Origin of the sequence: Sphingomonas sp. Leaf257 (genome assembly GCF_001422185.1) — a bacterium.
Classification (GTDB): domain Bacteria; phylum Pseudomonadota; class Alphaproteobacteria; order Sphingomonadales; family Sphingomonadaceae; genus Sphingomonas; species Sphingomonas yabuuchiae.
Map to the genome: position 1 here is coordinate 1 of NZ_LMMH01000033.1, position 56,424 is coordinate 56,424.

51 protein-coding genes and 1 pseudogene (1 of these 52 only partly in view) are annotated in these 56,424 nt (G+C 66.7%); 20 read left to right on the forward strand and 32 right to left on the reverse strand.

The genetic code is table 11. The features are described from left to right. The 4 genes and pseudogenes from ASF14_RS14490 to ASF14_RS14505 all read left to right on the forward strand — a co-directional run. The coding region (locus tag ASF14_RS14490; protein ID WP_201780601.1) for a cobalamin-dependent protein at positions 1-432 on the forward strand (432 nt) is incomplete at its 5' end. A gap of 14 nt (positions 433-446) precedes the next feature. Further along, positions 447-1,469, forward strand: coding sequence for a biotin synthase BioB (bioB, locus tag ASF14_RS14495; protein WP_056436485.1), 1,023 nt, complete (start codon positions 447-449; stop codon positions 1,467-1,469). Between the two features lie 316 nt (positions 1,470-1,785). Further along, a partial coding sequence (locus ASF14_RS14500) for an ATP-binding protein (RefSeq protein WP_156361235.1) occupies positions 1,786-2,542 on the forward strand: 757 nt, incomplete at its 3' end. Position 2,543: 1 nt separating this feature from the next. Beyond that, positions 2,544-3,911: pseudogene (locus ASF14_RS14505) on the forward strand (ATP-binding protein); the annotation flags it as partial. A gap of 104 nt (positions 3,912-4,015) precedes the next feature. Here ASF14_RS14505 and ASF14_RS14510 read toward each other — a convergent pair. Continuing rightward, on the reverse strand, positions 4,016-4,858 hold the full coding sequence (locus ASF14_RS14510) for an HpcH/HpaI aldolase/citrate lyase family protein (RefSeq protein WP_056436488.1): 843 nt from the start codon (positions 4,856-4,858) through the stop codon (positions 4,016-4,018). A gap of 77 nt (positions 4,859-4,935) precedes the next feature. Here ASF14_RS14510 and ASF14_RS14515 point away from each other — a divergent pair, with 77 nt between their 5' ends. The 5 genes from ASF14_RS14515 to cyoD are packed head-to-tail and all read left to right on the forward strand — an operon-like array spanning position 4,936 to position 9,338. Then, positions 4,936-5,379, forward strand: coding sequence for a hypothetical protein (locus ASF14_RS14515; RefSeq protein WP_056436491.1), 444 nt, complete (start codon positions 4,936-4,938; stop codon positions 5,377-5,379). A 50-nt stretch (positions 5,380-5,429) separates the two neighbouring features. Further along, a complete protein-coding gene (gene cyoA, locus ASF14_RS14520) occupies positions 5,430-6,317 on the forward strand; it encodes a ubiquinol oxidase subunit II (protein WP_056436494.1) in 888 nt (295 codons plus the stop codon). Next, on the forward strand, positions 6,314-8,326 hold the full coding sequence (cyoB, locus tag ASF14_RS14525) for a cytochrome o ubiquinol oxidase subunit I (protein WP_056436496.1): 2,013 nt from the start codon (positions 6,314-6,316) through the stop codon (positions 8,324-8,326). Before cyoA ends, cyoB begins: the two co-directional genes overlap by 4 nt. Beyond that, the gene (locus tag ASF14_RS14530) at positions 8,323-8,958 is read left to right on the forward strand and encodes a cytochrome (ubi)quinol oxidase subunit III (protein WP_056436499.1); all 636 of its coding nucleotides are present in this window, start codon (positions 8,323-8,325) and stop codon (positions 8,956-8,958) included. Before cyoB ends, ASF14_RS14530 begins: the two co-directional genes overlap by 4 nt. Beyond that, a complete protein-coding gene (cyoD, locus tag ASF14_RS14535; RefSeq protein WP_056436502.1) occupies positions 8,955-9,338 on the forward strand; it encodes a cytochrome o ubiquinol oxidase subunit IV in 384 nt (127 codons plus the stop codon). The genes ASF14_RS14530 and cyoD overlap by 4 nt, the downstream gene beginning before the upstream one ends. Positions 9,339-9,394: 56 nt before the next feature. Here the strand turns inward: cyoD and glgX are convergent, their stop codons facing one another. From glgX to ubiA, 8 genes are all read right to left on the reverse strand, one after another. Beyond that, positions 9,395-11,191, reverse strand: coding sequence for a glycogen debranching protein GlgX (gene glgX, locus ASF14_RS14540; RefSeq protein WP_056436505.1), 1,797 nt, complete (start codon positions 11,189-11,191; stop codon positions 9,395-9,397). A 149-nt stretch (positions 11,192-11,340) separates the two neighbouring features. After that, positions 11,341-12,966 (reverse strand): alpha-D-glucose phosphate-specific phosphoglucomutase, encoded by a 1,626-nt coding sequence (locus ASF14_RS14545; RefSeq protein ID WP_056436507.1) that lies wholly within the window; start codon positions 12,964-12,966, stop codon positions 11,341-11,343. Beyond that, positions 12,963-14,417, reverse strand: coding sequence for a glycogen synthase GlgA (glgA, locus tag ASF14_RS14550; protein WP_056436510.1), 1,455 nt, complete (start codon positions 14,415-14,417; stop codon positions 12,963-12,965). The genes ASF14_RS14545 and glgA overlap by 4 nt, the downstream gene beginning before the upstream one ends. Before the next feature lie 8 nt (positions 14,418-14,425). Next, positions 14,426-15,688 carry a glucose-1-phosphate adenylyltransferase gene (glgC, locus tag ASF14_RS14555; RefSeq protein ID WP_082442275.1) on the reverse strand — a complete coding sequence of 421 codons (1,263 nt, stop codon included), beginning with the start codon at positions 15,686-15,688 and terminating at the stop codon, positions 14,426-14,428. A 79-nt stretch (positions 15,689-15,767) separates the two neighbouring features. Next, entirely contained in the window at positions 15,768-17,921 is a 2,154-nt protein-coding gene (glgB, locus tag ASF14_RS14560; protein ID WP_056436514.1) for a 1,4-alpha-glucan branching protein GlgB, read from the reverse strand. Beyond that, complete coding sequence (locus ASF14_RS14565) at positions 17,918-20,350, reverse strand: glycogen/starch/alpha-glucan phosphorylase (RefSeq protein WP_082442276.1); 2,433 nt, start codon at positions 20,348-20,350, stop codon at positions 17,918-17,920. Before ASF14_RS14565 ends, glgB begins: the two co-directional genes overlap by 4 nt. Positions 20,351-20,443: 93 nt before the next feature. Next, positions 20,444-21,754 carry an Nramp family divalent metal transporter gene (locus ASF14_RS14570; protein ID WP_056436516.1) on the reverse strand — a complete coding sequence of 437 codons (1,311 nt, stop codon included), beginning with the start codon at positions 21,752-21,754 and terminating at the stop codon, positions 20,444-20,446. Between the two features lie 284 nt (positions 21,755-22,038). Further along, positions 22,039-22,947 (reverse strand): 4-hydroxybenzoate octaprenyltransferase, encoded by a 909-nt coding sequence (gene ubiA, locus ASF14_RS14575; protein WP_156361236.1) that lies wholly within the window; start codon positions 22,945-22,947, stop codon positions 22,039-22,041. A 102-nt stretch (positions 22,948-23,049) separates the two neighbouring features. On the opposite strand from ubiA, the gene ASF14_RS21930 reads away from it, so the two are divergent. Further along, positions 23,050-23,196, forward strand: a complete 147-nt coding sequence (locus ASF14_RS21930) for a hypothetical protein (protein WP_167345453.1) — start codon at positions 23,050-23,052, stop codon at positions 23,194-23,196. Here ASF14_RS21930 and ASF14_RS14580 read toward each other — a convergent pair. The 3 genes from ASF14_RS14580 to ppk2 form a co-directional block, all read right to left on the reverse strand. Further along, positions 23,193-24,200 (reverse strand): glycosyltransferase family 2 protein, encoded by a 1,008-nt coding sequence (locus tag ASF14_RS14580; RefSeq protein ID WP_056436523.1) that lies wholly within the window; start codon positions 24,198-24,200, stop codon positions 23,193-23,195. The two genes, ASF14_RS21930 and ASF14_RS14580, sit on opposite strands and share 4 nt — an antisense overlap. 50 nt (positions 24,201-24,250) lie before the next feature. Next, entirely contained in the window at positions 24,251-25,261 is a 1,011-nt protein-coding gene (locus ASF14_RS14585) for a glycosyltransferase family 2 protein (RefSeq protein WP_201780602.1), read from the reverse strand. Positions 25,262-25,341: 80 nt separating this feature from the next. Beyond that, positions 25,342-26,097: a polyphosphate kinase 2 gene (gene ppk2, locus ASF14_RS14590; protein WP_056436526.1), complete on the reverse strand. Its 756-nt coding sequence runs from the start codon at positions 26,095-26,097 to the stop codon at positions 25,342-25,344. 77 nt (positions 26,098-26,174) lie between these two features. Here ppk2 and ASF14_RS14595 point away from each other — a divergent pair, with 77 nt between their 5' ends. Further along, positions 26,175-26,918 (forward strand): 16S rRNA (uracil(1498)-N(3))-methyltransferase, encoded by a 744-nt coding sequence (locus tag ASF14_RS14595; protein WP_056436528.1) that lies wholly within the window; start codon positions 26,175-26,177, stop codon positions 26,916-26,918. Between the two features lie 45 nt (positions 26,919-26,963). After that, positions 26,964-28,337, forward strand: coding sequence for a glutamate--cysteine ligase (locus ASF14_RS14600; RefSeq protein WP_056436531.1), 1,374 nt, complete (start codon positions 26,964-26,966; stop codon positions 28,335-28,337). Positions 28,338-28,529: 192 nt separating this feature from the next. Here ASF14_RS14600 and ASF14_RS14610 read toward each other — a convergent pair whose 3' ends face one another. Continuing rightward, on the reverse strand, positions 28,530-29,801 hold the full coding sequence (locus ASF14_RS14610; RefSeq protein ID WP_201780603.1) for a methyltransferase family protein: 1,272 nt from the start codon (positions 29,799-29,801) through the stop codon (positions 28,530-28,532). A gap of 310 nt (positions 29,802-30,111) precedes the next feature. Further along, entirely contained in the window at positions 30,112-30,564 is a 453-nt protein-coding gene (locus tag ASF14_RS14615) for a hypothetical protein (protein WP_056436536.1), read from the reverse strand. A gap of 148 nt (positions 30,565-30,712) precedes the next feature. Between ASF14_RS14615 and ASF14_RS14620 the strand changes: the two genes are divergently transcribed. Beyond that, positions 30,713-30,925, forward strand: coding sequence for a hypothetical protein (locus ASF14_RS14620; RefSeq protein ID WP_156361213.1), 213 nt, complete (start codon positions 30,713-30,715; stop codon positions 30,923-30,925). A gap of 18 nt (positions 30,926-30,943) precedes the next feature. Here ASF14_RS14620 and trmB read toward each other — a convergent pair whose 3' ends face one another. Beyond that, a complete protein-coding gene (gene trmB, locus ASF14_RS14625; RefSeq protein ID WP_056436541.1) occupies positions 30,944-31,624 on the reverse strand; it encodes a tRNA (guanosine(46)-N7)-methyltransferase TrmB in 681 nt (226 codons plus the stop codon). 64 nt (positions 31,625-31,688) lie between these two features. On the opposite strand from trmB, the gene ASF14_RS14630 reads away from it, so the two are divergent. Then, positions 31,689-32,492 (forward strand): formate/nitrite transporter family protein, encoded by an 804-nt coding sequence (locus ASF14_RS14630; RefSeq protein ID WP_056436544.1) that lies wholly within the window; start codon positions 31,689-31,691, stop codon positions 32,490-32,492. Positions 32,493-32,497: 5 nt separating this feature from the next. On the opposite strand, the gene ASF14_RS14635 is transcribed toward ASF14_RS14630, so the two are convergent. The 3 genes from ASF14_RS14635 to lnt form a co-directional block, all read right to left on the reverse strand. After that, positions 32,498-33,289, reverse strand: coding sequence for a hypothetical protein (locus ASF14_RS14635; protein WP_156361214.1), 792 nt, complete (start codon positions 33,287-33,289; stop codon positions 32,498-32,500). Positions 33,290-33,428: 139 nt separating this feature from the next. Beyond that, positions 33,429-34,628, reverse strand: a complete 1,200-nt coding sequence (gene metK, locus ASF14_RS14640; protein WP_056436550.1) for a methionine adenosyltransferase — start codon at positions 34,626-34,628, stop codon at positions 33,429-33,431. 41 nt (positions 34,629-34,669) lie between these two features. Further along, entirely contained in the window at positions 34,670-36,208 is a 1,539-nt protein-coding gene (gene lnt, locus ASF14_RS14645; RefSeq protein WP_056436553.1) for an apolipoprotein N-acyltransferase, read from the reverse strand. 238 nt (positions 36,209-36,446) lie between these two features. Between lnt and ASF14_RS14650 the strand changes: the two genes are divergently transcribed. Both ASF14_RS14650 and ASF14_RS14655 read left to right on the forward strand, forming a co-directional pair. After that, entirely contained in the window at positions 36,447-36,878 is a 432-nt protein-coding gene (locus tag ASF14_RS14650) for a VOC family protein (protein WP_056436556.1), read from the forward strand. Beyond that, positions 36,875-37,177, forward strand: a complete 303-nt coding sequence (locus tag ASF14_RS14655; protein WP_056436559.1) for a polyhydroxyalkanoic acid system family protein — start codon at positions 36,875-36,877, stop codon at positions 37,175-37,177. The genes ASF14_RS14650 and ASF14_RS14655 overlap by 4 nt, the downstream gene beginning before the upstream one ends. 450 nt (positions 37,178-37,627) lie before the next feature. On the opposite strand, the gene ASF14_RS14660 is transcribed toward ASF14_RS14655, so the two are convergent. Next, positions 37,628-38,953 (reverse strand): PQQ-dependent sugar dehydrogenase, encoded by a 1,326-nt coding sequence (locus ASF14_RS14660; protein ID WP_056436562.1) that lies wholly within the window; start codon positions 38,951-38,953, stop codon positions 37,628-37,630. 44 nt (positions 38,954-38,997) lie between these two features. Here ASF14_RS14660 and ASF14_RS14665 point away from each other — a divergent pair, with 44 nt between their 5' ends. Further along, positions 38,998-39,915 (forward strand): hypothetical protein, encoded by a 918-nt coding sequence (locus tag ASF14_RS14665; RefSeq protein ID WP_168371541.1) that lies wholly within the window; start codon positions 38,998-39,000, stop codon positions 39,913-39,915. Positions 39,916-40,263: 348 nt separating this feature from the next. Next, positions 40,264-40,545 carry a hypothetical protein gene (locus ASF14_RS21600; protein ID WP_156361216.1) on the forward strand — a complete coding sequence of 94 codons (282 nt, stop codon included), beginning with the start codon at positions 40,264-40,266 and terminating at the stop codon, positions 40,543-40,545. Between the two features lie 58 nt (positions 40,546-40,603). Here the strand turns inward: ASF14_RS21600 and ASF14_RS14670 are convergent, their stop codons facing one another. The 13 genes from ASF14_RS14670 to ASF14_RS14730 all read right to left on the reverse strand — a co-directional run bounded on the left by ASF14_RS14670 (position 40,604) and on the right by ASF14_RS14730 (position 51,696). Beyond that, positions 40,604-41,056: a GNAT family N-acetyltransferase gene (locus ASF14_RS14670; protein ID WP_056436568.1), complete on the reverse strand. Its 453-nt coding sequence runs from the start codon at positions 41,054-41,056 to the stop codon at positions 40,604-40,606. Beyond that, positions 41,053-41,958, reverse strand: coding sequence for a hemolysin family protein (locus tag ASF14_RS14675; protein ID WP_056436571.1), 906 nt, complete (start codon positions 41,956-41,958; stop codon positions 41,053-41,055). Before ASF14_RS14675 ends, ASF14_RS14670 begins: the two co-directional genes overlap by 4 nt. 9 nt (positions 41,959-41,967) lie before the next feature. Further along, complete coding sequence (gene ybeY / locus ASF14_RS14680; RefSeq protein ID WP_056436573.1) at positions 41,968-42,483, reverse strand: rRNA maturation RNase YbeY; 516 nt, start codon at positions 42,481-42,483, stop codon at positions 41,968-41,970. A 103-nt stretch (positions 42,484-42,586) separates the two neighbouring features. Then, positions 42,587-43,585 carry a PhoH family protein gene (locus ASF14_RS14685; protein WP_056436576.1) on the reverse strand — a complete coding sequence of 333 codons (999 nt, stop codon included), beginning with the start codon at positions 43,583-43,585 and terminating at the stop codon, positions 42,587-42,589. 416 nt (positions 43,586-44,001) lie between these two features. After that, positions 44,002-45,324, reverse strand: a complete 1,323-nt coding sequence (gene miaB, locus ASF14_RS14690) for a tRNA (N6-isopentenyl adenosine(37)-C2)-methylthiotransferase MiaB (protein ID WP_082442278.1) — start codon at positions 45,322-45,324, stop codon at positions 44,002-44,004. 68 nt (positions 45,325-45,392) lie between these two features. Then, positions 45,393-46,139, reverse strand: coding sequence for a lysophospholipid acyltransferase family protein (locus ASF14_RS14695; protein WP_236697087.1), 747 nt, complete (start codon positions 46,137-46,139; stop codon positions 45,393-45,395). Further along, the gene (locus ASF14_RS14700) at positions 46,139-46,561 is read right to left on the reverse strand and encodes a Fur family transcriptional regulator (protein ID WP_007406973.1); all 423 of its coding nucleotides are present in this window, start codon (positions 46,559-46,561) and stop codon (positions 46,139-46,141) included. The genes ASF14_RS14695 and ASF14_RS14700 overlap by 1 nt, the downstream gene beginning before the upstream one ends. Before the next feature lie 99 nt (positions 46,562-46,660). Continuing rightward, entirely contained in the window at positions 46,661-47,146 is a 486-nt protein-coding gene (locus tag ASF14_RS14705) for a GNAT family N-acetyltransferase (RefSeq protein ID WP_056436582.1), read from the reverse strand. Continuing rightward, positions 47,146-47,796: a tRNA (adenosine(37)-N6)-threonylcarbamoyltransferase complex dimerization subunit type 1 TsaB gene (tsaB, locus tag ASF14_RS14710; RefSeq protein ID WP_056436585.1), complete on the reverse strand. Its 651-nt coding sequence runs from the start codon at positions 47,794-47,796 to the stop codon at positions 47,146-47,148. The genes ASF14_RS14705 and tsaB overlap by 1 nt, the downstream gene beginning before the upstream one ends. 7 nt (positions 47,797-47,803) lie before the next feature. Next, positions 47,804-48,394: a malonic semialdehyde reductase gene (locus ASF14_RS14715; RefSeq protein WP_056436588.1), complete on the reverse strand. Its 591-nt coding sequence runs from the start codon at positions 48,392-48,394 to the stop codon at positions 47,804-47,806. Beyond that, positions 48,394-48,963, reverse strand: coding sequence for a NifU family protein (locus tag ASF14_RS14720; RefSeq protein WP_056437140.1), 570 nt, complete (start codon positions 48,961-48,963; stop codon positions 48,394-48,396). The genes ASF14_RS14715 and ASF14_RS14720 overlap by 1 nt, the downstream gene beginning before the upstream one ends. Positions 48,964-49,067: 104 nt before the next feature. After that, positions 49,068-50,864 carry a methyl-accepting chemotaxis protein gene (locus tag ASF14_RS14725; RefSeq protein WP_156361217.1) on the reverse strand — a complete coding sequence of 599 codons (1,797 nt, stop codon included), beginning with the start codon at positions 50,862-50,864 and terminating at the stop codon, positions 49,068-49,070. A gap of 112 nt (positions 50,865-50,976) precedes the next feature. Further along, on the reverse strand, positions 50,977-51,696 hold the full coding sequence (locus ASF14_RS14730; RefSeq protein ID WP_056436594.1) for an aspartyl/asparaginyl beta-hydroxylase domain-containing protein: 720 nt from the start codon (positions 51,694-51,696) through the stop codon (positions 50,977-50,979). Positions 51,697-51,884: 188 nt separating this feature from the next. Here ASF14_RS14730 and ASF14_RS14735 point away from each other — a divergent pair, with 188 nt between their 5' ends. Together ASF14_RS14735 and typA are read left to right on the forward strand one after the other, a co-directional pair. After that, complete coding sequence (locus ASF14_RS14735) at positions 51,885-54,836, forward strand: M16 family metallopeptidase (RefSeq protein ID WP_056436596.1); 2,952 nt, start codon at positions 51,885-51,887, stop codon at positions 54,834-54,836. 260 nt (positions 54,837-55,096) lie between these two features. Beyond that, a protein-coding gene (gene typA / locus ASF14_RS14740; protein WP_056436598.1) for a translational GTPase TypA crosses the window boundary here: on the forward strand, positions 55,097-56,424 show its 5' portion. The gene runs 514 nt beyond the window's last position; 1,328 of the gene's 1,842 nt are visible here — the first part of the coding sequence; its start codon is at positions 55,097-55,099; the stop codon falls past the right edge of the window.

The window sequence follows — 56,424 nt, forward strand, 5'->3', positions numbered from 1 at the left end:
GTGGAGCGCCGTTTGGGCCGCAAGCCGCGCCTCTTCGTCGCCAAGATGGGCCAGGACGGGCATGACCGGGGCGCGAACCTCGTCTCCTCGATGTTCGGCGATCTGGGGTTCGAGGTGGTGCCCGGCGCGCTGTTCCAGACGCCGGAGGAAGCCGCGCAAGTGGCGCTCACCCGCGATGTCGACGTCGTCGGCGCCTCCAGCCTGGCGGCGGGGCACAAGACGCTGATCCCCGAACTCATCGGCCACCTTCGCGATGCGGGCCGCGCCGATATCAAGGTCATCGCGGGTGGCGTTATTCCCGCGCAGGACTATCAGGCGCTCTACGATGCCGGGGTGCAGGCGATATTCGGCCCCGGCACCAATCTTGTGAAGGCGGCCGAGGATGTGCTGAGGCTGCTGGGCCATAACATGCCGCCCGAGACGGGCGAATGACAGGACATGACGGAATGACGACGACCACCGCGCTTCGCCCCGAGGCGGCCTTGCGCACCGACTGGACCCGCACCGAGATCGCCGCGCTGTTCGACCTGCCCTTCCCCGAGCTGCTCTTCCGTGCAGCCGAAGTGCACCGCGCGCATCATGCGGCGGACGAGGTGCAGCTGTGCACTTTGTGTTCGATCAAGACCGGCGGCTGCCCCGAGGATTGCGGTTACTGCTCGCAAAGCGCCTCGGCGGAGAGCGACGTGAAGGCCGAAAAGCTGATGGACGTGCAGGCGGTGCTGGCGGCGGCGGCCGAGGCCAAGGCGGCGGGCTCGCAGCGTTTCTGCATGGGCGCGGCATGGCGCAGCCCCAAGGAGCGCGACATGGACAAGGTCGTCGCCATGGTCGAGGGCGTGAAGGCCATGGGGCTGGAGACCTGCATGACGCTGGGCATGCTCGACGCGCCCCAGGCGCAGCGGCTGGCCGAGGCGGGGCTCGACTATTACAACCATAACATCGACACCTCGCCCGAAAACTACGCCAACGTCATCACGACGCGCTGCTTCGAGGACCGGCTGGAGACGCTGTCCAACGTGCGCGAGGCGGGGATTTCGGTGTGCTGCGGCGGCATCGTCGGCATGGGCGAGACGCGGGGCGACCGCGTCGGCTTCGTCCACGCGCTCGCCACCCTGCCGCGCCATCCCGAAAGCGTGCCGGTCAATGCGCTGGTCCCGGTCAAGGGCACGGTGCTGGGCGACATGCTGGCCGATACGCCGCTGGCGCGGATCGACGATATCGAGTTCGTCCGCACCGTGGCGGTCGCGCGCATCACCATGCCGATGAGCATGGTCCGCCTGTCGGCTGGGCGTGAGAGCATGTCGGCCGCGACCCAGGCTTTGTGCTTCATGGCGGGGGCCAACTCGATCTTCACCGGCGACAAGTTGCTGACTGCGGGCAACGCGGGCGACGATGCCGACGCCGCGCTGTTCGCCAAGCTGGGCCTGAAGCCGATGGAAGGTGCCGAACCGATGCGGGTCGCCGCGGAGTAATTACGGCTCACTCTTCTGTTCCCCGGCGAAGGCCGGGGCCCAGTTGCGGTNCCCAGGCCAGTCCGGCCGCCTCCGGCTTGTCCCTGAAGCCGATGGAAGGTGCCGAACCGATGCGGGTCGCCGCGGAGTAATTACGGCTCACTCTTCTGTTCCCCGGCGAAGGCCGGGGCCCAGTTGCGGTGAAGGATCGATGGCGCGTGGCAGAGGCCTCCCCCCGAGGCGGCACGGCGCGCCACCGACCATGAAGACACTGGACCCCGGCCTTCGCCGGGGAACAGGCGACACGGACCAACGACATAAAAGGAGAGGTATCCCCGTGTTCCAGAAAATCCTGATCGCCAATCGCGGGGAAATCGCGTGCCGGGTGATCCGCACGGCCCGCCGCCTGGGTATCGCCACCGTCGCGGTCTATTCCGACGCCGATGCCGGTGCGCCGCATGTCCGGCTGGCTGACGAGTCGGTACGCCTCGGCCCCGCGCCCGCCGCCGAGAGCTATCTCAAGGCCGAGCTGATCCTCGCCGCTGCCAAGGCGACCGGCGCGGATGCCATCCATCCCGGCTATGGCTTCCTGTCCGAGCGCGAGAGCTTTGCAAAGGCCTGTGCCGAGGCGGGCGTCGTGTTCATCGGCCCGCCGCCGGGCGCCATCGCCGCGATGGGCGACAAGATCGAGTCGAAGAAGCTCGCCAAGGCGGCGGGCGTCAATGTCGTCCCCGGCTATCTGGGTGAGATCGCCGATACCGAGGAGGCGGTGCGCATCGCCTCCGACATCGGCTTCCCCGTAATGATGAAGGCCAGCGCCGGTGGCGGCGGCAAGGGCATGCGCCTGGCCTGGTCCGAGGCGGATGTCCGCGAAGGCTTCGAGGCGACCAAGCGCGAAGGGCTGGCCAGCTTCGGCGACGACCGCGTCTTCATCGAGAAGTTCATCGAGAGCCCCCGCCATATCGAGATCCAGGTGCTGGGCGACCAACATGGCAACATCGTCTATCTCGGCGAGCGCGAATGCTCGGTCCAGCGCCGCCACCAGAAGGTGGTCGAGGAAGCCCCGTCGCCCTTCGTCCCGTCCCGATGGGCGGNATCCAGGTGCTGGGCGACCAACATGGCAACATCGTCTATCTCGGCGAGCGCGAATGCTCGGTCCAGCGCCGCCACCAGAAGGTGGTCGAGGAAGCCCCGTCGCCCTTCGTTACCCCCGAGATGCGCCGCGCCATGGGCGAGCAGGCGGTCGCGCTGGCGCGGGCGGTCGACTATTATTCGGCGGGTACCGTCGAGTTGATCGTGTCGGGGGCGGATACGAGCGGCAAGAGCTTCTACTTCCTCGAGATGAACACCCGGCTCCAGGTCGAGCATCCCGTGACCGAAGAGATCACCGGGCTCGATCTGGTCGAGCAGATGATCCGCGTCGCCGCGGGAGAAAAGCTGGCGTTCGGCCAGGACGATGTGACGCTGACCGGCTGGGCGATCGAGAATCGCGTCTATGCCGAGGACCCCTATCGCGGCTTCCTGCCCTCGACCGGGCGGCTGGTCCGCTACAACCCGCCCGCCGAGCAGGCCGATGACGACGTGCGCGTGCGCGTCGACGACGGCGTGGCCGAGGGCGGCGAGGTCAGCATGTTCTACGACCCGATGATCGCCAAGCTGGTCACCTGGGCACCCACCCGCGAAGCCGCGATCGACGCGCAGATCGCCGCGCTCGACGCGTTCGAGATCGTCGGGCCGGGGACCAATATCGACTTCGTCTCCGCGCTGATGCAGCATCCGCGCTTCCGCTCGGGCACGCTGTCGACCGGCTTCATCGCCGAGGAATATCCCGATGGCTTCCAGGGCGCGCCCGCGTCGGCCGAACTGACCCGGACGCTGGCCGCCGTCGCCGCCTTCGCCGCCACCGCCGAAGCCGACCGCGCCCGCCGCATCGACGGCCAGCTCGGCCACCGCCTGCAACCGCCCGCCGACTGGACGGTGCGGATCGGGGGAGCGGACCATGCGGTCAACGTCTCGACCGAGGGCCTGAACGTCGACGGCGCCGAGCTCGACCTCGCCATCGCCTACACCCCCGGCGACCGGATGATCGCGGTCGAGGACGAGGCCGGCGAGGCCCTCCACGTCCGCATCGCCAAGACCCGCACCGGCTTCCGCCTGACCACCCGCGGGGCCAGCCACACGGTCCGCGTGCTCCCCGCCCGCGCCGCGCCCTACGCCCAGCACCTCATCGAAAAGGTGCCGCCCGACCTGTCGAAGTTCCTCATCGCCCCCATGCCGGGCCTCCTCGTCCGCCTCGACGTCGCCGAGGGCGACCAGGTCGAGGCCGGCCAGCCGCTCGCCGTTGTCGAGGCGATGAAGATGGAAAACATCCTGCGCGCCGCCAAGACGGGCACCGTCAAGACCATCTCCGCCAAAACCGGCGATAGCCTGGCCGTCGATGCGGTGATTCTGGAGCTGGAGTAAGCCGACACACCCTCACCCTTCCGGCGCTTTGCGCCTCCCTCCCTCTCCCGGCGGGAGAGGGAAGGGGCCCGCCCGCGATAGCGGGTGGGAAGGGTGAGGGGCGTTTATTCGACCGACCGCTGGCCGAGCGCCAAGATGCGCTCCGCTTCCGTCAGATGCAGGCGTTCGACCATCTGGCCATCCAGCCGGATCGCGCCCAGCGCCGCTTGCTCGGGATCGGCGAAGGCCTCCACCACCCTCCGCGCCCAAGCGATCTCGGCCGCGTCCGGGCCGAAGCCCGTATTCGCCGCGGCAATCTGGTTGGGATGGATCAGCGTCTTGCCGTCGAAGCCCAGACGCCGCCCTTCGGCACATTCCGCGGCCAGCCGATCGGGTGCGTCGAGGGCGTTGCATACGCCGTCCAGCGCAATCAGCCCGGCGCTTCGGGCGGCGACGACGATCTGGACGCGCAAGGGCAGCAACGCCTCGGGCGCGGGGGGCGAGGGCAGGCGCATCTCCTTCGCCAGATCGTTCGTCCCCGCGATCAGGGCGGTCAGCCCCAACTCCCTCGCGGCTCCCGCGATCGCGCCCAGCGACAGGATTCCGCGACACGTCTCGATCATCGCCCAGAGCGGCACGTCCGGCCCCAGCGCCGCCCGTGCGGCGGCCAGGGTCGCGACATCGTCGACCTTGGGGATCAGCACCGCCGCCGGACACGCCTCTGCCAGCGCGGCAAGATCGTCGGCCGCATGGGGGCTGTCGAACCCGTTCGTCCGCACGACCAACACCCGCTCGCCAAAGCCCCCCTCGCACACCGCCGCCACCGCCGCGTCGCGCGCCACGGCCTTGGCGTCGGGGGCGACCGCATCCTCCAGGTCGAGGATCACCGCATGGCTGTCGAGCCTACGCGCCTTGACGATGGCGCGGGGGTTGGAGGCGGGGAGGAACAGGGCGCTGCGCAGAGTCATCGCACGAGCATAGCGGCGTCATGCCTCTGGTAAAATGGCGGGGGCGCGCCATAATCGAACCCTCGAAGGGGGATGATATGACCGCGACGCTGTTGCTACTGGGGCTGACGATCACGCTTCACGTCTGGCCGGATCTGCCCATCAGCCGCTGGCTGGCGGCCATGCTGGTCGAGGCCCCCGCGCGGCTGCTCGGCCGGGTCCGGCCGGGGCATTGGGCGATGATGGCGCTGGGGATCGCGCTGCTGGGCCTCGCCATCTGGTTCGAGATCGACGAGATTCGCATGCTGGCCGCGGCGGCCGCGCCGATGGGCGATCTGGTCATGCTCGCCTCGGCGATCGAATGGGGCGGGGTGGCCGAACTGGTCATGGCGGCGGTGCTGTCCTCCTCGATGCTGGCGCGCTGGCCTGTTTTCGGCCGCTGGGCCGGGCGGATGTCCGCCAGCCGGACCGCTCGCCCGCGCCGGGTGGAGCGGCCCGCCAATGACAGCGACGACGGCGAGGGGCAAAGACTCGCCGCCTGATCCCTTTGCGGGGGCGGAACGAAAGCAGGAGGCCGCCGTTCACCCGCTGAATGATCCGCGATCCGCGCCTCGCCAAAATTCCCGCGCGTTTTGCGTGCCTTGGGTTGTGCGTCGTCCTTTCCGCCTGTGAGCCGGGCATCCTGGACCCCGCCGGACCGATCGCGGCGGGCGAGCGCAGCATCTTCTTCAACTCGCTGGCGGTGATGCTGGCCATCGTGGTGCCGGTCATCATCCTGGCCTTCGCCTTCGGCTGGTGGTTCCGGGCGGGTAACACCCGCGCCAAGCATCTGCCCGAATGGGCCTATTCGGGGCGACTGGAGCTGCTGGTCTGGTCGATTCCCGCGCTGGCGATCATGTTTTTGGGCGGCATCGCCTGGATCGGCAGCCACGATCTCGACCCGCCCAAGCCCATCGCGTCCAAGGCCAGGACGATGACCATCGAGGTCGTCGCGACCGACTGGAAATGGCTGTTCCTCTATCCCGAACAGGGGATCGCGACGATCAACCGGCTGGTCGTGCCGGTCGGCACGCCGGTGAAGTTCCGCATCACCTCGGCAGGCGTGATGAACAGCTTCTTCGTGCCGCAGCTGGGCAGCCAGATCTACGCCATGTCGGGCATGGACTCGACGCTTCACCTGCGCGCGGACAAGGCCGGGCGCTATCGCGGGCTGTCGGCGCATTATAGCGGGGAGGGCTTTGCCGATATGGACTTCTTCGTCGATGCGGTTCCCCAGGCGAGCTTCGATCGCTTCGTCGCGACCGCGCAGGGAGGGCAGGGCAAGACGCTCGACTGGAACGAGTTCGTCGCGATGGCGCATCCCAGTCGCAATGTCCGCCCCGCCAGCTATCCCCGGCTCCAGCCCGGCCTTTACGACCAGATCGTCATGAGGAACGGCGCGCCCGAGGGTGAGAAGGCCAAGGACGGGCGCGAGCAATGAGTTTCACGGGCAAGCTCGGCTGGGACTCGATCCCGTTCCACGAACCGCTGCCCCTGGTGTCGGCGGGCGTCATCGGGCTGGTCCTGCTCGGCGTCTTCATCTGGGTGTGGCGGCGCGGGCATCTACCCTACATTTGGAGCGAATGGATCACGAGCGTCGACCATAAGCGGATCGGCGTCATGTATTGTCTGCTGGCAGGCGTCATGCTGCTGCGCGGCTTTTCGGATGCGCTGCTGATGCGGTCGCAACAGGCGATCGCCTATGGCAATGAAGGCTATCTGCCGCCCGATCATTACGACCAGATCTTCTCGGCGCATGGCACGATCATGATCTTCTTCGTGGCGATGCCGTTCATGATCGGACTGATGAACTTCGTCGTGCCGTTGCAACTCGGCGTGCGCGACGTGGCGTTTCCGACGCTCAACTCGGTAAGCTTCTGGCTGACCGCCAGTGGCGCGCTGCTCATCAATATGAGCCTGGTCATCGGCGAGTTCGCCAAGACCGGCTGGCTGGTCTATCCGCCGCTGTCGGAGTTGCGCTTCTCCCCCGGCGTCGGTGTCGATTATTATCTCTGGGCGCTCCAGATATCGGGGATGGGGACGCTGCTGTCGGGTGTGAACCTCGTCACCACCATATTGAAGATGCGCGCACCCGGCATGGGTTACAGCCGGATGCCGATGTTTACCTGGACCTCGCTGGCCTCCAACCTGCTGATCGTCGCGGCCTTTCCGGTGCTGACCGCCGTGCTCGGCATGCTGATCCTCGACCGTTATCTCGGCTTCCACTTCTTCACGCCCGAAGCGGGCGGCAACCAGATGATGTTCGTCAACCTCATCTGGGCCTGGGGCCACCCGGAAGTCTACATCCTCATCCTGCCCGCCTTCGGCGTGTTTTCCGAGATCATCTCGACCTTCTCGTCCAAGCCGCTGTTCGGATACCGCTCGATGGTCATCGCGACCATGGTGATCTGCATCCTGTCCTTCATGGTCTGGCTGCACCATTTCTTCACCATGGGGGCGGGGGCCGATGTGAACGGTTTCTTCGGCATCACGACGATGATCATCGCCGTGCCGACCGGGGTGAAGGTCTTCAACTGGCTGTTCACCATGTATGGCGGGCGCATCCGCTATACGTCGATGATGCTGTGGTCGATCGGGTTCATCGTGACCTTCGTGATCGGCGGCATGACCGGCGTGATGCTGGCGGTGCCCCCGGCCGATTTCGTGCTGCACAACTCGCTGTTCCTGGTCGCGCATTTCCATAACGTCATCATCGGCGGCGTGCTGTTCGGGGCCTTTGCGGGGTTCACCTTCTGGTTTCCCAAGATGTTCGGCTTCACGCTGGACGAGACTTGGGGCAAGCGCGCCTTCTGGCTGTGGATCAGTGGCTTCTACGTCGCCTTCATGCCGCTCTATGTGCTGGGCCTGATGGGCATGACGCGGCGGATGCAGCATTATGACGTGCCGGGCTGGCATCCCTGGCTGCTGGTCGCGGGCGTCGGCGCGCTGCTGATCGCCGCCGGCATCGCCTGCCAGATCATGATGCTCTACGTCTCGATCAAGACGCGGGCCGACCAGATCGACGAGAGCGGCGACCCGTGGGACGGGCGCACGCTGGAGTGGATCACCACCTCGCCGCCGCCCGCCTTCAACTTCGCGGTGCTGCCCGATGTGAAGGGCGAGGAAGCCTATTGGGGCATCAAGGCGAAGGCGCGCGAGAACCGCGCCTTGTCCGATCGCCCCGATTACGAACCGATCGAGATGCCGCGCAATTCGCCGACCGGGATCGTCGCGGCCTTCTTCGCCACGGCCATGGGCTTTGCGCTGATCTGGCATATCTGGTGGCTGGTGGTTCTGGGCTTCTTCGGCGCGTGGGGGACGTTCATCGTCTTCGCATGGCGGGACAAGGCCGAGTATGAAATCCCGGTCGAGGAGGTCGAACGGCTGGACCAGGCCCGCCGCCGCAGCAAGGCGACGCTGCTCGACCTGCCGGAAGAGGCGCTGTCATGAGCGGGGCGGCGCAGACGCATGATCCCAACAAGCTGGGCCGTTCGGCCGAGCCGAACCCGGACGGCCCCGCGCCCAAGCGGGTCGTGGTGTCCTATGGCTTCTGGATCTTCCTGCTGTCGGACTTCATCCTGTTCGCCTGCTTCTTCGCCGGATATGCGGTGCTGAAGGACGCGACGGCGGGCGGTCCTTCGGGCAAGGACCTGTTCGAGCTGAAGCTGGTCGAGACGGAGACGGTGCTGCTGCTCCTGTCCAGCTTCGCCTGCGGGCTGGCGGGGATCGCCACGCTGGCGCGCGACATGCGCTGGTTCCAGATCGCGATGGCGGCGACCGGATTGCTCGGTGCGGGTTTCCTGGCGCTGGAGACCTATGAGTTCCTCCATCTGATCGGGGAGGGGGCGGGGCCGGGGCGCAGTGCGTTCCTGTCGGCCTTTTTCGCGCTGGTGGGGTGCCATGGGCTGCACGTCCTGCTGGGGATGCTCTGGCTGACGACGATGATGGCGCAGGCCTGGGCCAAGGGGTTCCGCGAGGATATCCTGCGCCGCATCCTGTGCTTCAGCCTGTTCTGGCACGCGCTCGACATCATCTGGGTGGCGCTGTTCACCATGGTTTACCTGATGGGAGTGCGCGGATGAGCGAGCGGCCCGACGAGGAAATGGCCCGCGACGAAACCGCGCCGGGCGTGGAAAGCGAGAAGGACTCGGTCGTCGGCGGCATCCGCAGCTATGCGATCGGGCTTGTCGCCGCCGCGATCCTGACGGCGGCGTCCTTTGCGCTGGTGCAGTTCGATATCGTCTGGGGCCCCGCCGTCCCCGCCGCATTGGTCGCGCTGGCGATCGGGCAGATGGGGGTGCATCTGGTGTTCTTCCTCCACATCACGACCGGGCCGGACAACAGCAACAATGTGCTGGCGCTGCTGTTCGGCATCCTGATCGTGGCGCTGGTGCTGTTGGGCTCGATCTGGATCATGGGGCATCTGAACCACAATCTGATGGGACCGATGGCGACGCCGTGAGCAAGGGTTAAGCCCCTCCCCTTCAGGGGAGCGGAGCAATGCGATACCGTCGCGTCTTAGCTTTCCAGCACTCGCCCCCTGATCGCGGAGACTCCGTGCCTGTGATCGAAGCGCAGGATCAGCTTTTCGTCGCCGATTGGCAGATGAAGCGCAAAGCCTTCGCCCTCGTCCCAATCCTCCGGCGTCATCGGGCCACCGGATAGGTTGCGCCACTCGCCCCCGGCCAGCCAGTCGGTCCAATCCAGAGGTAGGTCCCGGCGAAAGGCGCTGAGCTGTGCGACGAAATCCTCCAGCGCCGCGTCGCGAGCCTCCCAGTCGAGCCAGGTCGTCTCGTTATCCTGGGCATAGCCGTTGTTGTTGCCGTTCTGGCTGCGGCCGAACTCGTCGCCGGCGGTCAGCATCGGGGTGCCGCGCGACAGGAACAATGTGGCGAGCATCGCGCGTACCGAGCGGGTGCGGGCGCCGCGAATGGCGGGATCATCTGTCGCCCCTTCCTGCCCATGGTTCCACGACACCTCGTCGCCATGCCCGTCGCGATTGTCCTCGCCATTGGCGTGATTGTGGCGCTGGGCATAGGCGACCAGATCGGCGAGGGTGAAGCCGTCATGCGCCGCGACGAAATTGACCGAGCGGCTGGCGGTGCTGCTGAATATATCCGCCGAGCCTGCGATCCGTGTCGCCAGATCGCCCGCCCGCTCGTCGCCGCGCCAGAAGCGGCGGAGCTGATCGCGATATTTGTCGTTCCACTCCAGCCAGTGATCCGGGAAGTTGCCGAGCTGATAGCCGCCGGGGCCGATATCCCAAGGTTCGGCGATCATGACGCGGGTCGACAGGATCGGATCGTCGGCGATCTCGGCGAAGATGGGCGCGCGGGCGTCGAAGCCCGGTCCGCGTGCCAGCACCGGGGCCAGGTCGAAGCGGAAGCCGTCCACGCCTGCCCGCGCGAAATGGCGCAGGCTGTCGAGGATCATCGCACGGACGCCGGGGCGGCTGGCGTCGAGCGTGTTGCCGGTGCCTGCGTCGTTGATGAGCGTGCCGTCCGTCGTCCGCGCATAGGCATCCGGGTCCAGCCCGCGAAAGGACAGGGTGCCGCCATGGATGTCGCTCTCGCCCATATGGTTGAACACGAGGTCGAGGATAACGCCGATCCCGGCCTGCCGCAGCACCGCGACGGTCGAGACCAGTTCGGCGACGCCGCCCGGCACCCGCTCCGGGCACAGCGCCATCGGCACCACCGGGTTGTAACCCCAGGCATTGCGCAGGCCGAGCGGCGGCAGATGGCGCTCGTCTATCGCAGCGGTGATCGGCATGAGCTCCACCGCCGCGACGCCCAGCTTGCGCAGATGGTCCAGCACGGCGGGATGGGCGAGCGCCGCCAAGGTGCCGCGCTGTTCGGGCGGGATGGCGGGATGGCGCATGGTGAAACCACGCACATTGAGTTCGTAGATCAGCCCGCCCGGCCGGAACAGCGGCCGAGCGGGGGTGTCGGTCAGCGGTGTGACGACACGGGCGCGGGGGACGATGTCGGCGGTGTCTTCGCCATAGGCCGCCAGACGCGGCGACTGGATGAAGGGGCGGTCGAGTTCTAGCGCGTAAGGATCGACCAGCAGCTTGGCAGGGTCGAACCACAGGTTGCGGGCCGGGTCGTATTCCCCGTGCGCGCGGTAGCCATAGAGATGGTTCGTGCCCGGGGCGGTAGCGGTCCACACATCGCCGTCGCGGGTCATGGCGAGACGGCGTTCGTCTGCGCCGTCGAACAGGCATAGCTCCACCCGCTCGGCGGTCGAGCGCACGGCGAAGCGGGTGCCGCCGGGGACGGGGGTGGCACCAAGGGGGTAGGGCTGATTCGTCATGGCGACAGCATTGCAATTCCTCCCCTGGAAGGGGAGGTGGCATCGCGCTAGCGATGACGGAGGGGTGTCGCGCTATCGAGAGGGTGACACCCCTCCACCACGGCTTCGCCGCGGTCCCCCTCCCCTTGCAGGGGAGGAATGATGTAGGATCAGGTCACCACATCGGGTTCGGTGCGGCCGGTATGCTGGGTGATCCCGGCAATCTCGTCCGCCGCCGCGATGATGTCGGCGAGCATCTCCGGCGTCTCGCGGTCGAGCTGATCGGCGGAATAACGCTCCAGATACACTCGCAGCGTCGCGCCGCTGGTGCCGGTGCCCGACAGACGGAACACCACGCGGCTGCCGCCCACGAACAACACGCGAATGCCCTGGTTGCGGCTGACCGACTGATCGGTCGGGTCGGTATAGGCGAAGTCGTCCGCCGCCTCGACCGTCAGCCCCGCGAACGTCTCGCCCGGCAGGGTGGCCAGCTTGGCGCGCAGATCGGCCATCAGCGCATCGGCGCGCTCGCTCTCGACGCCCTCATAGTCGTGGCGCGCATAATAGTTGCGGCCATAGGTCGCCCAGTGATCGCGGGCGATCTGGTCCACCGACTTGCCCGAGGTGGCAAGGATGTTGAGCCAGAGCAGCACCGCCCACAGCCCGTCCTTCTCGCGCACATGGTCCGAGCCGGTCCCTGCGCTTTCCTCGCCGCAGATCGTCGCCATGCCTGCATCCAGCAGGTTGCCGAAGAACTTCCAGCCCGTCGGCGTCTCATAGGCCGGGATGCCCAGCTTCTCGGCCACGCGGTCGGCGGCGGCGCTGGTCGGCATCGAGCGGGCGATACCCTTCAGGCCACCGGCATAGGCGGGCGCCAGATGTGCGTTCGCCGCCAGCATCGCCAGGCTGTCCGACGGCGTGATGAAGCGGCCGCGCCCGATGATCAGGTTGCGGTCGCCGTCACCGTCCGAGGCCGCCCCGAAATCGGGTGCGTCGGGGGCCATCATCCGGTCGTACAATTGCCTAGCATGGACCAGATTGGGATCGGGGTGATGGCCGCCGAAATCGGGAAGGGGGGTGCCGTTCTTCACCGTGCCCTTGGCGAAGCCCAGTCGGTTTTCCAGAATCTCGGTCGCGTACGGCCCGGTCACCGCGCTCATCGCGTCGAACGACATGGTAAAGCCGCCCTCGACCGCCTTTCGGATCGCGGCGAAGTCGAACAGGCTCTCCATCAGCGCGGCATAGTCGGCGACCGAGTCGATCACCTCGACCGTCATGTCCCCGACCGTCACCTCGCCCGGCGTGTCGAGGTCGATGTCGTCGGCCTCGACGGTCAGCCAGCGGCTGATCGACTTGGTGTTGGCGTGGATCGCGTCGGTCACCTTTTCCGGCGCGGGGCCGCCGTTCGAGATGTTGTACTTGATGCCGAAATCTTCGTCCGGCCCGCCCGGATTGTGGCTGGCCGACAGGACCAGACCGCCCAGCGCCTTACGCTGGCGGATCACGTTGCTGGCCGCAGGCGTCGACAGGATGCCGCCCTGGCCGACCACGACGCGGGCAAAGCCGTTCGCCGCCGCCATGCGGATCGCGACCTGGATCACTTCGCGGTTCAGGAAGCGACCGTCGCCGCCGATCACCAGCGTCTGGCCGGTCTTTTCATCGCCCAGCGCATCGAACGTCGACTGGATGAAATTCTCGGCATAGTTGCGCTGCTGAAAGACGCGAACCTTCTTGCGCAGGCCCGAGGTGCCCGGCTTCTGGTCGAGATAGGGCTCAGTCGCGACGGTCTTGATCATGGGTTCCCCAGCACGGATCGATAGAGTTCGGCATAGTGGCGGCCGCTATGGTGCCAGCTATAGTCGGCATTCATGCCATTGACCTGGATGGTCCGCCATTGGTCTTGGTCGGCATAGAGTCTCATTGTGCGACGCAGCACGGCAACAATATTGTCGGCGGTGACAGTATCGAACTGAAGCCCGGTCGCCACGCCCATGGCCAGCGCGGCCTCATTGGCGTCGATGATCGTATCGGCCAGCCCGCCCGTACGCGCGACCACGGGAACGCAGCCATAGGCGAGCGCATAGAGCTGGGTCAGCCCGCACGGCTCGAACCGCGAGGGGATGACGATCGCGTCGCACCCGCCTTGAAGCAGATGCGAGACCGGCTCGTCATAGCCGATGCGCACCGCGACGCGGCCCGGATGGCGAAGGGCCGCCGTGGCGAAGGCGATCTCCAGCGCCGGGTCGCCGGTCCCCAGTACGACCAGCCGTCCGCCCAGCGCCACCAGATCGTCGATCACCTCGACCAGCACGTCCATGCCCTTTTGCCAGGTCAGGCGGCTGATGACGGTGAAGATCGGGCTGTCATCCTCGTCCAGCCCGAACGCCTGTTCGACCGCGCGCTTGTTGGCGATGCGGTCGTCCAGCGTGTCGACGGTGAAGGGGGCGGGCAGGGCGGGGTCGGCCTTGGGACTCCAGATGGCGGGGTCGATGCCGTTGACGATGCCGCTGACGCATTCGGCGCGCGCGGCGATCAGGCCCTCCAGCCCCATGCCATACTGAACCCGGTGGATTTCCTCGGCATAGGTCGGGCTGACCGTGGTGATCGCATCCGCCGTCCGCAGGCCCGCCTTCAGATAGCCGATCTGGCCATAATATTCGACGCCGTCGACGCTCCACGCCTCGGGGGGCAGGCCCAGATCGGGGAAGTGGTGCGCCGCGAACGAGCCCTGAAAGGCGATATTGTGGATGGTGACGATGCTCTTGGCGACCTTGCCGGGGCCGGGCGCATAGTGGAGAAAGGCGGGGGCGAGCGCGGCCTGCCAGTCATGCGCGTGGAGCAGGTCGAAATCGTACCCCGGCACAGCGCCCGAGGCGAGGTCCGCGCCCGCGCGCGCCAGCACCGCGAAGCGCCGCCAATTGTCGTGCCAGTCATTTCCGCCGGTATCGACATAGGGAAGCCCCTCGCGCTCCCAAAGCTGCGGCGCCTCGATCACCAGCAGCCGGTGCGTGCCGATCATCGCCTCGCGCAGATATGCTTCGGTGCCGATGATGTGCGTCCAGTGATGGACGCGCGGGGCGTCCTCGCCGATCGCGCGCATCACCTTGGGGAAGCCGGGGATCAGCGTGGTAACGGCGATGTCGTGCGGCGCCAGCGCCTCGGGCAGCGCGCCGACCACATCGGCGAGGCCGCCGGTCTTGATGAGCGGGAACGCCTCCGAGGCGACCGACAGGACGGAAAGGGTCATGGGGACTTTCAGTTGGCCAGACGGTCGATCATCGGCTGGGTGATCAGGCAGATGCCCTTGTCGGTGCGCCGGAACCGATGCGCGTCGAGCACCGGGTCTTCCCCGACCACCAAGCCGTCGGGAATTTTGACGCCACGATCGAGGATCACCCGCCGCAACTGGGCTCCCCGTCCGATCTGGCAGAAGGGCAGGACGACGGCCTCGTTGAGCGACGCATAGCTGTGCGTGCGAACCCCGGTCGACAGCAGCGAGCGGTTGATCGACGATCCCGACACGATGCAATCGCCCGCGATCAGGCTGGCCACCGCCGATCCGCGCCGTCCCTCGACATCATGAACGAACTTGGCGGGCGGCGTGATCTCGGCATAGGTCCAGAGCGGCCAGCTGCGGTCGTACAGGTCGAGCTGCGGCACCACGTCGGTCAGGTCGAGGCTGGCCTCCCAATAGGCGTCGACGGTGCCGACGTCACGCCAATATGCGCCGGGTTCGTCCTCCGAGCGGACACAGCTGGCGGAGAAGCGGTGCGCCTGGGCTTTGCCATGCTCGACCAGATAGGGGATGATGTCCTTGCCGAAGTCGCGGGCGGAGCCGGGTGTTTCGGCATCACGGCGCAGCTGCTCGAACAGGAAGGCAGTGCGGAAGACATAGATGCCCAGCGACGCCAGCGACACGCCCGGATTGCCGGGAATGGAGGGCGGATCGGCGGGCTTTTCGACGAAATCGACGATGCGGTCGGTCTCGTCGACATGCATCACGCCGAACGCACTCGCTTCCTCGCGCGAGACCTCCAGACAGGCGACGGTGACGTCGGCACCACTGTCGCAATGCTGCTGGAGCATCAGCTCATAGTCCATCTTGTAGACGTGATCGCCCGCCAGGATGACCATGAATTCGGGCGCATAGCTTTCGATGATGTCGATATTCTGGAACACCGCGTCGGCCGTACCCTCATACCATTGGAATTCGCTGATCCGCTGGCTGGCGGGCAGGATGTCGAAGCTCTCGTTGCGTTCGTCGCGCAGGAAGTTCCAGCCGCGCTGAAGGTGGCGGATCAGCGAGTGCGCCTTGTACTGGGTCGCCACGCCGATGCGGCGGATGCCGGAGTTGATCGCGTTGGACAAAGCAAAGTCGATGATTCGGGCCTTGCCGCCAAAATAGACGGCGGGCTTGGCACGGGTGTCGGTCAGTTCCATCAGGCGACTGCCACGACCGCCCGCCAGCACATAGGCCATGGCATCGCGCGCCAGCGGTTGTCCGCGCCTCAGGTCCATCGTCCGTCTCCCGTCCCTTGTGTTCATGTCGCAACGCGCAGGCGAGGCGTTGGTATTCTTGTAAAAGTCTCGATCCAGATCAGCCGTCGAAGCGCAGCATGACAGTCGCCAGCGGCGGCAGCGTCACCCAGGCTGCGCCGTCGCTGGCATCCACGCCGCCCATATTGCCAAGGCCCGAGCCCCAATATTGCGTCGCGTCGGAGTTCAGCACCTCGGTCCAGCGGCCGTCATGCGGCAGCGGCAGGCGATAGGGCGCGCGGGCGACCGGCGTCATGTTGGCGATGACCGCGACCGGCTTTTCACCCGGTGCCTTGCGCAGCCAGGCAAAGACCGATTGCGCACTGTCGTCGGCCACCAGCCATTCGAAACCTTCGCGCTCGCAGTCGCGGGCATGGAGCGCAGGCGTGTCGCGATAGAGATGGTTCAGGTCGCGAACCAATGAGCGGACGCCTTCATGTGCATGGCTGCACCGCAGATGCCAGTCGAGCGGACGGTCTTCCGACCATTCCTCGCGCTGGGCGAATTCCTGGCCCATGAACAACAGCTTCTTGCCGGGATAGGCCCACATGAAGGCGTAATAGGCGCGGAGATTGGCGAATTTCTGCCAGTCGTCGCCCGCCATCTTGGTCAGCAGGCTACCCTTGCCATGGACCACTTCGTCATGACTGAGCGGCAGGACGAAATTCTCGTCGAAGGCGTAGTGCAGGCCGAACAGGATTTCGCCATGATGGTGCCGCCGATGCACGGGTTCGCGCGCCATGTACTGGAGCGTGTCGTGCATGAAGCCCATGTTCCACTTGAACCCGAAGCCCAGGCCACCGTCATGCGCGGGGGCCGAGACGCCGGGCCAGGCGGTGGACTCTTCGGCGACGGTGAAGACGCCGGGATGCTGGCCGTACACTTGCCGGTTGACCTGGCGGAGGAACTCGACCGCTTCCCAATTCTCACGCCCGCCCTGCTCGTTGGGCACCCACTCGCCATCCTTGCGGCTGTAGTCGCGGTAGAGCATCGAGGCGACGGCATCCACGCGAAGCCCGTCGATATGATAACGCTCGGGCCAGAAGAGCGCGTTGTTGACCAGGAAGCTTGAAACCTCGCGCCGCCCGAAATTATAGATGGCGGTGTTCCAGTCGGGGTGGAAACCCTGGCGCGGGTCCTCATGCTCGTAGAGCGCGGTGCCGTCGAAATGCGACAGGCCATGCGCGTCGGTGGGGAAGTGGGCGGGCACCCAGTCGAGAATGACGCCCACCCCGGCGCGGTGCGCACCGTCGACGAAGCGCGAAAAGCCCTCGACATCGCCGAACCGGGCCGACGGGGCATAGAGCCCGGTCGTCTGATACCCCCAGCTCGGGTCGTACGGATGCTCGGAGATGGGCAGGAATTCGATATGGGTGAACCCCATTTCCACCACATAGGGGATCAGCCGGTCGGCCAGCGCATCCCAGCTGAGATACCAGCCATTCTCGTCGCGGTCCCAAGACCCGGCATGGACCTCGTAGATGCTGATCGGCACGCGGCGCGGGTCGATCTTCGACCAATGTTCGCGGTGGGGGGCATCCTTCCAGACATGCTGGGGCGGAGCGGTCGTGACCGAGGCGGTGTTGGGGCGAAGCTCGGCGGCGAAGGCGAAGGGGTCGGCCTTCATCGGCTGTTCCGCGCCATGCGGGCCGGTGATGGCGAACTTATAGGCGCGGCCCTCGCCGATATCGGGGATGAAGATTTCCCAGACGCCGACATCCAGGCGGCGGCGCATGACGTGGCGGCCGGGGTTCCAGTCGTTGAAGTCGCCGACGACCGCGACCCGCTCGGCATTGGGGGCCCAGACGGCGAAGTGCACGCCCGCCACGCCCTGATGCTCGATCAGGTGCGCGCCCATCTTGTCATAGAGGCGGAAGTGATTGCCTTCGCCCATCAGGAAGTCGTCGAGCGGGCCGAGCACGGGGCCGAAGCTGTACGGATCGGTGATCCACCATTCCGCGCCGTGGCCGCGGGCGCGGTACTTGACCGGCTGGGCGGGGCCGTCGACCGCTCCCTCGAACAGGCCGCGTGCGTCGACGCTCTTCAGGTCGCCCAGCGCCGTGCCGGACAGGTCGAAGGCCGTGACCGCCTCCGCACCCGGCACCAGCGCCCGCAGGAACGTGCCGCCCGGTCCTTCATGAGGTCCCAGCAACGCGAAGGGATCGGCGTTGCGGCCCTCGATCAGGGCATCCAGAGCGGCACGGGGTGGCTTCACATCACGTTCCAGATTTCCTCGGCATATTGCCGGATGGTGCGATCGGAGGAGAACCATCCGACTTTCGCGACATTGTGGATGGCCGAGGTCGCCCAGCCCGCCTGGTCCTGCCAGCGTGTGTCGACGCTGCGTTGTGCGGCGGCATAGGCATCGAAATCGGCGGCGACCATGAACCAGTCGCCATCGTACAGCCCGCCCATCAGCCCAGCGTAGCGGCCGGGATCGTCGGGCGAGAACACGCCCGAGGCGATGGCGGAGACGGCCTGGCGCAGTTCCGGGCTGCCCTCGATCACTTCGCGCGGGTTGTAGCCGTCGCGGCGCTTGGCGGCGACCTCGTCGGCGGTCAGGCCGAAGATGACGATATGATCGTCGCCGACATGTTCCTTGATCTCGACATTGGCGCCATCGAGCGTGCCGATGGTGAGCGCGCCGTTGAGGGCGAACTTCATGTTGCCGGTGCCCGACGCCTCCATGCCCGCGGTCGAAATCTGTTCGGACAGATCGGCGGCGGGAATGATCTTCTCGGCCAGGCTGACATTGTAGTTCGGGATGAACCCGACTTTCAGCAGATGACCGACGCTGGGGTCCGAATTGATCCGGCGAGCGACGTCATTGGCCAATTTGATGACCAGCTTGGCATTGTGATAGCTGGAAGCCGCTTTGCCCGCGAACAGCTTGACGCGCGGGGTCCAATCACGCTCGGGATGGCTGCGGATCTGGTCGTACAGCGCCACCGTCTCGATGATGTTGAGCAGCTGGCGCTTATATTCGTGGATACGTTTGATCTGGACGTCGAACAACGCATCGGGGTCCACCCGAAGTCCCGTCGATTCCCGAAGATAATTCCCAAGCCCCACTTTGTTGGAACGTTTGATCGCCAGAAAGCGTTCCCTGAAATTCGCGTCCTGCGCAAATTCCGTGAGCGCTATCAATTTTTCCGCGTCATCCTCGAAACCCGGTCCGATCGCCTCGCGGATCAGCGCGGTCAGTTGCGGATTGCATTGCTGCAACCAGCGGCGCGGCGTGATGCCGTTGGTCTTGTTGTTGATCCGCGTCGGATAGAGGCGATGCAGGTCGGCGAAGACCGTCTTCTTCATCAGCTCGGTATGGAGCGCGGCGACGCCGTTGACGCTGTGGCTGCCCGCAAAGGCCAGGTTCGCCATGCGCACCCGGCGCTCGCCGCCCTCGTCGATCAGGCTGATCGCGGCGATGGCGCGGTCGTCCACGCCCTCCAGGCCGCGGGCCTCGCGCAGCAGCTTGGCATTGATCGCATAGATCAGCTGCATGTGACGCGGCAGCAGCCGCTCGAACAGGTGCAGCGGCCAGCTTTCCAGTGCCTCGGGCAACAGCGTGTGGTTGGTATAGCCGAAGGTGCGGCGGGTGATCTCCCACGCCTCCTCGAAACCCAGATCGTGATGATCGACCAGCAGGCGCATCAGCTCGGCGACCGACACCGCCGGATGGGTATCGTTCAGCTGGATCGCCGCCTTGTCGGGCAGGGTTCGGATATCTTTGAAATACTGGATATGCCGCCGGACGATGTCCTGGAGCGAGGCGGAGGAGAAGAAATACTCCTGCCGCAGCCGCAGTTCCTGCCCCGCCGGCGAACTGTCCGAGGGGTAGAGGACGCGGACCAAAGTCTCCGCCGCCAGCTGCCCGGCCAGCGCGCCGGTATAATCGCCCGCGTTGAAGCGATCGAGCCGGATGGGGTCGATCGCCTGCGCGGTCCACAGCCGCAGCGTGTTGACCCGCTTGCCGCGCCAGCCGACGACGGGCGTGTCGACCGCCACCGCCTCGACCGCCTCGGCGGGTTTCCAGTGGACTGCGCCGCTCTCCGTGCCGATCACCTCGCCGCCGAAGCCGACGAAATAGGCGCTCTCGCGACGCTCGAACTCCCAGGGGTTGCCATGGCTGAGCCAGGTTTCGGGCAGCTCGACCTGCCAGCCATCGTCGATACGCTGGCGGAACATGCCGTTTACATAACGGATGCCATAGCCGTAAGCGGGCAGGTCGAGGCTGGCGAGGCTTTCCATGAAGCACGCGGCCAGTCGGCCGAGGCCGCCATTGCCGAGCGCCGCGTCGGGTTCGATCTCCTCCAGCTCGGCGAGATCGACGCCCAGGGTCTGGAGGGCACCCGCCACCTGCGCCATCACGCCCATGTTGGACAGCGCGTCACGCAGCAGCCGGCCGATCAGGAACTCCAGGCTGAGATAATAGACCCGCTTCGCCCCCGCCGCATGGGCTTCGCGGGTGGAGGCCATCCAGCGCTCGATGATGTCGTTGCGGACGGTCAGGATGGTCGCGGCCAACCAGTCGTGCCGCCGCGCATTGGCGGCGTCCTTGCCGATCCGGTGCACCAGCGTGTCGACAATGGCGTCGGCCAGCGGCCCGGTGTCGTCGACATGCAAGGTGGTGATGGTGGTCGTCATTGATTCGGGCGTCCCTGTCGATCCAGTTGCACCCAGATTAGCCGCGTAAGGGGTGAAGTCACGCGGCATTCCTTCGCAACTGCGAAAACGAGATCAGCCCGTTGCCAGACCCCACAACAAGGTCAGGTTAAGGCCGATGATAATCGCCGCAATGATCCACGCTAAGATGCGCAGCCATACGGGACTGGCAAAGGGCCCCATCATCCCCTTGTTCGAGGTGAAACGGACCAGCGGCACCACGGCAAAGGGCAGTTGCAGGCTGAGGATGACCTGGCTGAGGACCAGCAGCTTGGTCGCGCCCGCCTGACCGCTGGCCCCCACGACCAGCACGGCGGGCACGATCGCCAGCCCGCGCGTGATCAGCCGCCGCAGCCAGGGCGCGAGCCGCAGGTCGAGGAAGCCCTCCATCACGATCTGCCCGGCGAGCGTCCCCGTGACGGTCGAGTTCTGGCCCGAGGCGAGCAGCGCCACGCCGAACACCACGCTCGCGGCGCCTGCGCCCAGCATCGGGGCGAGCAGCCGGTACGCCTGGTCGATCTCGGCGACATCGGTGCGGCCTGCGACATGGAAGGTGGCCGCCGCCACGATCAGGATCGCGGCATTGATGAAGAAGGCGAAGAACAGCGCCACCGTGCTGTCGATCGTTGCCATCTTGATCGCATCGCGCTTGCCTTCGGTGGTCAGGCCGAAGGCGCGGGTCTGCACCACCGAGGAATGGAGGTAGAGATTATGCGGCATCACTGTCGCGCCCAATATGCCGATCGCGATGTAGAGCATCGCCGGGTCGGTCACGATCCGCGTCGTCGGGATGAAACCCGCCATGACGGCGCCCGGATCGGGGCGCGAGGCGATCAGCTCATAGAGGAAACAGCCGCCGATGATGAGGAGCAGCGCGATGATGAACGCCTCTACCTTGCGGAAGCCGTAACGCTGGAGCGCCAGGATCAGGAAGACGTCGAACCCGGTGATGAGCACGCCCCAGACCAGCGGCAGGTCGAACAGCAGTTGCAGCGCGATGGCGGTTCCCAGCACCTCGGCCAGGTCGCAGGCGATGATCGCGATCTCGCAGAGCAGCCAGAGGATGCGCGAGACCGGCTTGGAGTAAGCCGCCCGGCATGCCTGTGCCAGATCCAGCCCGGCGGCGATCCCCAGCCGTGCCGACAGCGCCTGCAGGATCATCGCCATGATGTTGGACAGCAGGATGACCGACAGCAGCGCATAGCCATAGGCCGAACCGCCCGCGATGTCGGTCGCCCAGTTGCCGGGGTCCATATAGCCGACCGCGACCAGATAGCCGGGCCCGGCAAAGGCGAACAACCGCCGCAGGAAGGACGCGCCCTCCGGTATGGCGATCGAACGATGGCTTTCGGCAAGCGAGCGGGTGGCGGGCGTGGCTACGGTCATCGACCTTCAGATGTGACGGAGTTTCCGAAAACCGACAACCCGCCAAAGCGTTGCGCGATACAACAATCCTCGTCCCAGGAAGGATTTAGAGCGGATCGACATTCAGCCGTGCCCTTCTTCCCTCGCCCCTCATAGAGGGGAGAGGGTTGCGCAGACTTGGTCTTTGCAAAAGCAAAGGCTTAGTCGGAGCTGGGTGAGGGGTGCTGCGCTCGCACCCGCGAGCGCNNCTAACCCTCTCCCCTGTCCAGGGGAGAGGGAAGAGGGGGGCTGAATGTCGATCGATTTTAGAGAGAAGACCCCACCACCGCACAGGCCAGTGCCATCAGCAAACCGGCAAAGCGATTCGATCGAAATCGGTGAAGCGCCCCCGCGCCATCGTCTGGCTTCAACGTCGCCACCTGCCACCCGAGATGCAGCGCCACCGGCACCAGCGCCGCAAGGGCAATCGCGTCCGGTCGCACCAGCCAGATCGCCCCCGCCCAGCACAGCACCGCCGCAAGGTAGAACGCCCCGACCCCCGGCTTCACATGCGCCCCCATACGCAGCGCGGACGAGCGCACCCCGATCAGCGCATCATCCTCGCGGTCTTGCAGCGCATAGATGGTGTCATAGCCGATCACCCAGGCGATCGACCCCGCATAAAGCAGCCACAAAGGTGCCGAGAGCGAACCCGCCACCTCGGCCCAGCCGACCAATGCGGCCCAGCTGAACACCATGCCCAGCCACGCCTGCGGCCACCAGGTGATCCGCTTCATGAACGGATAGGCCGCGACCGGCGCCAGGCTGGCCACCGCGACGATCGCGGCGAGCGGGCGAAGCTGGACGAGGACGACGAGGCCGATCAGGCACAGCGCGACCAGCCAGATCGCCGCCAGCTTCACCGACACCAGCCCCGACGGGATCGGCCGCGCCCGTGTCCGCGCCACCTGGGCATCCAGATCGCGGTCGACGATGTCGTTGAACACGCATCCCGCACCGCGCATCGCGATCGAGCCGAGCAGGAACCACAAGATCAGCGGCCAACGATCCGGCAGCCCGCCTGCCAACGCGATCGCCCAGACGCCGGGCCAGAACAGCAGCCACCAGCCGATCGGCCGGTCGAACCGGGCCAGCAGCGCCAGCCCGCGCAGCCGGGGCGGCAGTCGCCCGACCAGTCCCTTATGCTCGCTATCGGGTACGATCTCGACGGTCATGGGCTCGATGGTCATGGCATGCGGCCTATGACCGCGACCCGTGGCGCGCAAGGGCGTTCGCCGCTATCGTCTGCCCGTGTCTTCCCGCCATAGCCTCGCCTCATGATCGGTCTGTCGGTCGCGGTCGGCCGTTTCGTCGAGGCGTTGTTCTGGGCGATCCTGCGCGTTGCCGGGATGGTCGGCGGCGTGGTCCTGCTCGTCGGCGTCGTGCTGGGCGTGATGTGGTGGGCGATCCGGCGGCGGCGCTAGGCCCCCAGCATCGCCAGCTGCGAGCGGATGACGTCCAGATTATGCTGCGCCAAATGGCTGCCGCGCCCCGCCACGCTGCCTTCCAGCTCGGGACGTTCGCCGATCGCCAGGCAGCGTTGCCAGGACCCTTCCGCCAAGGGCAGCCAATGCCCGATCGCGTTGGCAGGATCGGCCATGGCCCGGTCGAGCAGCAGGTCGCCGAGGACGAAGAAGAAGTCGGGCGATTCCGGCCAATGCGGCATTTCCCGGTCGGCCAGCGCCAGCGCTTCGTCCAGCCGCCCGGCCTTTGTCAGGACCGTGATCGCCGTGACGACCAGCTCGTGCCGCCAGTTCGCATCCGCCGGAGTCAGCGCCAGGGACTGCGTGAAATGGGTGCAGGCCGCATCCAGATCGTCGCGCATCCGGGCGTCGCGGGCGATCTGGTAATGGAGGTACGGATCGTCCGGCTGCTCGGCAAGATCGCGCAGCAACAGGATATGGTTGCGGTTCCGCTTGGGGACGATCTGCGCGGCCAGATAGCCGTCATGCCCCACATGCAGGGGCAGGGGAACGCGTGGCAGCGGTGACGCGACCTGCTCATGCACGCGGCCCTCATAGCGCGCGCCGCGCGGGATTAGCCGGGTGATCCAGCTGCGCGTCGCCGTCTCGCCATCGTCATGCTGGTTATGGATGCACACCCGCCCCAGCCGCGCCGGACCGCCGCACCATTCGCGCAAGAGCTCGCCGCCCGTGACCAGCCATTCGTCGGCATCCAGCATCAGCGCCCAGTCGCTGTCGGCCAGATCGAGCAGATGATTGCGCGCGATCGAGAAGCTGTCCGGCCAGGGCAGGTGATGGACCTCGGCCCCGGCGGCCTGGGCGATGGCAACGCTATCGTCGGTCGATCCGGTATCGAGGACGACCATCTTGTCGACCCAGGGCGCGACGCTCCCCAGACAGCGCGCCAGGCAGCGCGCCTCGTTTCGGACGATCAGGGTCGCGGCGATCGATATGGATGGGGACATGATCCGCCTTGAGGCACAGCGATCGTAAACAACGCCCTAAGACTCTGATTTCAGGCGGCCAGCGTCGCCAGCTGCGACCGCACGATGTCGAGATTCTGCTGCGGCAGATAGCTGCCGCGTCCGGCGACGCTGCCGTCCAGATCGGGTCGCTCGCCGATTGCGAGACAGCGTTCCCAGGCCCCTTGCGCCAGCGGCAGCCAATGGTCGATCGCCTGTGCGGGGTCGGCCAGCGCCTGATCGAACAATATGTCCCCCAGTACGCAGAAATAGTCGGGCGAGTGCTGCCAATGCGGGAATTCGGCATAGGCCAGCGCCAGCGCCTCGTCGCGCCGCCCCATATAGGCCATCAGCGTCATGGCGCTCGTCACCAGCGGGTGCCGCCACCCGGCATCGCGCGGCGCGGTCGCTAGGGCGCGCTGCAGATAGTCGCAGGCGGTTGGAAGATCGCGCCGCGCCTGCGCTTCCATGCCGAACTGGAACATCAGATAGGGATTGTCCGGCTGCTCGGCGAGTTCGCGCTGCAACAGCTGGTAATTGCGGTCGATCTTCCTGGCCTTCTGGGCCGCGAGATAGCCGTCATGGCCGACATGGATCGGGGTAGGGGTGATCGGCAGGGGAGAGACGACCTGTTCGTGGATGCGCCCCTCATAATAGGTGCCGCGCGGTAACAGACGGGCAATCCAGCTGCGCGTCGGGTAGGCACTGCCATCCGTCTCGTTCTCGATGCAGACCGACCCCAGCCGCGGCGGCCCCGCGCACCAGCGACGAAGCTGCTCGCCGCCCGCGCTGATCCACTCGTCGGCGTCGAGCATCAGGTTCCAGTCGGCATCGGCGCAGGCCATCACATGGTTGCGCGCCTCGGCGAAATCGTCCGGCCAGGGCAGGTGATGCACCTCGGCGCCCGCCGCCTTGGCGATGGCCACGGTTCGGTCGGTCGAACCCGTGTCGAGCACGACGATGCGGTCCACGAACGGGGCGACGCTTTCCAGACAGCGTGCGAGGCAGCGCGCCTCGTTCCGGACGATCAGGGTCGCGGCGATACGGGGGGCAGGGGGCAACATCCTGGACGATCCTCGACGCTGGGGATTTGCGCACACGCTATCCCCGCCCCCGTGAAGATTTGCCTAATGCGGCCGTAACCCTATTTGGCCAGCCGCCCGTCTTCCAGCGCGGCCATGTCGAACGGGAACAGGATTTCCGGGTCGGGCGCCTTCACGCCGCCCGCGATATCGGCGGGGGCGATGCCGCGTAGGATGTGGCGGATGATCGCGATCCGGGCATCCTTCTTGTCGTCGGCGCGCACGACATGCCAGGGCGCGAAGGGGGTGTGGGTGCGGGTCAGCATCGTGTCGCGCGCCGCCGAATAATCGGCCCATTTGGCCTGCGCGACCTTGTCCATGTCCGACACTTTCAGCGCCTTGAGCGGATCGGTGCGCCGCGCCTCCAGCCGCTCTTCCTGTTCCCTCTTCGAGATGTCGAGCCAGATCTTGACCAGCCTGATGCCGCTTTCGACCAGCATCCGTTCAAAATCGGGGGCGTCGCGCAGGAACGCCTCCTGCTCGGTGGCGGTGGAGAAGCCCATCACCACCTCGACGCCTGCACGATTGTACCAGCTGCGGTTGAAGATCACGATTTCCCCGGCGGCGGGCAGGTGCGTGGCGTAGCGCTGGAAATACCATTGCGTGCGTTCGCGGTCGGACGGCTTGGGCAGTGCGACCACGCGGGTGGCGCGGACCGAGAGATGTTCGGTGATCCGCTTGATCGTGCCGTCCTTGCCCGCCCCGTCGCGGCCTTCCAGCACGATCACCACGCGTTCGTCAGACCCCGCCATCGCCATCTGGGTGCGCACCAGCGCAAGTTGCAGCGATTCCAGTTCCTCTTGGTAATGTTTGCCCATCGTCCGTCCTTTCGCGACAGACAACACCCGAAGCCGCAAAAGTGGCAAGTGCCGCGCGACCCGTGTAAGCGAGGCCCATGCCCGCTACCCCCGCCTGGCCGCCGCAATCCACGCCCCGCCTGTTCGTCGACCAGCCCCTGGCCGAGGGGCCGATCCGCATCGACGGCCCGGCGGCGCATTATCTGGTGTCGGTGATGCGGACCAAGGTCGGCGATCCGGTCAAGCTGTTCGACGACCGGACCGGCGAGTGGCTAGGCATCGCCGCCTCGGTCGGCAAGCGCGACCTGACGCTGGACGTGACGGAAATGCTTCGCGAGCGTGAGGCGGTGCCCGATCTGTGGCTGTGCGCCGCGCCGCTCAAAAAGGGCCGGGTCGACTGGCTGGCCGAAAAGGCGTGCGAGCTGGGCGTGGCAAGGCTGGTCCCCGTCGTCACCCGCCGCACCGTGGTCGACAAGCCCAATACCGAACGGCTGCGTGCGCACATGATCGAAGCGGCCGAACAATGCGGCCGCACCGCGCTGCCCGAGGTGGCCGAGCCGGTGAAGCTGGCCGCGCTGCTGCGCGACTGGTCGCCGGAGCGTGCCCTGTTCTTCGCCGACGAGACCGGCGGCGTCCCCGCGCTGGAGGCGATGCGAGCCCATCACGGCCCGGCGGCGATCCTGATCGGCCCCGAAGGTGGCTTCGACGCGGAGGAGCGCGAGGCGATCCGCGCGCATCCCGCCGCCATCGGCATCGGCCTCGGCCCCCGTATCCTGCGCGCCGATACCGCGGCGGCGGCGGCGGTGTCCCTCTGGATGGCGGCGGCGGGGGACTGGCGTTGATTCAGCCTATGGCGTGGACGCGCGCGCCCGCGTAAGGCGCGGTTCATGAGCACCAAGACCGCGAGCACAGCCAAGAGCGCCATCATCGAGTCGCGCGACCAGTTGATCGCCAGCTTCGCGCGCGGCGAAAAACCCAGCGATCGCTGGCGGATAGGGACCGAGCACGAGAAGTTCGTCTATGCGCTGGGCGATCACCACGCGCCGTCCTACGACGAAGCCTCGGGCATCCGCGCGCTGCTTGGGCAACTGGAGCAATATGGCTGGGCGCCGGTCATGGAGGGCGGCAACGTCATCGCGCTGACCGGCGCGGACGGCTCGATCAGCCTGGAGCCTGCGGGCCAGTTCGAACTGTCGGGCGCGCCGCTGGACAATCTGCACCAGACCTGTGCCGAGACGGGGCGTCACCTGACCCAGGTGAAGGCGGCGGGCGACAAGCTGGGCGTCGGTTTCCTGGGGCTGGGCATGTGGCCGGACAAGACCCGCGCCGAGCTGCCGATCATGCCCAAGGGGCGCTATGCGATCATGCTGCGCCACATGCCGCGCGTCGGCTCGCTCGGCCTCGACATGATGCTGCGGACGTCGACGATCCAGGTGAACCTCGACTACGCGTCCGAGGCGGACATGGTGAAGAAGTTCCGCGTCGGCCTCGCGCTCCAGCCGCTGGCGACTGCCTTGTTCGCCAACTCGCCCTTCACCGAAGGCAAGCCCAACGGCAAGCTGTCCTTCCGCAGCCATATCTGGTCGGACACCGACCCCGCGCGCACCGGCATGCTGCCCTTCGTGTTCGAGGACGGTTTCGGTTATGAGCGCTATGCCGACTATGCGCTCGATGTGCCGATGTACTTCGTCTACCGTGAGGGCAAGTATATCGACGCGGCGGGTCTGTCGTTCCGCGACTTCCTGAAGGGCGAGCTGTCGGTCCTGCCCGGCGAGCTGCCGACGATCGACGACTGGAACGATCACCTGTCGACCGCCTTCCCCGAAGTGCGGCTGAAGACCTTCCTGGAGATGCGCGGCGCCGATGGCGGTCCGTGGAACCGCATCTGTGCGCTGCCTGCGCTCTGGGTCGGGTTGTTGTACGACAACGGTGCGCTGGATGCGGCGTGGGATCTGGTCAAGGACTGGTCGCTCGATGAGCGGCAGGCGCTGCGCGACTCGGTGCCGGAACTGGCGCTGGACGCGCCGCTGCCGGGTGGCGGGCGTCTGCGTGACATTGCGGGTGAGGTGCTCGATATCGCGCATGCCGGGTTGGCGGCGCGCGCGCGGTTGAACGGGGCGGGGGATAACGAGACCGGCTTCCTCGATCCGCTGCGCGAGATCGTCCGCTCGGGCAAGGTGCCTGCGCAGGTGCTGCTCGATCGCTATCATGGCGAATGGGGCGGCGACATCTCGCGGGTGTATGGCGAGGCGAGCTTCTGATGATGAGTCTCGCGCTCTGGACATTTGCTATGCTTGGCGCTTGCGTCTTTTGTCTGGTGCGCGGTGTTCTGGATTGTCGGCGCGGACATTATGTCTGGGGGGTCTTGGGGATCGCCAGTGGGTTGATCCTGGCGTTCATGCCGATCCAGACCCATGCCGTGAAGGTGGACCTTCCCGTCGAAGGCCAAGGTCCTACCCCCGCCCCCAAACCCGCCTGAAGAATCGCGGCACCACTCCATACCGCTCCATCCAGTCATAATAATCCCGATAGGCCGGATCGGCCGACAGATGCCGCTCCTCGGTCCGCGCGCGCCAATAATAGATTCCGCTGACCACCCCGAGCAGCAACGTGCTGCGGGCTGCATCCACCCAGGTCCCGGTCGACAGGATCGGGATCGTCGCGATCCACCAGAAGATGTTCTTCGACAGATAGGCCGGGTGCCGCGACACCGCATAAGGCCCGTGGGTCAGGATGCCCCGGTGCGTCAGATTGGAAAAGCGGATGCCGAACGCCACGGTTGACCAGGCATAGATGGCGGTCAGGGCGACCAGCACCGCGCCCGTCACCGCCAGCACCAGCGGGTGCCCCGCGAACCAGTAGCTCCACTCGGCGGTCCCCGGCCGATAGTTGAGCGGGCCGTTATCGCCCATCAGGATCGTCGGCGGATAACAGATCAGCGCTGCCGCCCAGGCCGCCGCATAAGGATTGGCCGAGCGGATATGCGCATCGAGCGGCCGCATGGTCAGCATATACCCGATCGTGGCAAAGGCAACGTCGATCAGGAACATTAGCGTGATCAGCCCATTGGCCAGCGCCACCGGATCGTGCAGCGCGACGCTCAGGTCGGTCCGCACGAACATGCCGAACCCGCCCGGCACCACGCCCAGCATGAAGGGCAGGAAGAACGCCTTCACCGCCCAGGATCGCAGATGCGCGTAGATGGCGTGCCGATCCACGCCCGGCTGCCCGGTCAGCCATGCGCCCAGCATCCACGCACCGTCCTTCGGCTCGACCAGCCGCCGGTCGAGCCAGATGACATAGGGAATGGACAGCAGGAACAGCACCGGCGCGATCCACCCCAGGCACCACATGGCAAAGGGAAAAATCCCCTGCCAATAGAAGCGCCCCGTCGCAAAGATCAGCGCGATCCCGCCAAAGGTCGCCCAGAGCCCCGCCAGCTTGGTCAGGCTGATGTCCAACGTCTCGCGGGCGGGACGGGGATTCGCCCAGTCGATCCCGGTCGAGGCATGGCGATGCACCTTGTCGACCAGTACCGACCAGAGCAGCATCGGCACGCCCGCACAGACCAGATGCAGCAACGCCGCATAAGGCCCGTCGAGATGCCGCCACCGCGCGAAAGCGATCCAGCCCAGCGAACCCGCCAGCCCGGCCAACCCGACACCCCGGCTGACGGCGGAGCGGGGACGCGGCGGGCGCGTGGCGTGCGGGGCGGAATCGACCATGGAATGCGGGCTTTAACGTAATTCGGTAAGCAAGGCGTTAGGGTGGATCGACATGCAGCTATGCCCTTCTTCCCTCGCCCCTCGCAGAGGGGAGAGGGTTGCACAGACTTGGCCTTTGCGAAAGCAAAGGCTTGGTCGGAGCTGGGTGAGGGGTGGAGCGCTCGCTGGCCGAGCGCGCGAGCCGTTCGGCTCGCTCAACCCCTCACCCAAGCTGCGCTAGCCAGCAAGCTGGCAAGCTTCGCTAACCCTCTCCCCTGTCCAGGGGAGAGGGAAGAAGGGGGAGGATGAATGTCGATCGGTTCCAGGAAGATCATTCCTCCGCCGTCGCCAGAATCTGCGCGACCTCTTCGGCGGTAATCCCGAACGCCGCCGCCAGCCCCGACAGCGACGCCCCCCGCTTGGACAATTCGCGAATCCGCCACTCGTCGACCACCGTGGCGTAGCCCCGCGTATCGCGCTGCTCGCGCACCACGTCCTTGCGGCCCGAGGTGCGGTGGCGCTTGGCGGCGGCGGCATGGGGGTCCCTGGCGGCGGCGGCTTCCTCCGCCTCGCGCCGGGCGGCGCGTTCGGCTTCGCGGGCCAGCGTCTCGCGCTCACGCAACGCGGCGCGCGCCTCCATCCGCCCAGCCATCAGCGTGCTGCGCTCGCCCGCCCGTGCCTCGCGCGCCTTGGCCCGTGCGGCGGCGCGCTCCTCCAAACTATCATTCGTCCGGACGCGCAGTCCGCCGCGCGGCGGCGTCACGCCCCAGCTGTCATCGACCATGTCTTGCCTCAAATTCCGAGGCCGCCGTCTATAACGACGCGGCCCCGCCCCGCCAGAGGGCGTGCGTATCGCCATCCAAACCGGCGGCATTGGCAACCAGCGGGCGATCTGCTTGTTATTGATGCAGATATAGAATGGGAGGATGGTGATGAACCCGATGCTGGACCCCGATCTCATGGAGTTCATGGACGACGAGTCGCTGCTACTGGCCTTCGCCATGGCCAGTGCCGAGCCCGGCGGCGGCGATGCCCAGGCGATCCAGGCCGAGATGACCCGACGGGGCCTGCGCCCGATCGCGGCCATGCCGGGGCTGCTCGACGTGGCACGTACCGACCACCGGAGCGGCGCTTTGCGTCTCTAGATCAGCGAAATTCGGGACTTACAGCCGGATATACCGGAAATACCACACCTCATGCCCCTGGCGGCGGGCCTTGCGTTCGTAGCGCGTTTCGGGCCAGTCGGCGGGGCGGGTGAGGAAGTCGGCGGGGGTGCGGGCCTGCCATTCGAAATCGGCCCGGCCGTTCATGATCATCATCGACCAGTGGCAATAGGTCGGGTCGTCGGTGCCCAGGCGGAATTCGCCGCCCGACTTCAGCTTGCGCGCGATGGTGTCGAGCGGGCCGTGGTTCATCATCCGCCGCTTGGCATGGCGGGCCTTTGGCCAGGGATCGGGGTGGAGCAGATATACGCGCTCCAGGCTGGCATCGGGCAGCCGCTCGATCACCTCCAGCGCGTCGCCCATGTGCAGGCGGACATTGGTCAGCTCGCGGTCGCGGATATGGCCGAGCGCACCGACCACGCCGTTCAGGAACGGCTCGCAGCCGATAAAGCCGGTGCCCGGCGTCGCCTCGGCCTGTCCGGCCAGATGCTCGCCCGCGCCGAAGCCGATCTCGACCTGAAGCGGCCGATCCTCGCCGAACAGGCGCACGGCATCCAGCGGGCCTTCCTCGGGCACGCTCAGTGTCGGCAGCATCTCTTCGACCAGCGCGGCCTGGCCCTGGCGCAGCTTATGGCCCTGACGCCGACCATAAAGGCGGCGGATCGTCGTCGGATCGTTCATCGCCGGGCCTTTAGCGCGGGTCGGACAGGGAGCCAAGGGTGGGGTCGCTCGTTGCGCTTCCACCATGGAAGACGATGCTCCCCAACCCGATGGAAAGGCGCAGAAGGCCGCCGATGCCAAGGACCTCCACCGCGCGGTGCGTGAGGCGGGGGAGAGCGAACTGGACCGGCCCGCCGGTGCGCTGTTCTGGTCGGGGCTGGCGGCGGGGATCGCGATCCACAGCTCGCTGATCGCCGAGGGGGCGCTTCACGCCGGGCTGCCCGAGGCGCCGTGGCGCGGACTGGTCGCGTCGCTGGGCTATCCGGTGGGGTTTCTGGTCGTCATTCTCGGGCGGATGCAGTTGTTCACCGAAAGCACCATCACCGCGATGCTGCCGCTGGTGACGAAGCCATCGGCCTGGGCGCTCCGGCGGACGCTGCGGCTCTGGGGGATCGTACTGGTCGCCAACCTGATGGGCACGGCGCTGGCCGCGGGCATGGTGGCGGCGGGGGCGCTGGGCAATGCCGAGATTCGCGAGTCGATGGTCGCGGTGTCGGTCCGTATCCTGGAGCTGGGCGGATGGGACACGTTCGTCAACGCCATCCCCGCCGGGTTCCTGATCGCGGTGGTCGCCTGGATCCTGCCCAATGGCCGGACCCAGGCCTTCTGGATCATCCTGGCCATCACCTATGTCATCGCGATCGCCGGATTCAGCCACTCGATCGTCGGTGCAGACGAGGCGTTCCTGCTGCTTTTCACCGGTCAGGTGTCCGTCGAGCGGGCGATGTTCGGGCTGATGCTCCCGGCGATCCTGGGCAATCTGGTCGGTGGGGCGGGGCTGTTTACGCTGCTCGCCCATGGTCAGGTACAGGGCGAGGCACGGGAATAGCGGCCTTAGCGCGGGAAAAGGACCGAGATGTCCCGACCCCGCACCTGCCATGTTCGCTTATCGGGTGTCAGCACAAAGACGGGCTGCTGGACGCTGTAAGAGGCAAAGACGTGAATCTCGGTCGGCACCGGATCGAGCAGATGGTTGACGAACAGCCCGGCGACCTTCTCCTTGTCTCGGTCGGGCAGCTTCAGGTTGAGGCAGCTGGTGTTGAACGCGCGGCTGCCGACGATCCGCCCATCCGGCGCGATCGTCACGCGGTAATTGCCGCCCATCATATAGTTGGCGTTCGTGACCTGTGGTGAAAGCAGATAGACGGTAACCGGGCCGCCATTTACGGACGGCAGGACGACGGTGTTGAACGGTGCGGCGGTACAGGGGCGATAGCCCTTCGCCCCTGCCTCCTGCTTGGCGATTTCGCGGGCGCGGGCGAGGATCATCTGTACGGGCGTCAACGGCGCAGGCTCGGACAGGATGTCGTGCCGGACGACTTTCCCGTTCCGCACATCGGCAATGAAAAAGGCACGCGCGCTGGCGGCGTCGCCCTTGAAATAGGTCGCACGCAGCGTGTCCTTGTTGACCGGCTCGATGACATAGCCGCCCGCACCCACCAGCTGGTCTCTGGGGACCACCTCCATCAGCGAGTCGGTGCTGACCCAGGCCGCGCGGTCGAAGGCGTAGATCATCACGCCAAAAATCGAGGCGTCATTGAGACGCTGTTGCTCGGAGCGGCTGTCCTCGGTTGCGATGACGGGCGGTGCCGCCGCCACTTGCGCTGCCGCTACCAGAATCGCCATCGCCAGCATCGTCCATCCCCCTATTGATCGGAGGGAGGCTGACGTGCCGTGTCCCAAAGGGCAAGCGCATTACCCGAAAAAGAAAGACGCCCGCGCGGGCATCCCCGCACGGGCGTCGTTCACCTGTCGGTGCGTCGGATCAGGCGACGGCGGCCTTGATCTGGTCGACCAGGTCGGTCTTTTCCCAGGTGAACAGCGCGCCCTCGGCCTCGCGACCGAAGTGACCATAAGCGGCGGTCTTCGAATAGATCGGCGCGTTCAGCTTCAGATGCTCGCGAATGCCCTTCGGCGTCAGGCGAACCAGCTTCGGCAGCGCGGCCTCCAGCTTGGCTTCCTCGACCTGGCCGGTGCTGTGCAGGTCGACATAGACCGACAGCGGCTCGGCGACACCGATGGCGTAGGAGAGCTGGATGGTGCAGCGCTTGGCCAGACCCGCCGCAACGACGTTCTTGGCGAGGTAGCGTGCGACATAGGCCGCCGAGCGGTCGACCTTGGTCGGGTCCTTGCCGCTGAACGCGCCGCCGCCATGCGGGGCAGCACCGCCATAGGTGTCGACGATGATCTTGCGGCCGGTCAGACCGGCGTCACCGTCCGGGCCGCCGATTTCGAACAGGCCGGTCGGGTTGACGTAGATCTGCTTCTCTTCAGGCAGCCAGCCCTCGGGCAGGATGTCGGTCAGCACCGACTTCACATAGTCGCGAAGCTTGGCCTGGCCCGCCTCGTTCGACAGTTCGGCCGAATGCTGGGTCGACACGACGATCGCGGTCGCGCCGACGGGCACACCGTTTTCATAGCGCAGGGTCACCTGGCTCTTGGCGTCGGGCTCCAGAAAGGGGGCCGCGCCGGAGTGGCGGTCGGCCGCCATCTTTTCCAGGATCTTGTGGCTGTAATAGAGGGTGGCGGGCATCAGTCCGGGCGTCTCGTCGGTCGCGTAACCGAACATGATGCCTTGGTCGCCAGCGCCTTCGTCCTTGTTGCCGCTCTCGTCCACGCCCATCGCGATATGCGCCGACTGGGCGTGCAGGTTGTTCGAGAAGTCGAAGGTCTGCCAGTGGAAGCCCGACTGCTCGTAACCGATCCGCTTGACCGTATCGCGCACGGTCCGCTCGATCTCTTCCAGCGCGCCCTCGGCCCACTGGTCGTTCTCGAACACGCCCTTGCAGCGGATTTCACCCGCCAGCACGACCTTGTTGGTGGTGGTCAGGGTCTCGCACGCGATGCGTGCTTCCGAATCCTTGGACAGGAACAGGTCGACGATCGAGTCGCTGATCTGGTCTGCGACCTTGTCGGGGTGACCTTCGGAAACCGATTCCGAGGTAAAGATGTACGAGTTCCGCATTCCCGTCCTCATAAGGATATAAAGATAGCTTTATATGTCCTCTAGCGGGCGCGGCGGCGAATGGCAACGCCGATCGCGGCAAGCGCCGCCGCGATGGCCAGCGCCATCATGTTGCCGATGCGTGAGAAGGGCGTGGGCGGCAGGGCGGCGGGCAGGGGGGCTTGCGCCGCGCCCGCCGTCTCATGGGATACGGTCGCAATCAGGCGGCCATCGGCGGCGATGATCGCCGAGATGCCGGTCGGGGTGGCGCGAATGATCGGCAGCCCCTCCTCGATCGCCCGCATCCGCGCCTGCGCCAGATGCTGCGGCGGGCCCCAGCGGCCGAACCAGGCATCGTTCGACGGATTGAAGAGCAGGCGCGGGCGATGCGCTTCGTCGACCACCTGGCCGGAGAAGATGATCTCGTAGCAGAGCTGTACCCCGACCGGCCCGAAGCCCGGCACGCGCAGATTGCGCGGACCGGGGCCGGGGGTGAAGTCCATGTCGCCGGGGACGAGGCGGGCGAGGCCGAGCGGCTTCAGCAGCCACGGCATGGGCAGATATTCGCCATAAGGCACGAGATGCGCCTTGTCGTAGCGCCCGGTGATCCGTGCCGAAGGGCCGATCGCAAAGACGCTGTTGGTCGCGCTGCTCACCCGAGCGCGATCAGGCGAGAAGAGCAGCGCGGTGCCCCCGACTAGTGCGGTGTCGTGCGGTCCCAGCACGCGGGCGATCTGGCGGCGCGTCCAGAAGGGCGGGGCATAGTTGAACCCGAAATAGGCCCAGTCTGGGTAACCGTCCTCGATCATGTCGCGCACGACGCCCTCGGGCCAGACGATCAGTCGGGGGCGGGGGCCGGGACGTCCCGACAATTGGGTCAGGCGTTCGATCAGCAACGGGCCGTCGCTCTGGCCGCGCTGGTCCTGGCTGACATTGGGCTGGACGACGCGGACCAGCGGCGCGTCGGGGGCGGGCTCGGCGGCGCGGGTCAGCGGAGCGGACAGCGCGGCCAGCCCGGTCGCGGGCACCATCACCGCCGCCAGATGCCAATGCCGCCGAAGCGCCAGCCAGATCGCGCCCGCCAGCACCACGGTCAGCCCCGACAGCGCATAGGTGCCGATAAAGGCGCTCATCCGCGCCACGCCGATGACCGGCAGCCAGGCGACCGACAACGGGTCCCAGGCATAGCCAGTGAACAGACGCGCGCGTAAATATTCGGTCGCGATCCATGCCGCACCGAAGATCAGCACATAGGCGGCATCCGGTCGCCGCCCCCGCAACCTCCAGGCCACGCCCGCCGCCGCCATCGGGAAAATGGCCAGGTAGAGTGCCAGTCCGACCGCCGCGAAATAGCCCAGCACCGGCGGCATCTTGTCCTGAAAGTCGAAGGCGTGCTGAAACCAGTTGTTGTTGACGGTGAAATGCCCGACCCCAAACGCCCATCCGCGCCACAGCGCGCCCCGGATGCTTGGCGCATCCTGCACCAGTGCGAGCAGGACGATCAGCCCGACCAGCAACAGCGGCCAGAGGTCGAGCGGGGCAAAGCCACAGGCGGCGACAGCCCCGGCGATCAGGGCGAGGAGAGCGGGATAGCGGGTCACGGCGGCAGGATATGGCGCGGGCCTGTGACAGGAGCAATGCGGGATGTGTAGCGATGCCCCTCCACCACCCGGCTGTGCCGGGCGGTCCCCCTCCCCAAGCATAGCTTGGGGAGGATTTTGACAGCCCATTCCTCCCCAAGCTATGCTTGGGGAGGGGGACCATCGCGTCAGCGATGGTGGAGGGGCATCCCGTCGTAAAAAGGTGGAAAACCCCGCCCCGCCACCCTAGCTTTCCATCATGACCCTGCGCCCCTTCCATCTCGCCTTCCCGGTCCACGACCTGGCCGCCGCCCGCCATTTCTATGGCGAGGTCATGGGCTGCCCCGAAGGCCGGTCGAGCGATCACTGGATCGACTTCGACCTGTTCGGTCATCAGATCGTCGCGCATCTCGATCCTGCCGCCAAGCCGGTTGCGGTCGAGAATGCGGTCGACGGCCATCAGGTGCCGGTACCGCATTTCGGCGTCGTGCTGACCATGCCGGACTGGGAAAAACTGGCCGCGCGCGTCGAGGCGGCGGGCATCTCCTTCGGCATCGCCCCCTATGTCCGGTTCAAGGGCCAGCCGGGCGAGCAGGCGACGATGTTCTTCCGCGAACCCAGCGGCAATGCGCTGGAGTTCAAGGCCTTTGCCGACGACGCGATGCTCTTTGCCACGGAGATGACCGCATGAGTGCCCCCATTTCGCTCGATATCCCGCACAAGCTCGGCAAGGAGGACGTGCGCCAGCGGCTCGACGGCGGCATCGGCAAGATCGGCCGCATGATCCCCGGAGGCGCGACGGTGGAACATCGCTGGGACGGCGACACGATGCACTTCACCGTCGGCGCGATGGGCCAGTCGATCGGCGCACAGGCGACGGTCTATGAGGACAAGGTCCATGCGGTGGTCAACCTACCCGCCTTCCTGTCACTCTTTTCCAGCCAGCTGGAGGCGGTGATCCGCTCGGAGGCACCGAAGCTGTTGAAGTAGCGCAGCGAGCGGGGCGGCAAGCAATCTATTTTATTGTCGCTCGGTCGTGAATTTGCCTGGAACGCTGTTCCTGATGATACAGTCCCGCCCCCAAGTCTGACAATCCAGCAACAGCGCGTCATCTCCAACCTGATACCAGACTTCACCCTTGCCTACCGATAGGCCGAGTTCCGTAGGATTGGTCAGCTTATACCCGCGTCGATACGTGCATGTCTTCGGAAGACGATCATGCTTTCTATAGTCCCGTTTCAGGCAACCCGGCGGCCATTCATAAATGGATGCCGGGACCCGTTCACCCCAATCATAGCTTGGCCCCGCGTTTCTGCGGGTCATGCTGGGCAGGCCAGCTGCGGTGGCGATTATGACCAGAGCAACGATCGCCGGAACGGCAATTTTCGGGGAAAGCCCTGTGACGATCGCCATGGCGGGGGACTGTTTCCAGCTCGGTAATTACTTCGCCGCGCTGACCTTCCACACCACATTGCCGACGTCATCCGCGACCAGCAGGCCGCCGGTCTTGTCGACGATCACGCCCACGGGCCGTCCCTGCGCCTCGCCCTTGGCGTTTAGGAAGCCGCCGACCACCTCGACCGGCTTGGCTTTGGGCACGGGAAAGGCGTCCGCGAAGGGCACGAACACGACCTTGTAGCCCGATGGCGGCTTGCGGTTCCACGAGCCATGCTCGCCGATGAATGCGCCGCGTGCGAACCTGTCGCCCAGCTTCGCGCCCTCGGAGAAGGTCAGGCCGAGCGCCGCGACGTGCGGCCCCAGCGCATAGTCGGGGCGCTTCACATATTGCTGGAGCGGCGGATTGGTCGGCTGGACCCGGTTGTCGGGATAGCCGCCCCAATAATACCAGGGCCAGCCGAAGTGATCGCCGAACTCCACCTGGGTCAGATAATCGGGCACCAGGTCGGAGCCGAGCATGTCGCGCTCGTTGACCACGGTCCATAGCCGCCCATTGACCGGGTTCAGTGCCATGCCGTTCGGGTTGCGCAGCCCCGCCGCATAGATTCGCCAGTTCTTGTACTGCGGCCAGACCTGCAGGATCGCGGCGCGGTTCTTTTCAAGATCCAGACCATTCTCGGCGACGTTGCTCGACGAGCCGACCGACACGAACAGCGTCTTGCCGTCGCCCGAGGCGAACACGTTGCGCGCCCAGTGATTGCCCGCCGGGCGCAGGGGCACGACCTTTTCCGGCTTGGCGGTGATCTTCGTCGCGCCTTCCTGGTACGGCACGCGGACCAGTGCGTCGGTGTCGGCGATGTAGAGCTGCCCGTCGAACAGCACCATGCCGAAGGGCGAGTTGAGCCCGGTCAGGAACGGCGTCTTCATATCCGCCACGCCGTCCCCGTTCGTGTCGCGCAACAGGGTGATCCGATTGGCCGAAGGCACCGCCGCGCCTGCTCGGCCCAGGAAGAAGTTCATCACCCGCTGCACGATCCCCGAACCGGGCCGCGGCGGCGAGTTGGTTTCGGCGACCAGCACATCGCCATTGGGCAACTGGTACAACCAGCGCGGATGGTCGAGACCGCTCGCAAAGGGCTGGATGGCCAGGCCCGGCGCGACGCTGGGCTTGGCGCCGTTCGCCCAGCCGACGGGCTTGGCGATGTCGACCGTGGGAATCGTCTGCTCGCGCGGCGTCTCGATCGTCGGACGCGCGCCCGCAACCTGATCGACGCTCAACCGCGCCGTGTCGGGCCAGGCAAGCCAGGTGACGACACCGATGCCGATCAGGACGATGATGCCAAGGACAATCAGAACATGTTTGCGCATGGCCCGAGGATAGGGTGGGCGCGGCGTGGGGGGAAGGGGAAAGCGTGACGTCGCGCTGGCCTTCTATGGCCTTTGACGGCACCATCCTGGCGCGTTCTGAAGGCTTGGGAGGGCATGTCATGCGCATGGGATCGATGGAATGGGGTTTGGTGGCCGTGATGATGGCGGCCGTGCCGTCCATAGGGGCGGTTCAGGATCACGATCGACCCACACCCGTCCAGGGCCGCGAGGTCGTCGTCGAGGCAGAGAGGCTTCCGCCAACCAACGCTCCGCCTCCGCCGGGTATCGCGATCCAACCCGATCGGCTGACGAACCGCATTCTGGACGAGAAGGCGCAGATGTTCGTGCGCTGTGCCCGGTTCTTCCCGGTCAAGCTGCTGCACCGGGTGATCGACGGAAAGCCGAACAGTCCGGCGCCTCTATTTGCGATGGACGGCTTCATCCGGGCCAACATGGCCTGCTGGCCCGATCTTCCGCGCTCACCCATCCCTGCACCGCCTGATCTGGCAAGCTGCTGGCCGGCCACTACCAGCATGGGGCCGCCGGTATGCCGCAGCGTCTATGATCGGGGTGCCGTCCTGGAGGAGGCGATCGCGCGTTTCGCACCTGACGCGGAGTTGACGACCCGGCAAGTGGATGATCCCGCCGTTCAGGCGCGGCTGGAGGCCATGGAAGCAAACAGGCTGTCGCTAGCCTATCCCGACGAGCGGCTTCGCGCCCGGGCGCTGCAATGTCTGGTACGGTCCGAACCGGAAAACACCACCCGGATGGTGAGGGCGCATGGCCATCCGGCGCTGCAGACCCAATATGTCTATCGCATTCTCGATCAGGGTCGGCATTGCCTGGGCCGCCAGGGGGCGATCGAAGTCGAGCCGCTCTATTTCCGATACGCGCTGACCGATGCCTTTTATCGCTGGGTCGTGGCGGCGCGCGGCGTCGATACTTTGCTGCCGGTCGGGTGAGCCAGGCGCCGCATTCCCTGCGCATGAATTTTGGCCGCCGGTGCCACGGGGAGAGCACCGGCGGCCGTCGAGGACGCGAATGTCAGGGAGTTTATCCGCATCCTCGAACCGGGAAGCCTTGGGAGTAATCGTCTGTACCATGACGTATAGGTCAGCCGCACGGTCGAGGATAATAGAATAAAGCGCGCTCTGTAATCGATTGAATGATTATCATTGCGGAGGGAAGAGCCCGAAATGGGTGAGTCGGCTCAGGCTTACCCCGGATCGGATATGTCCGTCATTGCAGTACATGGCACCGGCCATTCAACCTCCCGAACAGCGCGAAGGGCGCCCTGAGGGAGGTATCCGATGAAGAATGTCCTCACACTGGTTCCAATGTTTGGCGCAATCGGCGTCTTGGGCTGCCTGACGGCCGCGCAACCGGCGGCAGCCATGCCGTCTTGCGAGCAGGAAGTCCGGATTCGCTGCTCCGGTTATGACGTTCAGGGACGACCTCGCCTCGATACTCGCCATTCGAGCTATGAAGAATGCGTCGAGGAAGAGACGGCATGGCGATGCATGGGGGGACCATCCTATTGGAGCGGCAGTGACGACTGGACCGCGTTCCGTCGGGAGGGCGGTTTCCGCTAACCGACCATCACCCTCATGGCCGACTTGCCGCAATTATGCAGCAAGTCGGCCTTTGCGATCATGCCAGTTTGGGAAGCGTCAGCACCATATCGCAGCGGTCGAGCCCCGGCCCATATCCATCCGTCGTCACGCTCTCGGCCCGAAAGCCCAGCCGTTCGTAAAAGGCTCGGCTATGCTGGCTGGTATCCAGCCGGACCTCGCGGACATCCGCTTGGGCGGCCCGGTCCAGTCGTACGCGAACCAGCGCGGTGCCGATGCCCTGTCTGTGCCGCGTGCGGTCGACCATGCCCCAGCAGAAATGCGCGATACGTCTGTTTGCGCCGATGGCCATCCCGCCGCAGCCGACGATGTGGCCATCCCGTTCCGCCACCTGAAACGCCCATTTCGCCGCATCATGGTCGAGGAAATGCGCGAAGTCGGCGCGTTCGGACGGCGCGAAATAGGGAGCGCTATTGCCGTCGAACAGCGCCAGGCAGGCGTCGCGATCCCCGGCCCGATAGGCGCGGATCACTCGTCGACCGTGGCCACCGCCGGATGGAGGCGCAGGCGGTGGATGCGACGCTCATCGGCCTCCGTCACTTCGATCCGCCAGCCGCTGGGATGGTCGATACAAGTACCGACCGGAGGCACCTGTCCTGCCAGCACGGCGGTCAGGCCGCCCAGCGTGTCGACATCGTCCTCCGCTTCTTCGAGCTGCGGGTCGACGGCGCGGCCGACCTCCTCCAGCCCGACGCGCGCATCCGCATCCCACGCACCGCCGTCGAGCGGCACAAGCAGCGCCTGCGGCGCCTCGTCATGCTCGTCCTCGATCTCGCCGACGATTTCCTCGATCAGGTCCTCGATGGTGACGAGGCCCTCTGTGCCCGAATATTCGTCGAGTACCACCGCCAGGTGCACCCGCTTCTGGCGCATGTCGGCCAGCAGATCGAGCGCCCCGCGCGACATGGGCACATAGAGCGGATCGCGGATCAGCCCGGCGATGGTGGCGGGATGCTCCGCGCCGGTCGCCAGGATATTGAACACGTCCTTGATATGCACCATGCCGATGATCGAATCGAGCGTCTCGCGATAGACGGGCAGGCGGCTGTGCCCGGCCTCGGCAAAGATCTGGACCAGATGGTCGAAGGTCGTGCGCTCCTCGACCGCGATGATGTCGGCACGCGGCACACCCACGTCACCGGCATCACGCTCGCCGAAATGCAGCAGATTGCGGACCATCTGACGCTCCAGCGGGGTCAGGTCGCCCTTGGCATCGGGGCCGGGATCGCCCTCGTGCCGGTCGATCGCATCCTCCAGCTGGTCGCGGAGCGACTCTTCCTGATCGCCGCCGAAGATCAGGCTTTTCAGCCCGTGCCAGATGCTGGATTCGTTGGAGTCACCGTTGCCGGTGCTGCTACTGGGGCCGTCGGCCATCGGGGGGTGTCAGTCCTCGCGTATCAGATAGGGATCGGCGATGCCGAGACTGGCCAGCGCGTCGCGTTCGATCGCCTCCATCGCCTCGGCCTCGCCATCGTTCATATGGTCATAGCCTAGCAGATGCAGGACGCCATGCACCAGCAGATGAGTCGCGTGCGTTTCGGCGGAAATCCCGCGTTCGGCCGCTTCCGCCACACAGACGCCGTGGGCGAGCACGATATCGCCCAGCAGAACCTCGCCATCGTCGGAATTCTGCGTCACCGTCTCGATCAGGTCGGGCTGGACCATCGGGAAGGACAGGACGTTGGTCGGCTTGTCCTTCTGCCGATACTGGCGGTTGAGCGACTGAACCTCGTCATCGCTGGTCAGCCGCACCGAAATTTCGATCAGCGCGGGCGTGGTCAGCAGCGGGCCGTAGGGCGTCCGCTCGATCGCGGCACGCGCGGCAGTGGTAGCCAACGCCTCCCAGCTCTGCTCGTCGCCCGACCAGGGCTCTTCATGGATCAGCGCGATTTCGATCATGGGAGCCTTTCAAGGGCAGCGGGGCGGTGATGGTGAAAATCGCCGCCCCCTATCAACAGTTCCATCGTTACGCCAACGAAAGCAGATGTTGGCGAAAGCAGGCTCAGGCGTTCGGCCCTTCATAGGCGTCGACGATCCGCCCGACGATCGGGTGGCGGACGACGTCGGCGGCGGTGAAGCGGCTCATCGCGATGCCCTCGACACCCTCCAGGCGACGCACCGCATCGGCCAGCCCCGATGCGGCGACGCCGCCGGGCAAGTCGACCTGGTTCGGGTCGCCGCAGATCACCATGCGGCTGTTCTGGCCGAAGCGGGTCAGGAACATCTTCATCTGGGCGGGTGTGGTGTTCTGCGCCTCGTCGAGGATGACGAAGGCATCGGCCAGCGTCCGGCCGCGCATGAAGGCGATCGGCGCGATCTCGATCTCGCCGCTGGCGATCCGCCGCTCCACCTGCTCGGCGGGCAGGCAGTCGTGCAGCGCATCGTAGAGCGGGCGAAGATAGGGATCGACCTTCTCCTTCATGTCGCCGGGCAGGAAGCCCAGCTTCTCGCCCGCCTCGACCGCCGGGCGCGACAGGATCAGCCGCTGGACGGAGCCGGTGATGAGCTGCGCCACCGCCTGCGCGACCGCGACATAGGTCTTGCCGGTGCCCGCCGGGCCGAGCGCGAAGATCATGTCGTTGGACACAAGCTCCTTCATATAATGCGCCTGGGCGGGGGTGCGCGGTACGATCGTCTTCTTGCGCGTGCGGATCATGACCGATGGGGTCGAACTGCGCTCGGCGCTGAGGATGCCGTCGAGCGTCGGCTCGGACGCCATCGCGATCGAGGCGTCCACCAGGCCGGTATCCACCTCCTCGCCGCGCTGGATACGGGCATAGAGGTCGTTCAGCACGTCACGGGCCAGCGCCACCTGCTCGGCGGTACCCTCCAGGCCGACCCGATTGCCCCGCGCGGTGATGTACACGCCGAGGCGATTCTCCAATGCGACCAGATTGCGGTCATATTGGCCGAACAGCTGCGCCAGCACTTGCGGCTTGTCGAAGCTGAGTTCCGCCCGGCTGCGTTCACCGGCCTGGGCGGGGAGGGGCTTGCGGCTCATGCGGTCCTTTCACCGTCTGTGGTTTTCCCAAGATGGGGTGGCACCGGTCGGAACGCCAGCGAAATTGCGTGACATAGGTGTGACGCGATGAGGCTTTTTTGCGCGCAGAGGCGCAGAGGGCGCGGAGAAGAAGAGCCCTGCGTGGCGGTCGGGAGACCTTCTTCTTCCTCTGCGCTCTCTGCGCCTCTGCGCGATTAAGAAGATTTTGGTTCGCGCGGAGGCGCGGAGGCGCGGAGAGGGTGTATCTAGCCGCGATCTTGGCCTGTGAGCCATTGGCTTTCAAATAGGTCTCCCGGTCGCGAGGGCCGGATGAAGCATCGACGAGCCAGGCACCTCCGCGTCTCCGCGTCTCCGCGCGAACCAAAATCGCGGAAGCATGGGCTTCGACTTCACTCAGCCTGAACGGAGGTTGGGGCTTACGCCGCCGCCTTCACCTTCGCCTGGCCGGTCAGCGAGTTTGGTCCGGCGGCGACCAGTTCGACCTCGACCAGGTCGCCGATCTGGTGGTCGCCGATCAGGTGGACCGACTGAAGCCAGGGCGACTTGCCGAGCATCTGGCCGGGTAGCTTGCCGCGCCGTTCCAGCAGGACGGTGCAGGTCCGACCGACGCTGGCGAGGTTGAACGCGTGCTGGTCGCGGTTGAGCGCGGCCTGGAGACGCTGGAGGCGGTCGTCCATCACCTCGGGCAGAACCTGATTCGCCATCGTCGCGGCGGGGGTGCCGGGGCGGGGCGAGTATTTGAAGCTGAACGCCTGGGCATGGCCCATCGCGTCGACCAGGCTCAGCGTATCGGCGAAGTCCGCCTCGGTCTCGCCGGGGAAGCCGACGATGAAATCGCCCGACAGCGCGATATCGGGGCGTGCCGCGCGCACGCGGTCCATCACCCGCATATAGCTGTCGCGCGTATGCTGGCGGTTCATCGCCTTCAGGATGCGGTCGCTGCCCGACTGCACCGGCAGATGGAGGAAGGGCATCAGGCTTTCGACGTCGCGATGCGCGTCGATCAGCCCTTGCGTCATGTCGTTGGGATGGCTGGTCGTATAACGGATGCGGTGCAGCCCCGGAATCCGGTCCATCTCGCGGATCAGGCCGTGAAGGCCACGATCGTCGGCATCGTTCCACGCATTGACGTTCTGGCCCAGCAGCGTGATCTCGCGCGCGCCCGCATCGACCAGCGCCCGCGCCTCGTCCATGATCGCCGAATAGGATCGGCTGACCTCGGCACCGCGCGTATAGGGCACGACGCAATAGGTGCAGAATTTGTCGCAGCCTTCCTGCACGGTCAGGAAGGCGGAGGGGTTCACCTTGCGACGGCCGGGCAGGTGGACGAACTTGGACTTGACCGGCATGTCGGTGTCGAGAGCGGCCTCGCCCGCCGCCGCCTTGGCGACCAGATCGGGCAGGTTGTGATAGGCCTGCGGGCCGACGACCACATCGACCTTGGCGCGACGGACGATCTCCGCCCCTTCGGCCTGGGCGACGCAGCCTGCGACCGCGATCATCGGCTTGCGACCCTGCTCGCCCGCGTCCTTCCGCAGACGACCGATCTCCGAATAGACCCGCTCGGTCGCGCGCTCGCGGATGTGGCAGGTGTTGAGGACGATCAGATCGGCGGCGCTGGCATCGTCGGTCGTCGACAGGCCTTGCGCGGCCATCAACTCGGCCATGCGCTCGCCGTCATAGACGTTCATCTGACAGCCGAAGGACTTGACGTGGAAGGTCTTGGGAGATGCGGGCATGACGCGGCCCTTATCGTAAAAGTCGCCCGCTCGCCAGCTTCGGGAAGGCGCACTGGCCGCGACGGGGGTCAGGTTTCGACGATTCGCCGCCGGGCCTCCGCCGCGATCGCCTTGCGGTCGGGGAAGTCCGCCGGGTCGAATGGCGCGAGATAATGGAGCGTGACGGTGAACCGCCCCCGCCGCCGCAGCACCCGTTTGACATGGGCGTCCCCCGGATCGGTGCCGAGCCAGGCCAGATCGCCCGCCGCCGCGCCATAGTCGATCCGCACCGGCTGCACGCGGATGCCGGGGATGGGCGGCACCAGGGCGGCGAACAGCGCGGGCTTGAAGGGCAGCAGGTTGAGGTCGTCGCCGGTCGTCCCTTCCGGAAACACCGCCAGCGGCGGCCCTTCGGTCAGGGCGGTGCGGATCGTCGCGACCTGATCGCCCACGCCCAGCCGGTCGCCGCGCTCGACGAACAGGGTGCGGTTGAGCCCGGCGAGCCAGCCGACCAGCGGCAGCGCCGCTACCTCCGCCTTGGCGACGAAACGCGTGCCCGACGTGCCCGCCAGCAGGAGGATATCCATCCAGCTCAGGTGATTGGCCGCAATCATCACATCGCGGCGTTCGGCCCTGCCGACGACGCGAATGTCCGCGCCCAGGATCATCGCGACCCGGCGCAGGAAGCGGGGCGGCCAGGGCGAGGTGCGTCCGGCCAGCCGCCACGCCCCGTGCAGCGCCAGCGCGATCAGCAGCACGCCCACGATACACAAAAGGCGACCCGCTGCTCGCAGGCCGCCCTTGCTGTCGGCGTCGTCGGGGACGGCCGCTGCCATCATCCCTTGCGGTCGAGACTGACGCCGTAAAGCTCCATCCGGTGATCGACCAGGCGGAAGCCCAGCTTCTCGGCGATCGCCTTTTGCAGCTGTTCCAGTTCGGGGTCGACGAACTCGATCACGCGGCCGGTCTCGACATCGATCAGATGGTCGTGATGCGCCTCGGGCGAAGGCTCGTAGCGGGCGCGGCCGTCGCCGAAATCATGGCGGTCCAGGATGCCCGCTTCCTCGAACAGGCGGACGGTGCGGTACACGGTCGCGATCGAGATGCCGGGATCGATCTTGGCGGCACGCTCATAGACCTTTTCCACATCGGGATGGTCCTCCGCCTCCGACAGGACGCGGGCGATCACGCGGCGCTGTTCGGTGATGCGCAGTCCCTTTTGCGCGCACAGCGCTTCGAGATCGATTTTGCGGGCCATGGTAACGTTTCAACTCCTCGGGCAAACCCCTCTCTACCCCCAAAGCCTAATTGCGAAAAGGGGATAGCGACTCGCAATAACCCGGAAACAGTGATCGGGTCAGCCGATGGCCCGGGTTGCGATCGACCGCCGATAGGTGTGCGCGTCGTAATGGCGCCCGTCGGCGCCCTTGTAATAATTGCGCCGTTCGCCGCACTTGGCAAAGCCATGCGCGGAGTAGAACAGGATGGCGGGATTGTTCGACCGCACCTCCAGATGCAGCGTTTCCACCCCATGCGCGGCACAGTCGGCGACAACCGCCTCGACCAGCAGGCTGCCGATCCGCGCGCGGCGATGCTTGGGCGTGACGCCCAGCAGCAGCAGTTCGGCCTCGTCCAGCACCGAACGGGTCAGCGCAAAGCCCGCCGGTTCCTCGCCCGCCTCGGCGACCAGCAGCTTGATGCCGGGCAGCGCCATCACGCCCAGCAATTGCGAGCGGGTCCAGGCCTCGCCCCATTGCGGGTCGAAGGCGGCGGCCATGACCCGTTCGACGACACCGGCGTCACGCGCGTCACCGGGGCGAAGCGAGATGCCGATGCTGGCCATCAGGCGGCCCCGAGACCAACGGAGTCGGGCGGTGTGATCCCGCCGGGCAGCTTGGCGTCGGGGGCTCGGCCATAGACGGGGCGCGGGGGCAGGGCGGTGAGGTCGGCGGGCAGCCGCCATGCCTCCGACGCATCGGGCAGCGCTTCGACCACCGGCAGATCGGGTGCCAATGCGGTCAGCCAGCGGACCCCGTTGCCGATCGCGACCCGGCCCTCCAGCGCGGCAAGCGCGGCATCGGGCTTCATCGAGGCGAAGGGGGAGAGGGCGGTCAGGTCGCGGGCAAAGGCCTGCACGAAGACCTCGCCATGCCCGCCTTCCAGCACGACCGTCAGCGCGGCGTCGTCGCGCGCGGCGAACCCGGCGGCGGCGACCAGCGCCAGCGATTGATAGCCGGTCGCGGTCACGCCCCAGCCCAGCGCCAGCCCGCGCGCCGCCGCGATGCCGACGCGGATGCCGGTGAAGCTGCCCGGCCCGCAATCGACCAGGATGCGCTCTGCCCGGCCGCCATCGGGCAAGGCCGCGATCATCGGCACCAGTCGCTCGGCATGGCCGCGCCCGACCACGTTATGGTCGCGCGCGATCACCCGGTCGCCGTCGAGAAGGGCGACCGAGCAGGCGGCGGTGGCGGTGTCGATGACCAGCGTGCGCAAGTTTGGCTCAGGCGATCCGGTTGGCTTGTTCGAACGCCAGCCGGGGGTTGCGCGGGTGCAGCTTCGACGTGTCGCCATAACCCAGCGTCGCGATGAAGTTCGACCGTACGCCCGGCTGGTCGGCGAAGAACGCCTTGTCCACCGCGCCCTGGTCGAAGCCCGACATCGCACCGGTATCCAGCCCCAGCGCGCGCGCGGCGAGGATCAGATAGGCGCCCTGGAGCGAGCTGTTGCGGAAGGCCGAGGCCTCGCGCAATTCGGTATTGCCGTCGAACCAGCTTTTGGCGTCCACATGCGGGAACAGCTGCGGCAGGGTTTCGTGGAAGTTCACGTCCATGCCGATGATGACGGCGGCGGGCGCGTTGCGGATCTTGTCGGCATTGCTGTCCGAGGCGCAGGATGCGAGCTTTTCCTTCGCCTCCGCGCTCAGGCACCAGACCATGCGCGCCGGGCTCTGGTTGGTCGAGGTCGGCGGCATCTTCATCAGATCCCAGATCGCCCGGACTTCGTCCTCGCCTACGGCCTTGTCGAGATAATGGTTGAAGGTGCGGCCCTCGCGGAACAGCCGGTCGAGGCTGGCATCGTCGATGGGGTTCATCAGACGGCCCTCACTTCGGTGACTTCGGGGACATAATGGCGCAGCAGCTGCTCGATGCCGTTCTTCAACGTTGCGGTGGACGAGGGGCAACCAGCGCAGGCGCCCTGCATCTTCAGATAGACCTTGCCCTTGTCGAAGCCGCGATAGACGATGTCGCCGCCGTCATTGGCCACTGCCGGGCGAACGCGCGTGTCGATCAGCTCGCGGATCTGGGCGACGATGTCGGCATCCTCGGGGTCGTCGGTGAAGCTGTCCTCCGACGGCACCGAAAAGTCCGCCGCACCCTGGCGAAACAGCGGCATCTGCGCCGAGAAATGGTCGAGCAGGATGCCCAGCACATCGGGCTTCACGTCCGACCAGTCGGTGCCGGGCGCAACCGTGACCGACACGAAGTCGCGGCCGAAGAACACGCCGGTCACGTCGCCCAGGTTAAAGATCGCCTCGGCCAGCGGGCTGGCGGCGGCTTCCTCGGGCGAGGCGAAGTCGCGGGTGCCGCTGTCCATGACCTTGCGGCCGGGCAGGAATTTCAGCGTCGCCGGATTGGGCGTCGGTTCGGTCTCGATCAGCATGACCCCCATGTGGCGCGGGTCGCGATGGGGATCAAGCAGGACGCCGGAAAGGATGCGTTTCCGCGGAGGCAATTCCGCTTTGGCCAGCCCGCTTTGGCCGGCGATCAGAAGGCCGACCAGTCCTCGTTCGCCGCGCGTCGGACGGGCAGCGGCACGACCCGTTCCTTCACCGACTCGACGACCCGCAGCGGCGCGGGTGGCATGTCGAGCACGAAGCGCTCCACCGCCTGCGACAATTGCTCCGCCTCCTCGGCCAGGCTGCGCGCGGCGGCGGTGGCCTGTTCGACCATCGCGGCGTTCTGCTGCGTCACCATGTCCATCTGGGACAGGCTGGTGTTCACCTCGCCCAACCCCTTGGCCTGACGATTCGCATCGTTGGCGATGCCGGTCATCAGCGTGCCCAGCCGACCCATGCCCTCGTTGATCTTCTCCAGCGCCACGCCCGTCTCGCCGACCAGCGCGACGCCGTTCTGCACGCCGCTGGCGCTGGCGAGCACGCGCTGCTTCACGTCGCGCGCGGCATCGGCCGAACGCTGCGCCAGGGCGCGTACCTCGGAGGCGACCACCGCAAAGCCGCGCCCGGCCTCGCCCGCGCGCGCCGCCTCGACCCCGGCGTTGAGCGCCAGCAAATTGGTCTGGAAGGCGATGCCGTCGATGACGCCGATAATCTCCTCGATCTCGGACGAGGCGCGCTCGATATCGACCATCGCCGCGCGAGCCCGGACGACCACCGCGCCGCCGTCGCGCGCATCGGCGCGGGTCTGTTCCAGCGCCAGCGCGGCATCGCTCGCGCCGGTCGCGGCATGACGGACGGTTGCGGTGATCTCGTCCATCGCGGCGGCGGTTTCCTCCAGGCTGGCGGCCTGCTGCTCGGTGCGTTGCGACAGGTCGTCCGAGGCCTGACGTATGTCCATCGCGCCCGCCCGCACGCCGCTGGTCGCGCCCACGACGCGCGCCATGGTCGCATGCAGCGCCGCCATCGCCGTGTTGAAGTCGTTCTTCAGCCGGGCGAAGGGCTCGTCCAGCCTCGCGTCGATCCGCGCCGTCAGGTCGCCCTTCGCCAGTGCCGACAGGCCCTGGCCGATACTGGCGACGATCAGCTGGGTCTGGGCGGTCTTCTCCGCTTCGGCGCGGGCGAGCTGGTCGCGAAAGGCGACCATCGAGCGTGCCATCTCCCCCACCTCGTCCTCGCGTTCGGCATGAGGAATGGCGCGCCCGGTCTGGCCTTCCGCCAGCAGCCCCATGGCCTGGCGCAGCTCGTGCAGCGGCCGGACGACGGTGCGCAGCGCCATGTACAGGCCGGTCGCCAGCCCGGCGATGGCGAGCAACAATGTCGCGCCGATCAGGATCCAGCGTCCCTGTTCGGCGACGGTATCGGCGCGGACGTGCAGCGCCTTCACCTCGTCGGTCAGCGCATCGATCCGGGTGTCGGCGATCCTGGACGCCAGTCGCTCGGCCGGGCGCACCCGCTGGCGGAAATGGGAAAGACCGGCAGCGCGGTCCCCGGCGCCTGCGAGGCGGCCGACCTCGGTCAGTTCACGCCGGACGCGGGCCTGCGAGGTGAAATAGGCGGGCGTGATCGCATAGCGCGCCGCATCGCCTTGCAGCGTACCCAGCTGGTCGGCAAACTTGCCCAGCCGCGTGTCGAACTTGCCCTGGATCACCTTTCGCTCGGCGGGATCGCTTTCGATCACCAGGTTGAGCGCATCGCGTTGCAGCGACCGGCTGAGCGAGCGGAGTTCGGCCAGCCGCAGCATCACCGCCTCGGCATGGGCGGCATCCTGATTGGCACGGGCGACCCGCCCCTCGGTTTGCAGGGTGACGGCCGACAGGATCGCCAGCAACAGCATCGACACCAGCACGGGTGCGATAAGACGGGCTGCTACGCTCTTGATAAACATGACAATTCCGTGACAAAACCGGGGGCGGCAAGCGGCGCGGCTTGTCGTGGTCACGGGTTACCAAAAGGTTAAGAGTGTCCGGTTTTCGTACCGGATCGGCCGAAACCGACGGTCAGGCCGTCTTGCCGATCAGGCGCAGCAGTCCGTCCGCCACGGCTTGACCGGGCTGGCGCAGCGGGCGGGCAAAACGCAGCCGCAGGACGATCCGCGCGGCCTCGGCTTCGTTCCACAATTCATGGGGATAGCTGTCGTCGAAGATCAGCGTCTCACCCTCGGCCCAGCGCACGATCCGGTCGCGCACCCGCATCCGCGCGCCGCCGTCGCGCGGCACTGCCAGCCCCAGATGACAGGTCAGCAACCCCTTGGTGGCGCCGCGCCGCATTTCGACATGCGCACCGGGCGCGAGCAGGGCGAAGGCGGCGTCGTGCAGTCCCGGCACCTCGGCCAGCGCCGCCGTCGCGACGGGACAGCGATTCGCCGTCTCGCCATCCCGCAGCAGCGGGACGATCCGGTTGGTCGAAGCCGGACCCGATACCGCCACCGCCTCGTCCCGGATCGCGCGCCATTGCCGCCGCAGCCCGGCCGTCCAGTCGAAGTCGCGAATGTCGAGAACCGGGTCGTTGGGCACCAGCGAGGATGCCGCGATCACCCCGTCGAACACCCGGCATAGCGCCGCCAGTGCGGGATGGGGCGGGGCGGGGGGCGAGGGAAGGCTGGGGATCGCGGCGACCAGGGTCGGGACGGGCCGCACGGGCCGCTCGGCCTCGCCCGAATTGTGCCATATTGTGGCCGGGCCCTGACGCTGGGCACTGGCCTTGATCGACTTGGTCATCACGTTCCGAACATCCCCGGCCCGACCCTTGGCGCCCAGGCATCGACGGCCCTTGTGACGCGGGATCAGTCTGGCCGTCCTAGGCCGCCACTGGGTCGAAATGATGGCGTCCGGCCGTCGCAAAGCGGCGCATTGGGGCGATTTAGGGGCGGCTGGCGATCCGGCGTGCGGCGGGTTATGAGGGGGGCATGGCATTTCCGTCCCGCGCTATGCGCCGCCTTGCCCTGCCGGTCCTTCTCGGACTGGCGATCCCCGTCATCGGCCAGGTTCCCGGCCAGACCGACAATCGTTCGGTGCCGCAGGGCATGCCGGTGTCCGCCAGCGTGGCGCCTCCCCCTTCGACGCCAGCGGCCGATCCGCTCGCCCCGCTGCCGCCGATCCCCGGCGTCGATCAGACGCCCTGGCTCTACAAGGGCTCGGACCTGCCGCAGGACAAGATGTGGAAGTTCGGGCGGCTGGCCAACGGCCTGCGCTTCGCGGTCCGCCGCAACGGCGTGCCGCCCGGGCAGGTGGCGGTGCGGGTGCGCATCGATGCGGGCGCGTTGAACGAGCAGGCGTCCGAACGCGGCTTCGCCCATCTGATCGAGCATCTGTCCTTCCGCGGATCGCAATATGTGCCGGACGGCGAGGCCAAGCGTATCTGGCAGCGGCTGGGCGCGACCTTCGGCTCGGACTCCAACGCGTCCACCACGCCGACCCAGACCGTCTATCAGCTCGACCTGCCCGGCGCGACCGAGGCGGGGCTGGACGAGAGCCTGAAGATCCTGAGCGGCATGATGGCCGCGCCCTCGCTGACCGCCCAGTCGCTGAATGCCGAGCGTCCGGTGGTGCTGGCCGAACGCCGCGAACAGCCGGGGCCGCAGGTCCGCTATTCGGACAAGCTGCGCGAGACCTTCTTTGCGGGGCAGCCGCTGGCCGAACGTTCGCCCATCGGCCAGCTCAAGACGCTGGAGGCCGCGACGCCCGAGACGGTGAAGGCGTTCCATGACCGCTGGTATCGCCCCGAACGCGCGGTCGTCATCATCTCGGGTGACATGGACCCGGCGCTGCTGGCCAGGCTCGTCACCAAGAATTTCGGGTCGTGGCAGGGCGTCGGCCCCAATCCGCCCGATCCCGATTTCGGCAAGCCGACCGCCGATGCCCCTATCGCGGGCGCGCTGGTCGAGCCGTCCATGCCGCCGGTCGTCGCCATGGCGGTGCTGCGCCCGTGGCAGTATCAGGACGATACCGCGATCTTCAACCAGAAGCGGATGGTCGACATGGTCGCTGCCCGCCTGATCAGCCGCCGTCTGGAAAATCGGGCGCGCGCGGGAGGCAGCTTCCTGCAGGCCAGCGTCGCGCTCGACGATGTGTCGCGCTCGGCCAATCTCACCACGGTCAATGTCGTGCCGATCGGCGACAATTGGGAAGCCGCGCTGAAGGACGTGCGGGCGGTCGTTGCCGATGCGATGGCGACCCCGCCGACGCAAGGCGAGATCGACCGCGAACTCGCCGATTACGACGCGATCCTGCGCAACCAGGTCGAAACCGCGCGGGTCGAGGCGGGGTCGAAACAGGCCGACGACATGGTCGGCGCACTCGATATCCGCGAGACAGTGACGGCGCCCGAGACGAGCTATCAGATCCTGCGTCAGGCGATCGACAAAAGGATGTTCACGCCCGACACGGTGCTCGCCTCGACGCGCAAGATTTTCCAGGGCACAGCGACCCGCGCGCTGGTCAACACCCGTACCGTTCAAGCCGATGCGGTCGCCAGGCTGACCGCCGCGCTGAAGGCCGATGTCCGCCCGCTCGCCGAACAGCGTCGCCGCCAGGGCACGGTCAGCTTTGCGCAGCTGCCCAAGCTCGGCGCCCCCGGCAAGGTCGTATCGCGCGAGAAAGTCTCCGAGCTGGGGCTGGAGAAGGTGGCCTTCGCCAATGGCACGCGGCTGCTGCTGTTCGCCAATGACGGCGAGACGGCTCGCGTCTATCTGCGGGTCCGGTTCGGGCGTGGCTATGATGCGTTGCCCGCGAACCGGGAAAGCCCGGCCTGGGCAGCCGACCTCGCGCTGGTCGCGGGCGGCATCGGCAAGTTCGACCAGGGCGATCTCGACCGGCTGACCGCCGGGCGGACCATGGGGCTGGACTTCGACATCGATGACGATGCCTTCGCCTTCAACGCCCTGTCGTCGCCCGGTGATTATGCCGACAACCTCAAGCTGATGGCGGCCAAGCTGATCGCGCCGCGCTGGGACGCGGCACCGGTCAACCGGGCCAAGGCGGCGATGCTGGCGGGGTATGACGGGTTCGACTCGTCGCCCGACGGCGTGCTCGGCCATGATCTGGAGCGGTTGCTGCGCGACGGCGATCCGCGCTGGGGCACGCCGCCGCGCGACGCGGTGGTGGCAACCACGCCCCAGTCGTTCAAGGCGCTCTGGGCCCCGCTGCTCGCCTCCGGCCCGATCGAGGTGTCGGTGTTCGGCGACGTGAAGGCGGACGAGGCGATCAAGGCGGTGGCGGACAGCTTCGGGGCGATCCCGGCGCGTAAAGGTGCGATCGGCCCGGTGCCGCCGATCCGCTTCCCAGCGCATGTCGCCACGCCGGTCGTCCGCACGCATACCGGCCCGGCGGATCAGGCGGCGGCGGTGATCGCCTGGCCGACCGGCGGGGGTTCGGCCGACGACCGCATCCGCAACCGGCTGGACGTGCTGGCGCAGGTCTTTGCCGACCGACTGTTCGACCGGCTGCGGTCGCAGGCGGGGGCCAGCTACAGCCCGCAGGTCGCCAGCCAATGGCCGATCGGCCTGCCCGGCGGCGGGCGGATGATCGCCATCGGCATGGTCGCCCCCGACAAGGTCGACTTCTTCCTGTCGACCGCCCGTGCGATCGCCGCCGATCTGGCGTCCAAGCCGATCGACGCCGACGAACTGCAACGCATCAAGCGACCCATGGCGCAGCGACTCGCGCGCATGGCCTCGGGCAATCTGTTCTGGATGCAGCGGCTGGGCGGTGCGACCTATGATCCGCAACGGATCGAGGCGACCAAGCGTCTGGCGCAGGATTTCGTGTCGATCGGTCAGGCCGACCTGCAGGCGGTCGCGGCGAGGTATCTGCGCCCGGATACCGACTGGACGCTGAAGGTGGTGCCAAGGGCCAAGTGATCCTCCCCGCTGGCGGGGAGGGGGACCGCCGCGTAGCGGTGGTGGAGGGGGTGTGCCGATAGGGACGTCCTATGGGGAAGTCCCCCTCCGTCAGGCCTTCGGCCTGCCACCTCCTCGTGCCGGGGAGGAACCAGTCGCTTTCCCGCACGTTTTTCGCGGCAACCACCTTTGTGCGCCGCAATATCCGCGCCGCCCTTTCGCTTTGCTTGGCTTTCGGCTATGGCGCGCGGCGACATACCCTCCGAACAAGAGAAATTTGCATGAGCCTCCGCAACGTGGCGATCATCGCGCACGTCGACCATGGCAAAACCACCCTGGTCGATCAGCTGTTCCGCCAGTCGGGCACCTTCCGTGACAACCAGCGCGTCGAAGAGCGCGCGATGGACTCCAACGACCTGGAAAAGGAGCGCGGGATCACCATTCTCGCCAAGCCGACCTCGGTCGACTGGACTCCCCCGGGCAGCGCCGAGTCGATCCGTATCAACATCGTCGACACGCCCGGCCACGCCGACTTCGGCGGCGAGGTGGAGCGCATCCTCTCGATGGTCGACGGCGTCGTCCTGCTGGTCGATTCGTCGGAAGGCGCGATGCCGCAGACGAAGTTCGTGACCGGCAAGGCGCTGGCGCTGGGCCTGAAGCCCATCGTCGTCGTCAACAAGGTCGACCGTGCCGACGCGCGTATTCAGGAAGTGCTGGACGAAGTGTTCGACCTGTTCGTCTCGCTCGACGCGAATGACGAGCAGCTGGATTTCCCCGTCCTCTACGCCTCGGGTCGCAACGGCTATGCCTCGACCGACATGGACGCGCGCGAAGGCACGCTGATCCCGATGTTCGAGACGATCGTGAACCACGTCCCGGCCCCGAAGGTCGAGGTCGAGGACGTGCCCTTCACCTTCCTGGTGACGCTGCTCGACCGCGACAACTTCCTGGGTCGTATCCTGACCGGCCGCGTCAACTCGGGCACGGTCAAGCTGAACCAGGCGATCCACGCACTCGACGCCGACGGCAACATCGTCGAGACCGGCCGTGCGTCGAAGATCATGTCGTTCCGTGGCCTGGACCGCGTGCCGGTCGAGGAAGCCAAGGCGGGCGACATCATCTCGCTGGCGGGTCTGGCGGTCGCCACCGTGGCGAATACCATCGCCGACACCAGCGTCAGCGAGCCGCTGAAGGCGCAGCCGATCGATCCGCCGACGCTGTCGATGCGCTTCGCCGTCAACGACTCGCCGATGGCGGGCCGTGAGGGCTCGAAGGTCACCAGCCGCATGATCCGCGACCGCCTGATGCGCGAAGCGGAATCGAACGTCGCGGTGAAGGTCACCGAGAGCGACGACCGCGACAGCTTCGAGGTTGCCGGTCGCGGCGAACTCCAGCTGGGCGTTCTGATCGAGACGATGCGCCGCGAAGGCTTCGAGCTGGGCATCAGTCGCCCGCGCGTGCTGTTCGGCGAGGACGAGGACGGCAAGAAGACCGAGCCGTACGAAACCGTCATCATCGACGTGGACGAGGAATATTCGGGCACGGTCGTCGAGAAGATGAACCTGCGCAAGGCCGAGATGACCGACATGCGTCCCTCGGGCGGCGGCAA

What these genes read in the sequence shown, in the direction of transcription:
- bioB (WP_056436485.1), top strand. Translation starts at nt 447, where the DNA reads ATGACGACGACCACCGCGCTTCGCCCCGAGGCGGCCTTGCGCACCGAC.
- ASF14_RS14510 (WP_056436488.1), bottom strand. Translation starts at nt 4,858, where the DNA reads ATGACTCTGCGCAGCGCCCTGTTCCTCCCCGCCTCCAACCCCCGCGCC.
- ASF14_RS14515 (WP_056436491.1), top strand. Translation starts at nt 4,936, where the DNA reads ATGACCGCGACGCTGTTGCTACTGGGGCTGACGATCACGCTTCACGTC.
- cyoA (WP_056436494.1), top strand. Translation starts at nt 5,430, where the DNA reads ATGATCCGCGATCCGCGCCTCGCCAAAATTCCCGCGCGTTTTGCGTGC.
- cyoB (WP_056436496.1), top strand. Translation starts at nt 6,314, where the DNA reads ATGAGTTTCACGGGCAAGCTCGGCTGGGACTCGATCCCGTTCCACGAA.
- ASF14_RS14530 (WP_056436499.1), top strand. Translation starts at nt 8,323, where the DNA reads ATGAGCGGGGCGGCGCAGACGCATGATCCCAACAAGCTGGGCCGTTCG.
- cyoD (WP_056436502.1), top strand. Translation starts at nt 8,955, where the DNA reads ATGAGCGAGCGGCCCGACGAGGAAATGGCCCGCGACGAAACCGCGCCG.
- glgX (WP_056436505.1), bottom strand. Translation starts at nt 11,191, where the DNA reads ATGACGAATCAGCCCTACCCCCTTGGTGCCACCCCCGTCCCCGGCGGC.
- ASF14_RS14545 (WP_056436507.1), bottom strand. Translation starts at nt 12,966, where the DNA reads ATGATCAAGACCGTCGCGACTGAGCCCTATCTCGACCAGAAGCCGGGC.
- glgA (WP_056436510.1), bottom strand. Translation starts at nt 14,417, where the DNA reads ATGACCCTTTCCGTCCTGTCGGTCGCCTCGGAGGCGTTCCCGCTCATC.
- glgC (WP_082442275.1), bottom strand. Translation starts at nt 15,688, where the DNA reads ATGGACCTGAGGCGCGGACAACCGCTGGCGCGCGATGCCATGGCCTAT.
- ASF14_RS14565 (WP_082442276.1), bottom strand. Translation starts at nt 20,350, where the DNA reads ATGACGACCACCATCACCACCTTGCATGTCGACGACACCGGGCCGCTG.
- ASF14_RS14570 (WP_056436516.1), bottom strand. Translation starts at nt 21,754, where the DNA reads ATGACCGTAGCCACGCCCGCCACCCGCTCGCTTGCCGAAAGCCATCGT.
- ubiA (WP_156361236.1), bottom strand. Translation starts at nt 22,947, where the DNA reads ATGACCGTCGAGATCGTACCCGATAGCGAGCATAAGGGACTGGTCGGG.
- ASF14_RS21930 (WP_167345453.1), top strand. Translation starts at nt 23,050, where the DNA reads ATGATCGGTCTGTCGGTCGCGGTCGGCCGTTTCGTCGAGGCGTTGTTC.
- ASF14_RS14580 (WP_056436523.1), bottom strand. Translation starts at nt 24,200, where the DNA reads ATGTCCCCATCCATATCGATCGCCGCGACCCTGATCGTCCGAAACGAG.
- ASF14_RS14585 (WP_201780602.1), bottom strand. Translation starts at nt 25,261, where the DNA reads ATGTTGCCCCCTGCCCCCCGTATCGCCGCGACCCTGATCGTCCGGAAC.
- ppk2 (WP_056436526.1), bottom strand. Translation starts at nt 26,097, where the DNA reads ATGGGCAAACATTACCAAGAGGAACTGGAATCGCTGCAACTTGCGCTG.
- ASF14_RS14595 (WP_056436528.1), top strand. Translation starts at nt 26,175, where the DNA reads ATGCCCGCTACCCCCGCCTGGCCGCCGCAATCCACGCCCCGCCTGTTC.
- ASF14_RS14600 (WP_056436531.1), top strand. Translation starts at nt 26,964, where the DNA reads ATGAGCACCAAGACCGCGAGCACAGCCAAGAGCGCCATCATCGAGTCG.
- ASF14_RS14610 (WP_201780603.1), bottom strand. Translation starts at nt 29,801, where the DNA reads ATGGTCGATTCCGCCCCGCACGCCACGCGCCCGCCGCGTCCCCGCTCC.
- ASF14_RS14615 (WP_056436536.1), bottom strand. Translation starts at nt 30,564, where the DNA reads ATGGTCGATGACAGCTGGGGCGTGACGCCGCCGCGCGGCGGACTGCGC.
- ASF14_RS14620 (WP_156361213.1), top strand. Translation starts at nt 30,713, where the DNA reads ATGAACCCGATGCTGGACCCCGATCTCATGGAGTTCATGGACGACGAG.
- trmB (WP_056436541.1), bottom strand. Translation starts at nt 31,624, where the DNA reads ATGAACGATCCGACGACGATCCGCCGCCTTTATGGTCGGCGTCAGGGC.
- ASF14_RS14630 (WP_056436544.1), top strand. Translation starts at nt 31,689, where the DNA reads ATGGAAGACGATGCTCCCCAACCCGATGGAAAGGCGCAGAAGGCCGCC.
- ASF14_RS14635 (WP_156361214.1), bottom strand. Translation starts at nt 33,289, where the DNA reads ATGGCGATTCTGGTAGCGGCAGCGCAAGTGGCGGCGGCACCGCCCGTC.
- metK (WP_056436550.1), bottom strand. Translation starts at nt 34,628, where the DNA reads ATGCGGAACTCGTACATCTTTACCTCGGAATCGGTTTCCGAAGGTCAC.
- ASF14_RS14650 (WP_056436556.1), top strand. Translation starts at nt 36,447, where the DNA reads ATGACCCTGCGCCCCTTCCATCTCGCCTTCCCGGTCCACGACCTGGCC.
- ASF14_RS14655 (WP_056436559.1), top strand. Translation starts at nt 36,875, where the DNA reads ATGAGTGCCCCCATTTCGCTCGATATCCCGCACAAGCTCGGCAAGGAG.
- ASF14_RS14660 (WP_056436562.1), bottom strand. Translation starts at nt 38,953, where the DNA reads ATGCGCAAACATGTTCTGATTGTCCTTGGCATCATCGTCCTGATCGGC.
- ASF14_RS21600 (WP_156361216.1), top strand. Translation starts at nt 40,264, where the DNA reads ATGAAGAATGTCCTCACACTGGTTCCAATGTTTGGCGCAATCGGCGTC.
- ASF14_RS14675 (WP_056436571.1), bottom strand. Translation starts at nt 41,958, where the DNA reads ATGGCCGACGGCCCCAGTAGCAGCACCGGCAACGGTGACTCCAACGAA.
- ybeY (WP_056436573.1), bottom strand. Translation starts at nt 42,483, where the DNA reads ATGATCGAAATCGCGCTGATCCATGAAGAGCCCTGGTCGGGCGACGAG.
- ASF14_RS14685 (WP_056436576.1), bottom strand. Translation starts at nt 43,585, where the DNA reads ATGAGCCGCAAGCCCCTCCCCGCCCAGGCCGGTGAACGCAGCCGGGCG.
- miaB (WP_082442278.1), bottom strand. Translation starts at nt 45,324, where the DNA reads ATGCCCGCATCTCCCAAGACCTTCCACGTCAAGTCCTTCGGCTGTCAG.
- ASF14_RS14695 (WP_236697087.1), bottom strand. Translation starts at nt 46,139, where the DNA reads ATGGCAGCGGCCGTCCCCGACGACGCCGACAGCAAGGGCGGCCTGCGA.
- ASF14_RS14700 (WP_007406973.1), bottom strand. Translation starts at nt 46,561, where the DNA reads ATGGCCCGCAAAATCGATCTCGAAGCGCTGTGCGCGCAAAAGGGACTG.
- ASF14_RS14705 (WP_056436582.1), bottom strand. Translation starts at nt 47,146, where the DNA reads ATGGCCAGCATCGGCATCTCGCTTCGCCCCGGTGACGCGCGTGACGCC.
- ASF14_RS14715 (WP_056436588.1), bottom strand. Translation starts at nt 48,394, where the DNA reads ATGAACCCCATCGACGATGCCAGCCTCGACCGGCTGTTCCGCGAGGGC.
- ASF14_RS14720 (WP_056437140.1), bottom strand. Translation starts at nt 48,963, where the DNA reads ATGCTGATCGAGACCGAACCGACGCCCAATCCGGCGACGCTGAAATTC.
- ASF14_RS14725 (WP_156361217.1), bottom strand. Translation starts at nt 50,864, where the DNA reads ATGTTTATCAAGAGCGTAGCAGCCCGTCTTATCGCACCCGTGCTGGTG.
- ASF14_RS14730 (WP_056436594.1), bottom strand. Translation starts at nt 51,696, where the DNA reads ATGACCAAGTCGATCAAGGCCAGTGCCCAGCGTCAGGGCCCGGCCACA.
- ASF14_RS14735 (WP_056436596.1), top strand. Translation starts at nt 51,885, where the DNA reads ATGGCATTTCCGTCCCGCGCTATGCGCCGCCTTGCCCTGCCGGTCCTT.